The sequence below is a fragment of the Methylobacterium planeticum genome, assembly GCF_008806345.1.
Taxonomy (GTDB): domain Bacteria; phylum Pseudomonadota; class Alphaproteobacteria; order Rhizobiales; family Beijerinckiaceae; genus Methylobacterium; species Methylobacterium planeticum.
In genome coordinates this window covers 1-55539 of record NZ_VZZJ01000016.1, presented here as the reverse complement: position 1 = coordinate 55539, position 55539 = coordinate 1, and the positions used below count along the sequence as shown (strand labels likewise).

54 protein-coding genes (1 of these 54 only partly in view) are annotated in these 55539 nt (G+C 71.1%); 26 read left to right on the top strand and 28 right to left on the bottom strand.

Annotated elements, in window-relative coordinates:
- The 7 genes from pqqC to folK all read left to right on the top strand — a co-directional run.
- On the top strand, positions 1-545 hold the 3' portion of the coding sequence (gene pqqC, locus F6X51_RS17735) for a pyrroloquinoline-quinone synthase PqqC (protein ID WP_150965001.1). Its footprint begins 541 nt before the window's first position; 545 of the gene's 1086 nt are visible here — the last part of the coding sequence; its start codon lies off the left edge, out of view; it ends in the stop codon at positions 543-545.
- On the top strand, positions 542-1687 hold the full coding sequence (gene pqqE / locus F6X51_RS17730; protein WP_150965000.1) for a pyrroloquinoline quinone biosynthesis protein PqqE: 1146 nt from the start codon (positions 542-544) through the stop codon (positions 1685-1687). The genes pqqC and pqqE overlap by 4 nt, the downstream gene beginning before the upstream one ends.
- Positions 1684-2397 (top strand): hypothetical protein, encoded by a 714-nt coding sequence (locus F6X51_RS17725; RefSeq protein WP_150964999.1) that lies wholly within the window; start codon positions 1684-1686, stop codon positions 2395-2397. Before pqqE ends, F6X51_RS17725 begins: the two co-directional genes overlap by 4 nt.
- Positions 2378-2770: a hypothetical protein gene (locus tag F6X51_RS17720; protein ID WP_150964998.1), complete on the top strand. Its 393-nt coding sequence runs from the start codon at positions 2378-2380 to the stop codon at positions 2768-2770. Before F6X51_RS17725 ends, F6X51_RS17720 begins: the two co-directional genes overlap by 20 nt.
- A gap of 232 nt (positions 2771-3002) precedes the next feature.
- Positions 3003-3782, top strand: coding sequence for a dihydropteroate synthase (gene folP / locus F6X51_RS17715; RefSeq protein ID WP_246696874.1), 780 nt, complete (start codon positions 3003-3005; stop codon positions 3780-3782).
- Positions 3779-4168, top strand: a complete 390-nt coding sequence (gene folB, locus F6X51_RS17710) for a dihydroneopterin aldolase (protein ID WP_150964996.1) — start codon at positions 3779-3781, stop codon at positions 4166-4168. Before folP ends, folB begins: the two co-directional genes overlap by 4 nt.
- Entirely contained in the window at positions 4165-4638 is a 474-nt protein-coding gene (folK, locus tag F6X51_RS17705) for a 2-amino-4-hydroxy-6-hydroxymethyldihydropteridine diphosphokinase (RefSeq protein WP_150964995.1), read from the top strand. The genes folB and folK overlap by 4 nt, the downstream gene beginning before the upstream one ends.
- Before the next feature lie 82 nt (positions 4639-4720).
- Here the strand turns inward: folK and xoxJ are convergent, their stop codons facing one another.
- The 8 genes from xoxJ to F6X51_RS17665 all read right to left on the bottom strand — a co-directional run bounded on the left by xoxJ (position 4721) and on the right by F6X51_RS17665 (position 14013).
- Positions 4721-5575: a rare earth element methanol dehydrogenase accessory protein XoxJ gene (xoxJ, locus tag F6X51_RS17700; RefSeq protein WP_191970159.1), complete on the bottom strand. Its 855-nt coding sequence runs from the start codon at positions 5573-5575 to the stop codon at positions 4721-4723.
- Positions 5575-6186 carry a c-type cytochrome, methanol metabolism-related gene (locus tag F6X51_RS17695; protein ID WP_150964993.1) on the bottom strand — a complete coding sequence of 204 codons (612 nt, stop codon included), beginning with the start codon at positions 6184-6186 and terminating at the stop codon, positions 5575-5577. Before F6X51_RS17695 ends, xoxJ begins: the two co-directional genes overlap by 1 nt.
- Positions 6187-6325: 139 nt before the next feature.
- Positions 6326-8128, bottom strand: coding sequence for a lanthanide-dependent methanol dehydrogenase XoxF1 (gene xoxF1 / locus F6X51_RS17690; protein WP_150964992.1), 1803 nt, complete (start codon positions 8126-8128; stop codon positions 6326-6328).
- A 666-nt stretch (positions 8129-8794) separates the two neighbouring features.
- The gene (locus tag F6X51_RS17685) at positions 8795-11002 is read right to left on the bottom strand and encodes a xanthine dehydrogenase family protein molybdopterin-binding subunit (RefSeq protein ID WP_150965064.1); all 2208 of its coding nucleotides are present in this window, start codon (positions 11000-11002) and stop codon (positions 8795-8797) included.
- A 14-nt stretch (positions 11003-11016) separates the two neighbouring features.
- Positions 11017-11487 (bottom strand): (2Fe-2S)-binding protein, encoded by a 471-nt coding sequence (locus tag F6X51_RS17680; protein WP_150964991.1) that lies wholly within the window; start codon positions 11485-11487, stop codon positions 11017-11019.
- A 157-nt stretch (positions 11488-11644) separates the two neighbouring features.
- The gene (locus F6X51_RS17675) at positions 11645-11932 is read right to left on the bottom strand and encodes a hypothetical protein (RefSeq protein WP_150964990.1); all 288 of its coding nucleotides are present in this window, start codon (positions 11930-11932) and stop codon (positions 11645-11647) included.
- A gap of 236 nt (positions 11933-12168) precedes the next feature.
- Positions 12169-13365, bottom strand: a complete 1197-nt coding sequence (rnd, locus tag F6X51_RS17670) for a ribonuclease D (protein WP_150964989.1) — start codon at positions 13363-13365, stop codon at positions 12169-12171.
- Between the two features lie 132 nt (positions 13366-13497).
- Entirely contained in the window at positions 13498-14013 is a 516-nt protein-coding gene (locus F6X51_RS17665) for a hypothetical protein (RefSeq protein WP_407658603.1), read from the bottom strand.
- A gap of 143 nt (positions 14014-14156) precedes the next feature.
- Between F6X51_RS17665 and aspS the strand changes: the two genes are divergently transcribed.
- The 4 genes from aspS to F6X51_RS17645 all read left to right on the top strand — a co-directional run bounded on the left by aspS (position 14157) and on the right by F6X51_RS17645 (position 18378).
- Entirely contained in the window at positions 14157-15971 is a 1815-nt protein-coding gene (gene aspS, locus F6X51_RS17660; RefSeq protein WP_150964988.1) for an aspartate--tRNA ligase, read from the top strand.
- Positions 15972-16046: 75 nt separating this feature from the next.
- Positions 16047-16919 (top strand): glycosyltransferase family 2 protein, encoded by an 873-nt coding sequence (locus F6X51_RS17655; RefSeq protein WP_150964987.1) that lies wholly within the window; start codon positions 16047-16049, stop codon positions 16917-16919.
- Positions 16916-17992, top strand: coding sequence for an acyltransferase family protein (locus F6X51_RS17650; protein WP_150964986.1), 1077 nt, complete (start codon positions 16916-16918; stop codon positions 17990-17992). Before F6X51_RS17655 ends, F6X51_RS17650 begins: the two co-directional genes overlap by 4 nt.
- Complete coding sequence (locus F6X51_RS17645) at positions 17989-18378, top strand: hypothetical protein (RefSeq protein ID WP_246696868.1); 390 nt, start codon at positions 17989-17991, stop codon at positions 18376-18378. The genes F6X51_RS17650 and F6X51_RS17645 overlap by 4 nt, the downstream gene beginning before the upstream one ends.
- Here F6X51_RS17645 and F6X51_RS17640 read toward each other — a convergent pair.
- Together F6X51_RS17640 and F6X51_RS17635 are read right to left on the bottom strand one after the other, a co-directional pair.
- Positions 18330-18599: a DUF3297 family protein gene (locus F6X51_RS17640; RefSeq protein WP_150964985.1), complete on the bottom strand. Its 270-nt coding sequence runs from the start codon at positions 18597-18599 to the stop codon at positions 18330-18332. The two genes, F6X51_RS17645 and F6X51_RS17640, sit on opposite strands and share 49 nt — an antisense overlap.
- A 44-nt stretch (positions 18600-18643) precedes the next feature.
- Entirely contained in the window at positions 18644-19252 is a 609-nt protein-coding gene (locus F6X51_RS17635; RefSeq protein ID WP_150965062.1) for a CatB-related O-acetyltransferase, read from the bottom strand.
- A gap of 84 nt (positions 19253-19336) precedes the next feature.
- On the opposite strand from F6X51_RS17635, the gene F6X51_RS17630 reads away from it, so the two are divergent.
- Entirely contained in the window at positions 19337-21670 is a 2334-nt protein-coding gene (locus F6X51_RS17630) for an NADP-dependent malic enzyme (protein WP_150964984.1), read from the top strand.
- A gap of 92 nt (positions 21671-21762) precedes the next feature.
- Here the strand turns inward: F6X51_RS17630 and ppx are convergent, their stop codons facing one another.
- The 5 genes from ppx to F6X51_RS17605 all read right to left on the bottom strand — a co-directional run bounded on the left by ppx (position 21763) and on the right by F6X51_RS17605 (position 28520).
- Positions 21763-23304: an exopolyphosphatase gene (gene ppx / locus F6X51_RS17625; RefSeq protein WP_150964983.1), complete on the bottom strand. Its 1542-nt coding sequence runs from the start codon at positions 23302-23304 to the stop codon at positions 21763-21765.
- Positions 23305-23434: 130 nt separating this feature from the next.
- Positions 23435-25939, bottom strand: a complete 2505-nt coding sequence (locus tag F6X51_RS17620) for an RNA degradosome polyphosphate kinase (protein ID WP_246696866.1) — start codon at positions 25937-25939, stop codon at positions 23435-23437.
- 80 nt (positions 25940-26019) lie between these two features.
- Positions 26020-26751, bottom strand: coding sequence for a P-loop NTPase family protein (locus tag F6X51_RS17615; RefSeq protein ID WP_150964982.1), 732 nt, complete (start codon positions 26749-26751; stop codon positions 26020-26022).
- Between the two features lie 75 nt (positions 26752-26826).
- Positions 26827-27918 carry an AI-2E family transporter gene (locus F6X51_RS17610; protein WP_150965060.1) on the bottom strand — a complete coding sequence of 364 codons (1092 nt, stop codon included), beginning with the start codon at positions 27916-27918 and terminating at the stop codon, positions 26827-26829.
- Positions 27919-27974: 56 nt separating this feature from the next.
- Positions 27975-28520, bottom strand: coding sequence for a CDP-alcohol phosphatidyltransferase family protein (locus tag F6X51_RS17605; protein ID WP_150964981.1), 546 nt, complete (start codon positions 28518-28520; stop codon positions 27975-27977).
- A 198-nt stretch (positions 28521-28718) separates the two neighbouring features.
- Between F6X51_RS17605 and purM the strand changes: the two genes are divergently transcribed.
- Positions 28719-29786, top strand: a complete 1068-nt coding sequence (gene purM, locus F6X51_RS17600; RefSeq protein WP_150964980.1) for a phosphoribosylformylglycinamidine cyclo-ligase — start codon at positions 28719-28721, stop codon at positions 29784-29786.
- Positions 29786-30442 carry a phosphoribosylglycinamide formyltransferase gene (gene purN / locus F6X51_RS17595; RefSeq protein WP_191970158.1) on the top strand — a complete coding sequence of 219 codons (657 nt, stop codon included), beginning with the start codon at positions 29786-29788 and terminating at the stop codon, positions 30440-30442. Before purM ends, purN begins: the two co-directional genes overlap by 1 nt.
- Before the next feature lie 39 nt (positions 30443-30481).
- Here the strand turns inward: purN and F6X51_RS17590 are convergent, their stop codons facing one another.
- A complete protein-coding gene (locus F6X51_RS17590) occupies positions 30482-30847 on the bottom strand; it encodes a hypothetical protein (protein WP_150964979.1) in 366 nt (121 codons plus the stop codon).
- Positions 30848-31036: 189 nt separating this feature from the next.
- Complete coding sequence (gene ndk / locus F6X51_RS17585) at positions 31037-31459, bottom strand: nucleoside-diphosphate kinase (RefSeq protein WP_150964978.1); 423 nt, start codon at positions 31457-31459, stop codon at positions 31037-31039.
- 309 nt (positions 31460-31768) lie between these two features.
- Here ndk and F6X51_RS17580 point away from each other — a divergent pair, with 309 nt between their 5' ends.
- The gene (locus F6X51_RS17580; protein WP_150964977.1) at positions 31769-32293 is read left to right on the top strand and encodes a DUF2147 domain-containing protein; all 525 of its coding nucleotides are present in this window, start codon (positions 31769-31771) and stop codon (positions 32291-32293) included.
- 32 nt (positions 32294-32325) lie between these two features.
- On the opposite strand, the gene F6X51_RS17575 is transcribed toward F6X51_RS17580, so the two are convergent.
- The gene (locus F6X51_RS17575) at positions 32326-32961 is read right to left on the bottom strand and encodes a glutathione binding-like protein (RefSeq protein ID WP_150964976.1); all 636 of its coding nucleotides are present in this window, start codon (positions 32959-32961) and stop codon (positions 32326-32328) included.
- A 275-nt stretch (positions 32962-33236) separates the two neighbouring features.
- Between F6X51_RS17575 and F6X51_RS17570 the strand changes: the two genes are divergently transcribed.
- The 5 genes from F6X51_RS17570 (at position 33237) to F6X51_RS17550 (ending at position 37351) form a co-directional block, all read left to right on the top strand.
- Positions 33237-33497 (top strand): hypothetical protein, encoded by a 261-nt coding sequence (locus F6X51_RS17570; protein WP_150964975.1) that lies wholly within the window; start codon positions 33237-33239, stop codon positions 33495-33497.
- 73 nt (positions 33498-33570) lie between these two features.
- Positions 33571-33999, top strand: a complete 429-nt coding sequence (locus F6X51_RS17565) for a DUF4345 domain-containing protein (protein WP_150964974.1) — start codon at positions 33571-33573, stop codon at positions 33997-33999.
- Between the two features lie 7 nt (positions 34000-34006).
- Complete coding sequence (locus F6X51_RS17560; RefSeq protein WP_150964973.1) at positions 34007-36046, top strand: FUSC family protein; 2040 nt, start codon at positions 34007-34009, stop codon at positions 36044-36046.
- A gap of 4 nt (positions 36047-36050) precedes the next feature.
- Positions 36051-36245 (top strand): DUF1656 domain-containing protein, encoded by a 195-nt coding sequence (locus F6X51_RS17555; protein WP_150964972.1) that lies wholly within the window; start codon positions 36051-36053, stop codon positions 36243-36245.
- Entirely contained in the window at positions 36245-37351 is a 1107-nt protein-coding gene (locus F6X51_RS17550; RefSeq protein WP_407658599.1) for an efflux RND transporter periplasmic adaptor subunit, read from the top strand. Before F6X51_RS17555 ends, F6X51_RS17550 begins: the two co-directional genes overlap by 1 nt.
- A gap of 576 nt (positions 37352-37927) precedes the next feature.
- On the opposite strand, the gene gatB is transcribed toward F6X51_RS17550, so the two are convergent.
- The 5 genes from gatB to F6X51_RS17525 form a co-directional block, all read right to left on the bottom strand.
- Positions 37928-39400, bottom strand: a complete 1473-nt coding sequence (gene gatB / locus F6X51_RS17545) for an Asp-tRNA(Asn)/Glu-tRNA(Gln) amidotransferase subunit GatB (RefSeq protein WP_150964971.1) — start codon at positions 39398-39400, stop codon at positions 37928-37930.
- 172 nt (positions 39401-39572) lie between these two features.
- Complete coding sequence (locus F6X51_RS17540; protein WP_150964970.1) at positions 39573-39872, bottom strand: hypothetical protein; 300 nt, start codon at positions 39870-39872, stop codon at positions 39573-39575.
- The gene (gene gatA / locus F6X51_RS17535) at positions 39869-41362 is read right to left on the bottom strand and encodes an Asp-tRNA(Asn)/Glu-tRNA(Gln) amidotransferase subunit GatA (RefSeq protein WP_150964969.1); all 1494 of its coding nucleotides are present in this window, start codon (positions 41360-41362) and stop codon (positions 39869-39871) included. Before gatA ends, F6X51_RS17540 begins: the two co-directional genes overlap by 4 nt.
- 132 nt (positions 41363-41494) lie before the next feature.
- On the bottom strand, positions 41495-41782 hold the full coding sequence (gene gatC / locus F6X51_RS17530) for an Asp-tRNA(Asn)/Glu-tRNA(Gln) amidotransferase subunit GatC (RefSeq protein ID WP_150964968.1): 288 nt from the start codon (positions 41780-41782) through the stop codon (positions 41495-41497).
- 111 nt (positions 41783-41893) lie between these two features.
- Positions 41894-42178, bottom strand: a complete 285-nt coding sequence (locus tag F6X51_RS17525) for a hypothetical protein (RefSeq protein WP_150964967.1) — start codon at positions 42176-42178, stop codon at positions 41894-41896.
- Positions 42179-42349: 171 nt separating this feature from the next.
- Between F6X51_RS17525 and F6X51_RS17520 the strand changes: the two genes are divergently transcribed.
- Both F6X51_RS17520 and ruvX read left to right on the top strand, forming a co-directional pair.
- Positions 42350-42925 (top strand): SMI1/KNR4 family protein, encoded by a 576-nt coding sequence (locus F6X51_RS17520; protein WP_150964966.1) that lies wholly within the window; start codon positions 42350-42352, stop codon positions 42923-42925.
- 69 nt (positions 42926-42994) lie between these two features.
- Positions 42995-43489 carry a Holliday junction resolvase RuvX gene (ruvX, locus tag F6X51_RS17515; protein WP_150964965.1) on the top strand — a complete coding sequence of 165 codons (495 nt, stop codon included), beginning with the start codon at positions 42995-42997 and terminating at the stop codon, positions 43487-43489.
- Between the two features lie 33 nt (positions 43490-43522).
- Here the strand turns inward: ruvX and dprA are convergent, their stop codons facing one another.
- From dprA to F6X51_RS17495, 4 genes are all read right to left on the bottom strand, one after another.
- Positions 43523-44731, bottom strand: coding sequence for a DNA-processing protein DprA (gene dprA, locus F6X51_RS17510; protein WP_150964964.1), 1209 nt, complete (start codon positions 44729-44731; stop codon positions 43523-43525).
- A gap of 129 nt (positions 44732-44860) precedes the next feature.
- Complete coding sequence (gene plsY / locus F6X51_RS17505; RefSeq protein ID WP_150964963.1) at positions 44861-45466, bottom strand: glycerol-3-phosphate 1-O-acyltransferase PlsY; 606 nt, start codon at positions 45464-45466, stop codon at positions 44861-44863.
- Positions 45466-46776, bottom strand: coding sequence for a dihydroorotase (locus tag F6X51_RS17500; protein WP_407658597.1), 1311 nt, complete (start codon positions 46774-46776; stop codon positions 45466-45468). The genes plsY and F6X51_RS17500 overlap by 1 nt, the downstream gene beginning before the upstream one ends.
- Before the next feature lie 5 nt (positions 46777-46781).
- Positions 46782-47729 (bottom strand): aspartate carbamoyltransferase catalytic subunit, encoded by a 948-nt coding sequence (locus F6X51_RS17495; protein ID WP_150964962.1) that lies wholly within the window; start codon positions 47727-47729, stop codon positions 46782-46784.
- Positions 47730-47990: 261 nt separating this feature from the next.
- Here F6X51_RS17495 and F6X51_RS17490 point away from each other — a divergent pair, with 261 nt between their 5' ends.
- The 3 genes from F6X51_RS17490 (at position 47991) to topA (ending at position 52558) form a co-directional block, all read left to right on the top strand.
- Positions 47991-48806, top strand: coding sequence for a cytochrome b/b6 domain-containing protein (locus F6X51_RS17490; RefSeq protein WP_150965056.1), 816 nt, complete (start codon positions 47991-47993; stop codon positions 48804-48806).
- A gap of 5 nt (positions 48807-48811) precedes the next feature.
- Positions 48812-49630, top strand: coding sequence for a molybdopterin-binding protein (locus tag F6X51_RS17485; protein WP_150965055.1), 819 nt, complete (start codon positions 48812-48814; stop codon positions 49628-49630).
- A gap of 192 nt (positions 49631-49822) precedes the next feature.
- Positions 49823-52558 carry a type I DNA topoisomerase gene (topA, locus tag F6X51_RS17480; RefSeq protein ID WP_150964961.1) on the top strand — a complete coding sequence of 912 codons (2736 nt, stop codon included), beginning with the start codon at positions 49823-49825 and terminating at the stop codon, positions 52556-52558.
- Between the two features lie 131 nt (positions 52559-52689).
- Here the strand turns inward: topA and F6X51_RS17475 are convergent, their stop codons facing one another.
- Positions 52690-52878 (bottom strand): hypothetical protein, encoded by a 189-nt coding sequence (locus tag F6X51_RS17475; protein ID WP_150964960.1) that lies wholly within the window; start codon positions 52876-52878, stop codon positions 52690-52692.
- A 333-nt stretch (positions 52879-53211) separates the two neighbouring features.
- On the opposite strand from F6X51_RS17475, the gene parE reads away from it, so the two are divergent.
- Positions 53212-55290: a DNA topoisomerase IV subunit B gene (gene parE, locus F6X51_RS17470; RefSeq protein ID WP_150964959.1), complete on the top strand. Its 2079-nt coding sequence runs from the start codon at positions 53212-53214 to the stop codon at positions 55288-55290.
- Positions 55291-55539: the final 249 nt, after the last annotated feature.

Sequence of the window (55539 nt, the reverse complement as noted above, 5' to 3'; positions counted from 1 at the left end):
GGGACACGCTGGCCTATTTCGACAAGCGCCTGACCCAGGCCCCGCGGGACGCCGACTTCGCCCTCGACTACGTCAAGCAGCACGCCACCACCCCGGCGCTGCAGCGGCAGGCGATGGCGGCCCTGACCTTCAAGTGCAACGTCCTCTGGACGCAGCTCGACGCCCTCTACTTCGCCTACGTCGCCCCCGGGATGATCCCGCCGGATGCCTGGACGCCGGGCACCGGCCTCGTGCCCGAGGCGCCCGCCGTGGCGCAGGCCGCAGGCACCGGGCGGATCGAGGCGGGCCACACGCCGCGCCTGCCCCGGGGCGTGCGCCTGCGCTTCGACGAGACGCGCCAGAAGCACGTCCTGCTCGCCCCCGAGCGCACCTTCGACCTCGACGACAACGCGGTCGCGGTGCTCTCCCTCGTCGACGGGCAGCGCACGGTCGCGGAGATCGCGGTCGCCCTCGGGCAGACCTACGCGGCCGATCCCAAGGTCATCGAGGGCGACATCCTGGTGATGCTCAACGACCTCGCAACCAAGAGGGTGCTCGAGCGATGAACGCGATCACGCCCAATCCCCAGGCCGTTCCGGCCCCGGTCGGGCTCCTGGCGGAGCTCACCCACCGGTGCCCGCTCCGCTGCCCCTACTGCTCCAACCCGCTGGAACTCGACCGCCGCTCGCGCGAGCTCGACACCGCGACCTGGCAGCGGGTGCTGACGGAGGCGGCGGGGCTCGGCGTGCTCCACGTCCACCTCTCGGGCGGCGAGCCGACAGCCCGCAACGACATCGTGGAGATCACCGAGACCTGCGCCAAGCTCGGCCTCTACTCGAACCTGATCACCTCGGGCGTGGGCGGGGCCCTCGACAAGCTCCAGGCCCTCTACGATGTCGGCCTCGACCACGTGCAGCTCTCGGTGCAGGGGGTCGACGCCCAGAACGCCGAGAAGATCGGCGGCCTGAGGAACGCGCAGCCGCAGAAGCTCGCCTTCGCCCAGAAGGTCACCGGCCTCGGCCTGCCCCTGACCCTCAATTCCGTGATCCATCGCGGCAACATCCACGAGGTCGAGGGCTTCATCGACCTCGCGGTCAAGCTCGGCGCCAAGCGCCTCGAGGTCGCCCACACCCAGTATTACGGCTGGGCCTACGTCAACCGCGCGGCCCTGATGCCGAACAAGGCCGATGTCGACGCCTCGATCCGCATCGTCGAGGCGGCCCGCGAGCGCCTCAAGGGCCAGCTCGTCATCGACCTCGTGGTGCCGGACTACTACGCCAAGTACCCCAAGGCCTGCGCGGGCGGCTGGGGCCGCAAGCTCATCAACGTCACCCCCCAGGGCAAGGTCCTGCCCTGCCACGCGGCCGAGACGATTTCGCAGCTTGAGTTCTGGTACGTCACGGAGCATGCGCTGGGGGACATCTGGGCGAATTCCCCGGCCTTCACGGCCTATCGGGGAACCGACTGGATGCAGGAGCCCTGCCGCTCCTGCGATCGCCGGGAGAAGGATTGGGGCGGCTGCCGCTGCCAGGCGCTCGCCCTCGCGGGCGATGCGGCGGCGACCGACCCGGCCTGCTCGCTCTCGCCGCTGCACGCCAAGGTGCGGGCCCTGGCGAGCGAGGAGGCGGCCGACACCCCGCCCGACTACGTCTACCGGACGATCGGCAGCAACGTCCGGTCGCCGCTCAAGGAGGAAGCCCCCCTGTGAAGGATCTCGTGACCGCGGCCATCCTGGCGCTCACCGCCGCGCCGGCGCTCGCCCAGGGGACGCCCCCGGCGGCGGCGCCGGCCGTGCAACAGGCCAAGGCCGATGCCGCCCCCGCCGCCGCCGACCTGCTGTTCGAGCGCCCGCAGATGCGCAACACCGCGCCCGGCGCGACCCTCACCTACGATTACCTGCGCCGCTCCGGCATCCTCAAGGGACCCTTCGGGCCGCCCCTCAACGATGCGATCAAGCTCAGGCTCGAGCCGGGCAGGACGGCGGACGAGCGCAACATCAGCGTCGAGATGTTCTCCGGCCAGAACCGCTTCCCGGCCGGCCCCTTCGAGGACATGCCCGGCAACCCGGTGATGTCGCTCTTCCTCGAGCATCACCTCAAGAACCTCGCGCGCGTCCTCGAGGCGAACCCGCGCTACCTCAAGAACGCGATCCGCAAGGGCCTGCGCGACGGCGCCACCGTCACCCCCACCAAGGTCCGGTTCAACGGCCGCGAGGTCGATGCCTGGCGGATCGAGGCCAAGCCCTTCGAGGGCGACAAGCTCGCCGAGCGCATGCGCGGCCTGTCGAACCTGACCTACACCTTCGTCACCTCGCCGGAGGTGCCCGGCGAGGTCGTCTCGATCGAGGCCCAGTCCAAGAACGCCGAGGGCGGCGAACTCCTCGAGGAGCGGTTGAGCTATGATCAGAACGCTGGTTGAGCGCGGGGCGCTCGCGGCCTTCGCGCTTGCGGCCTTCGTCCTGGCGGCCCTGGCGGCCCTCGCGACTCCGGGCCTCGCGGCCTCCGACCTCGAGAACGACTACCCGACCGAGGCCCGGGTGGATTACGTCTTCGGCTGCATGGCGGCCAACGGCCAGACCCGCGAGGCGCTGCAGCGCTGCTCCTGCTCCCTCGACGCCCTCGCGTCGATCCTGCCCTACGACAAGTACGTCCAGGCGAGCACGATCCTGTCGATGCGCCAGGGCGTCGGCCAGCGCGCCAACGAGTTCAAGTCGACCAAGATCTTCGACGACAAGGTCTCGGATCTGCGCCGCGCCCAGGCCGAGGCCGAGATCCGCTGCTTCCGCGGCTGATCGCGAGGCCTGCGCCGATCCGGGCCGTCCCGCCATCCCGGCGGGGCGGCCCTTTTCATGCACGGCGGGCCGGATGCCCCCGCCGTTGCGCGGGCGCGGGGATTCGTCCACATCGGCGGTTCCCGACGCATATCCCGGCCCGGAGCCTTGGAGAAGGGACCGCCCCACCGTGAGCCAGCCGCCCGCCGCCCTCGCCCGCCTGCTGCCGGATCTCGGCCGGCGCACCCTCGTGATGGGCATCCTCAACGTCACCCCGGATTCCTTCTCGGATGGCGGCCTCTTCGCGGGCGAGGCGGCCGCGACCCAGCAGGCCGAGACCCTCGCCGCCGAGGGCGCGGCCCTCGTCGATGTCGGGGGCGAGTCGACCCGGCCCGGCCACGTTGCGGTGACGGCCGAGGCGGAGCAGGCCCGGGTGCTGCCCGTGATCCGCAGCCTCGCGCCGCACCTGCGCGTCCCGCTCTCGATCGACACCTACAAGGCTTCGACCGCCGAGGCCGCCCTGGCGGCGGGCGCCCGCATCGTCAACGACGTCTGGGGGCTGCAGCGGGAGCCCGACATCGCCCGCGTCGCCGCCGCCCACGGCGCCCCCGTGATGGTGATGCACAACCGCGAGACCATCGATCCCGGCCTCGACATCGTCGCCGACATGCTGCGCTTCTTCGAGCGCTCCCTCGATATCGCGCGCCGGGCCGGCATCCCGGACGGCGACATCGTGCTCGATCCCGGCATCGGCTTCGGCAAGAGCTGGGAGCAGCATCTCGAGGCCCTGCGCCGCCTGCCCGAGATCCGGGCGCTGGGCTTCCCGCTCCTCGTCGGGGTCTCGCGCAAGTCCCTGCTCGGGCGCCTGCACGACCGGGAGACGAAGCCCGCCGACCGGCTCTACGGCTCGATCGCCAGTCACGTGCTGGCGGGCACGCTCGGGGCCGACATCGTGCGCGTCCACGACGTCGCGGCCCATGTCGACGCCCTGCGGGTGGTAGACGCGGTGATGCGCCCGGAGACCCGCGCATGAGCGACCGCATTCTCGTCCAGCGCATCGCGGTCTTCGCCTATCACGGGCTCCTGGCCGAGGAGGCCCGGATCGGGCAGCGCTTCTACATCTCCCTCTATGGCAGCCTCGACCTCGCGGCGGCGGGCACCTCGGACGACGTCGCCCGGACGGTGAGCTACGCCGACCTGACCGAGATCGCCGTCGAGATCGCGACGCAGCGCCGCTTCGCCCTGATCGAGGCCCTGGCCGAGGCCATCGCCGAATCCTGCCTCGCGCGGTTTCCCCGGCTCCAGGCCATCACGGTCCGGATCGACAAGCCGAGCGCCCCGGTGCCCGCGGTGATCGACGGGGTCAGCATCGAGATCACCCGCCTTCAGCGGGCCGCGACAGGACAGGCCCGCGCATGACGGAGGCGTATCTCGGGCTCGGCAGCAATATCGGCGACAAGGCCGCGATGCTCGCCGCCGCCGTGGAAGGACTTGCGGCGACCCCCGGCATCGCCGTGACGGCGCGCTCCCACGATTACCGGACGCCGCCCTGGGGCGACACCGACCAGGACTGGTTCCTCAACGCGGCGGTCGGGATCGAGACCCGCCTGAGCCCGCACGCGCTCCTCGAAACCTGCCTCGCCATCGAGGCGGCGCTGGGCCGGGTGCGGGAGCGGCGTTGGGGGCCGCGGGTGATCGATATCGACGTGCTGCACTACGCGGGCGCCGAGGTCTCCGACGCGCGCCTCGTGCTGCCGCACCGCTTCGTGCGCGAGCGGGCCTTCGTGCTGGTGCCCCTCGCGGAGATCGCCCCGGACCTCGTCATCGGCGGCGAGACCGTCACCGGAGCGCTGGCCAAGCTCGACCGGACGGGGATCGAGCCGGTCTGACCGCCGCGTCCGGCCGGTGTCCGGACCGCGCCCCGGCGACGGGCCGCACGAGGAGGGGGGCCGGCAATACCGGCCCCCCGCGCTACGGCTTGGCGGAACCGAGGAGCTTGTTCTCCTCGTCCTCGAGAAGCGGCACCTCGAAGTCGCGCAGCACCTGCTCGATATCGGCGCGGCGCTTGCGCAGGATCGTGTTCAGGCTGCGCTTCCAGTCGTTCTCGTTGATCCGCACCCCCATGGCGATGCGGAAGGTGAGCGGCGGCCGGTCGGGCTCCTGCAGGAGGGGCACCACGTCCATCCCGGCGCCGCTGTTCCTGGCGAGCCAGCCGGCGGCCGGACCCCAGAGCACGGCGGCGTCGATGCGCTTCTCGGCCAGATCCGCGATGATCTCCGCCGAGACGGTCTGGTGCTTGCGGCCCGGGTCGAGCTGGTAGGGGGCGTAGGTCTTCATCGACCCGACGAGGCCGAGCTCGCCCATCCGGTTCACCGGCGGCGTGCCCGCGATGACCCCGATCGACTTGCCCTTCAGCCGGGGGTCGTCGAGCTTCGTCACCCCGGTAAGGTCGCCGTGGCGCGACACCAGGGTATAGCCCGAGCGGTAATACGGGTTGGTGTGCTGGACCTGCTCGCTGCCCGCCGCCGACCCGACGATCAGGTCGCAGAGGCCTGTGCCCAGGGTGTTGCGGACGAAGCCCGGACCCTGCGTCAGCCAGTAGTAGCGCAGCTTGACCTTGAGCTCGTCGGCGATGATCGCCGCGATTTTGTTCTCGAACCCGTCCTCCTTGCGCTCGGAGAACGGCATGTTCCCCGGGTCGCCGCAGACGCGGAGGACGTCCGTCGTGACGAGGTCGGGGAGCTGCTGGGCGGAAACGGGCCGCGCCCCTGCGGTGATCAGCAGGAGCGCGAGCGCGGTGGCGATCCGAGGGGTGCTGTGCGACATCAGCCGCCCATGCACTCCTTCTCGGCCTTCTTGGCGGCCTCGGGCTTCTCCTCCTTGTCGCCCGGGCGGATGCGGCCCATGGCGCCGGAGGCGCGTGCCTTGAGGTACACGTAGAGGTCGTCGGCGTAGCACATGACGTTCTTGTTATCGCCGAAGGCCGGCATGACCTTCTGGTCCGACGAGCTGACGTCCTGCTTGCCGCCGGCGAGGATGCCGATGAACTCTTCGTAGGAGAGGTGCTTCAGCGAATCCTTGAGGGCGGGCGCGTAGGTCGAGCCCATGCCGTCGGGGCCGTGGCAGACGTGGCACTCGGCGTGATAGCGGCGGTAGCCCGAATAGGCGTACCAGTCGAACTTCTTGCCGTTGTCGCTGACGTGGAAGGTCGGGTGACCCTCGGCGTCGAAGTACTTGCCATCCTCGACCTTCACGGCCGCATCCTTGGCGAGAAGCTTCTCGTCCCGTTCGGCGGTCTTGTCTTCGAGGTTGAAGGAGTTGGCGAGGGACTTGTCGGCAGGCTTTGCGTCCTCAGCATTTACGGCGACCACGGACAGGGTCGCTAGGGCGAGGGCAGCCACGATTGGCCGCAAGGCGACTTGGCTGAGGTGAAGCAACGGACGTTTCTCCCTGAGACACTGGGCTTGCATCATTTTCAACGACCGGATGCAGCCTTCTTAGACCGCATCTAATCATAAGGATGCCGGCGCGGAAACCCGCGCCGGCACCCGAAGTCGGACCGTTTCCTGCGACCGATTAGTTCGGCAGCGCGAAGACGGTCAGCTGACCACCGAGGTTGGTGTAGCTCGTCAGGGCCGCGTAGCCGCCGACCGCGCCGAGACCGGCGTTGGGATCGGTGAGACCGGCCGCGAGGCCGATGCCGGCCCAGCCGCCGACACCCGACAGGATGCCGACATACTGCTTGCCCTTGTGGCTGTAGGTCATCACGTTGCCGATGATGCCCGACGGGGTCTTGAACTTGTAGAGTTCCTTACCCGTCTTGGAATCGACCGCCTTCAGGTAACCCTCGAGGGTGCCGTAGAAGACGACGTCGCCGGCGGTGGCAAGAGCGCCCGACCACACCGAGAACTGCTCGGCGTTCGACCACTTGATCTTACCGTTGACGCCGTCCCAGGCGATGAAGTTACCCATGCCGCCGTGGCTGTTTGGCGCGGGGTACATCGACAGGGTCGCACCGACATAGGGCTGGCCCGGGGTGTAGGTCACCCGGAACGGCTCGTAGTCCATGCAGACGTGGTTGGTGGGCACGTAGAACAGGTTGGTCTTCGGCGAGAAGGCTGCAGGCTGCTGGTCCTTGGTGCCGAGAGCCGCCGGGCAGATACCCTTGGAGTTGGTATCCTCGCCGTTCTGCTCGGTCGAGTACTTCGACACGACCAGCGGACGACCGTAGTTCTTCGAGCCCTTCTCCATGTCGACCTTGGTGGCCCAGTTCACCACCGGATCGAACTTCTCGGCGACGAGGAGCTCGCCGGTCGCGCGATCGAGGGTGTAGCCGAAGCCGTTGCGGTCGAAGTGGGTGAGGAGCGGACGATCCTTGCCGTCAACCTTCTGATCCGTGAGGATCATCTCGTTGATGCCGTCGTAGTCCCACTCGTCGTGGGGGGTCATCTGGTAGACCCACTTGGCCGCGCCGGTGTCGGGGTTGCGCGCCCAGATCGTCATGGACCACTTGTTGTCGCCCGGACGCTGCTTCGGGTTCCAGGTCGAGGGGTTGCCCGAGCCGTAGTACATCAGGTCGAGCTTGGGATCGTAGGAGAACCAGCCCCAGGTGCAGCCGCCGCCGGTCTTCCACTGATCGCCTTCCCAGGTCTTCAGCGAGGAATCCTTGCCGACCGGCTTGCCGAGCGCGGTGGTCTTCTCCGGGTCGACGATCATCTGATCGTCCGGGCCCATCGAGTAGCCGCGCCACACCTTCTTGCCCGACTTCAGGTCGTAGGCGGTGACGTGGCACTGCACGCCGAACTCGCCACCCGAGATGCCGACGATGACCTTGTCCTTGACCGGCAGAACCGTCGCGGTGTTGGTCTCGCCCTTCTTCGGGTCGCCGTTCACGACCGACCAGTTGACCTTGCCGGTCTTGGCGTCGAGCGACACGAGGGTGGTGTCGGCCTGATGCAGCAGGATGGCGCCCTCGGCGTAGGCCAGGCCACGGTTGACCGTGTCACAGCACATCACCGGGATCACGGACGGATCCTGCTTGGGCTCGTACTTCCACACGATCTTGGCGTCGTGATCGAGGTCGAGCGCGTAGACGATGTTGGGGAAGGGGGTGTGGACGTACATCATGTTGCCGATGACGAGGGGCGAGCCCTCGTGACCCCGCAGCACGCCGGTCGAGAAGGTCCAGGCGACCTGGAGGTTCTTCACGTTCTGGGCGTTGATCTGGTCGAGCTTGGAATAGCGGGTGTTGGCGTAGTCAACCGTCTGAAGCGCCTGCTCGGCAGGGTTGTTGAGGTGCTTCGTCAGTTCTTCGTTGGCCAGCGCCGGCGTGGCGACCGCCAGGCCTGCACCGAGTGCGAGAAGATGGACCGCTCTCATGGATTCCTCCGACAGGTCTTTGAGCCGCCTCGCGCAATCAGATGATTACGTAAGAAGACCTGACCTGCTGTTTGCGACAGGGATCGGTACGCTTCGGTAGCGGGCGGGGTTTTCGTGTGCCGATGGGGCACCGAGCCAGGAGCCGCCATCCCTTTAGCGGCCCCCTCGAAACCGAAGCTTGAATGAACTCTAAGAAAAATTTGGCCGCCGTCAACTCGCTTCCCGAGGGACAAAAGTCCCTCCGATCAAGTCCTGCCGACCCGCTTGGAAGCGTTAACCAGGCCGCCGTCCTGCAAAAGCGCATGTTGCAGTGCAAAACGAAAGGTGAGCGCTTCGAAACTACTTTTCGATCCGGGGCGGCGGTTTCATGCTGCCCCTGCATGCGGCGCGGCGGTTGCCGCCCGCGACATGTGCCCCAAGCAGATTAGCCCGGCCCCAGGGCCCGGAACCGGCCGTTGCGTGGGCAACTCGTCTGTGCGCAGTGCGAAATGGTCACGCTTGCGCTACGGCGCCGCGCCGTGCCTTGGCGCGCCCGCCGGGGCGCGGCGCGCGCAATCCGATTGCGTGTGCGCTTTCTCGCCGCAGAGGGGTTCTACGCATTCTGGTTGTGGAAGCTACGCAGTACACGCCCACCCCGATCCGGGATTCCGAGAATCGCTCGGCGCCTCAGGTCCTCTGGAGGCCGGCCTTGACCTTCTCGGGGGTGAACGGGACGGAGCGCAGGCGCACCCCCGTCGCGTCGAAGACGGCGTTGGAGATCACCGAGGGCACGATGGCGGCCGAGGGCTCGCCGGCCCCCCAGGGCTTGTCGCGGGGCCGGTCGATCAGGTCGATCACCACCTCGGGGATCTCCGGGAAGGTCAGGATCGGGTAGCTCGCCCAGTCGAGGCTGGTGACGCGGGCGCGGTCGAAGGTGACCTCCTCCCGGAGCGTCCGGCTCACGGTCTGGAGCATGTTGCCCTCGATCTGGTTGCGCACCCCGTCCGGATTGATGACCTGCCCGCAATCCTGGACCACGGTGATGCGCCGCACCCGGATCGCGCCGGTGGCGCGCTCCACCTCGACCTCCGCCACCGCCGCCACGTAGGTGCGGTAGAGCTCGTACTTCACGTAGGACAAGCCGCGGCCCCGGAGGACGTCGCCCCCTTGCGGGCGCGGCGAGGGCCGCGGCTCCCAGCCGGCGAGCTCCGCCGCCCGCGTCAGCACCGCGATGCCGCGCGCGTCGCCGAGCGCGCGCAGGCGGTACGCGAGGGGGTCGGCGCCGGCCGCCGCCGCGAGCTCGTCGAGGAAGGCCTCGTTCGCGAAGGTGTTCTGCAGCCGCCCCGGCGTGCGGATCCAGGAGGGGCGCAGCGGCGTCTCCGCGAGGCGGTGGCAGACCGTGCGCACGTTCGGGAAGGCGTAGGGGATGCCCGAGTTCTGGATGATGTTGCCCGGCGCGTAGGTGGTCTCGCGCGGCAGCCCCGCGAGGTCGGCCGCGACCAGCGGCACGTTGCCGGCGGCCCCCTCGGGGATGAAGAACGCGGAGGTCCAGGCGGCGACGTTCCCTTCCGCGTCGAGCGCCCCCGTCAGGTCGATCAGGGTCGGCGGCCCCTTGGGGTCCCAGCCGTGCTCGTCGGCCCGCGACCATTGCACCCGCACCGGGTGGCCGACCGCGCGGGCGAGCATCGCGGCATCGGCCGCCGCGTCCTCGTGCCCGTTGCGCCCGTAGCAGCCCGAGCCCTCGATGTAGATGCAGCGCACGTCGTCCTGCGGCAGGCCCAGCATCGCCGCGAGCTGCTTGCGCAGGGCGTGCGTCATCTGCGACGCGGTCCAGACGCTGAGCCGGCCCTCGCTCAGCATCGCCACCGCGCAGGACGGCCCGATCGAGCCGTGGGTGTGGATGGCGAAATCGTAGGTGGCGCTCAGGGTGCGGGCGGCGGAGGCCAGGGCGGCCCCGGCATCGCCGACATTCATGGTGACGTCGTCCTTGGTGATCCGGGTCGCCCGCACGTGCTCCCAGAGCCGCGCCTGCTCGGGCAGCGTCTCCGGCTGCGACCATTGCGCGGCGAGCTGGCGGGCGGCCCGGATCGCCCCCCACTCGGTGCGGGCCACGACGCCGAGGAAATTGCCCTCGCGCACGACCTTGATCAGGCCCGGGACGTCCCGCACCGAGGCCTCGTCGATTCCGAGGAGCTGCGCCCCGATGGCGGCCGGGCGCACCACCCGCCCGTGCAGCATCCCGGGCAGCCGGAAATCCTGCATGTAGGTGAAGCGGCCCGAGACCTTGTCGGGGATGTCGAGGCGCTGGACCGCATGGCCCACGAGGGCGAAGCGGTCCGGATCCTTCGTCGCCACGTCCTTGTCGAGCTTGAGCGCGAAGCGCCCGTCGCGCAGCAGGTCCGCGTAGGGGATCGGGGTGCCGCCGGCCTGCGGGCGCACGCTGCCGCCCTCGGCCACCAGGCTCTCGGCCTTCTGCCCGAGCCGGTCGGCCGCGAGCGCCAGGATCTGGCGGCGGGCGGTCGCGGCGGCGAGGCGGAGCTGCATGCCGCCGTTCTGGATCGAGAGGCTGCCGTAGGTCGGCCCCTGGTCGGGGGTGAGCGCCGTGTCGCCCTGGACCAGGGTGACGTGATCGAGGGGCAGGTCGAGCTCCTCGGCGGCGATCTGGGTGAGTGCGGTTCGCAGGCCGGTGCCGAGGTCGACCTTGCCGGAATAGATCGTGGCGCGCCCGTCCCGCGAGAGGGCCAGGTAGGCGTCGACGTCGTCGGCGGCCACGGATTTCGTGGGCGCCGTCGAGGATCCGGCGATTCCGGCCTCCGGCCGCAGGCCGGCCAGGGTGAAGCCGACCACGAGGGCGCTGCCCCGGAGGAGCGCCCGGCGGGAGACGCCCGTCTGCATCATCGTCCCCTCCCTCACAGGCTCGCGGCGGCGCGCTGCACCGCCCGCACGATCCGCAGGTGGGTGCCGCAGCGGCAGAGATTGCCCGCGAGCGCCTGCTTGATCTCGTCCTCGCTCGGCTTCGGCGTCCGCGCGAGGAACGCGGCCGATTGCATGATCATGCCGTTGATGCAGTAGCCGCACTGGGCCGCCTGCTCGCCGACGAACGCCGCCTGGACCGGGTGCAGCTCGCCGTTCTGGGCGAGGCCCTCCAGCGTGGTGATCCGCTGCCCCGGCTGGAGCGCGGAGAGCGGCGTCACGCAGGCGCGCACGGCCTCCCCGTCGAGGTGCACCGTGCAGGCGCCGCACTGGCCGAGGCCGCAGCCGAAGCGCGGCCCGCGCAGCTCCAGCTCGTTGCGCAGGACGTAGAGGAGCGGAACGTCGGGATCGTCCGGAGAGACGTTGAGGCTGCGGCCGTTCACGGTCAGGGAAACGGGCTTGCCCATGGCAGCTCCTGGGACGCGGACTGACGGGGGAACACGGACTGGATCCGGGTCCCGCCGGAACCTAGAGCCCCGAACCGGGAGCGGGTCAACCACCTCTGCGCCCGGACGTTTCGACGTCCGCCGGTTCCTCGCTCCTCGGCGCGTTCGCGCCGCCGCCTCAGAAGCCCGAGACGATCCCGGTGCTCTCGAACTCGGCCGCGTCGCCGACGAGGTCGGTGAGGGAGATCTCGATGCGCCGCCCGTTCTTGAGGCGCAGCGTCGAATCCGGCTCGAGCCAGATCGGGCGCAGGCTGGCATGGCTGCCGATCAGCGTCCCGTGCGCGGTGACGAGCCCCTGGCGCCGCTCGATCACGACGCGGTAGCGCACGCGCACCGCCTCACAGCCCGCGGCGGAGACGTGGCCGCGCCCGGTCAGCGTCTGCAGGACTTCGTTGGGTTCGTACATCGACGGACGATACGCGGCCGGGACCCGGGAGGTTCCGGCAATCATCTTGCCGGTTAATCCCGAGACGTAACCGCCTCACGCCGATCTGTCACCCGGGCCGGGTCCGAGCAGGGGTCGCCGCGTCTCGCCGGCACGCCAGCGCGCATGACGGCCGCGGGGGGCCCTCCGCGTCCCTGCCATCGGCGATCCGACCGGATGATGGGGCGTCCGCGCCCCGGAACACGTCCCGAGCCGCCTCAGGCCTGCCCCGCGGACGCGGGGCCCGCGGCCTCGCCCGGCTCGGGCAGGTCGCGCACCACGACACGCCCGCGCTCCGCCGAGAGGGCGAGGCGGCCGCTCTTCAGGGCGAGGGCCTTCTCGCCGAACAGGCTGCGGCGCCAGCCGTGCAGGACGGGCACGTCCGCGTCGTCGTCCTCCGCCACGGCTTCGAGGTCGTCGACGGTCGCGATGATCTTCGGGGCGACGCCCTCCGCCTCGCAGACGGCCTTGAGCAGGACCTTGAGGAGCTCGACGAGGGCCCCGTTGCCGCCGCCGCGGCCGCGGCCGCGCTCGGGGATCGCGATCTCGGCGGTGTCGCGGGCAAAGCCCCGCTCGACCGCCGCCAGGATGTCGGCCCCCGTGCGCGAGCGCTCGAAGCCCGCCGGGATCGTGCGCAGGCGCCCGAGCGCCTCGACGCTGCGGGGCACCGCCGTGGCGACGTCGATCACCGCCTCGTCCTTGAGGATGCGCCCGCGCGGCACGTTGCGGGTCTGCGCCTCGCGCTCGCGCCAGGCCGCCACCTCCATCAGCACCGCGATCTCGCGGGGCTTGCGCATGCGGCCCGCGAGGCGCCGCCAGGCCTGGGCGGGGTCGGCCCTGTAGGTCTCGGGGGAGGTCAGGACGCCCATCTCCTCGTCGAGCCAGGCTCCCCGGTCGGTCCGGAGGAGATGGCCGGCCAAGACCTCGTAGACCTTGACCAGATGCGTCACGTCCGAGAGGGCGTAGGCGAGCTGCGCGTCCGAGAGGGGGCGGCGCGACCAGTCGGTGAAGCGGGAGGACTTGTCGATCTTGGCCTTCGCCACGTCGTTGACGAGCTGCTCGTAGGAGACCGAATCGCCGTAGCCGCAGACCATCGCGGCGACCTGCGTGTCGAAGAACGGGTGCGGCAGCAGCTCGCCGAGGAGCCAGATGATCTCGAGGTCCTGCCGGGCCGAATGGAAGACCTTCACCACGCCCTCGTCTGCCATCAGGTCGACGAAGGGCTTCAGGTCGATCTCCGGCGAGAGGGGGTCGACCAGGACGGCGGTGCCGTCCGGCCCCGCCATCTGGATCAGGCAGAGCTTGGGATAATAGGTGGTCTCGCGCATGAACTCCGTGTCGACGGTCACGAAAGCTTGTGCGGCGAGGCGGGCGCAGGCATCGGCCAGCGTCGGTGTTGTGGCAATCAGGTCCATGGAGCCGGCTATACCGAAGGTTTTGCCGGAAAGGGAGCCGATCGCCGCAGAAGTCCCCGAAGATCGGCCCGCTATCCGCGATGTACCCAGCGGACCGGAGAATCCGACCGAGGGATCTGCGTGGGGCCGGGGCTACGCGGCGTGCCGCGGGGCGGCCCGCCGCCGGCTCCGCGCCGCCCGGCGAGCCTGCGCGGCGCGCTCCCGCCGCTGCGCCTCGGCGCGGGCGAGGAGAAGGTCGAGGATGCCGGCCTCCAGCCGCTGGCCGGTGGCGCCGTCCGTGAGGCGGCGGATGCGGTCGACCCGAAAGCCCCGGTAGCCGCCGCGCCCGCGGTCGATCCCGCCGAGCAGGGTTCGGCCGGGCCCGAGCTTCAGCTCGCGCGCCTGCAGCCGCCGGGCGCTCCAGGCCCCCTGGCCGTCCTCGTAGACGATCTCGAAGGTGCCCTCGAGGGGCAGCACCCGCCACGCGCCCTCCCGGCGCTCGATCTCCTGGCGCTCGACCTCCCGGTGCTCGACCGGAATCCGGTCCTCGGCCGTCTCGCGGCGCTCGGCTGCCGCCGGGCGCGGGGACGCGTCCCGGGACGCGACGGACGGCTCGGGGGCCGCCTCTCCCGGAGCCGTGTCCGGGCTGAAAAAAGCGTGATAGTTCATGGGATTCATATGGGGAACCGGGCCTCGTTCCGGAAGGCCCGCGCGCGCTCTCGACCGGCTCCGGGCGCCCGGAGCCGGGCCCCGCGCTTGACTTCACGCCCCTCGCGTGAATGGTGCCGGCCTCCGTTTCCAAGAAGTCCGCCATGCACCGTTATCGTACCCATACCTGCGGGGCATTGCGCCCGTCCGACGTCGGCGAGACCGTTCGCCTCTCCGGCTGGTGCCACCGCATCCGCGATCACGGCGGCGTTCTGTTCATCGATCTGCGCGACCATTACGGGCTGACGCAGTGCGTGGTGGATTCCGATTCCAAGGCCTTCCCGGCGGCGAACCTCGCGCGCTCCGAATGGGTGATCCGCATCGACGGCCGGGTGCGCACCCGGCCCGCCGGCACCGAGAACCCGGAACTGCCGACCGGCGCCGTCGAGGTCTATATCGACGAGATCGAGGTGCTCGGGGCGGCGGCCGAGCTGCCCCTCCCGGTCTTCGGCGACCAGGAATACCCGGAGGAGACCCGCCTCAAGTACCGCTTCCTCGACCTGCGCCGGGAGAAGCTCCACGCCAACATCATGAAGCGCGGCGCGATCATCGACGCCCTCCGGCGCCGGATGCGCGACGGCGGCTTCTTCGAGTTCCAGACCCCGATCCTGACGGCCTCCTCCCCCGAGGGCGCGCGCGACTACCTCGTGCCCTCCCGCGTGCATCCGGGCAAGTTCTACGCGCTGCCGCAGGCGCCGCAGCAGTTCAAGCAGCTCACGATGATCGCGGGCTTCGACCGCTACTTCCAGATCGCCCCCTGCTTCCGCGACGAGGACGCCCGGGCGGACCGCTCGCCGGGCGAGTTCTACCAGCTCGATATCGAGATGAGCTTCGTCACCCAGGAGGACGTGTTCCAGGCGGTGGAGCCGGTGCTGCGCGGCGTGTTCGAGGAATTCGCCGAGGGCAAGCGCGTCACCGGGACCTTCCCGCGCATCACCTACGCCGACGCCATGATGAGGTACGGCGTCGACAAGCCGGACCTGCGCAACCCGCTGATCATCGCCGACGTCACCGGGGAGTTCGGCGAGGAGGCGGTGGAGTTCAAGGCGTTCAAGGGCGTCATCAAGTCCGGCGGCGTGGTGCGGGCGATCCCCGCCACAGGGGCGGCCGGCCAGCCGCGCTCGTTCTTCGACAAGCTCAACGACTGGGCCCGTTCGGAGGGTGCCCCGGGCCTCGGCTACATCGTGTTCGAGGACGAGGGCGGCACGCTTACCGGCAAGGGCCCGATCGCCAAGTTCATCCCGGCCGCGATCCAGGCGCGCATCGCCGAGAAGGCGGGCGTCGGGGCGGGCGACGCCGTGTTCTTCGCCGCCGGCACCGAGGCGAAGGCCGCGGGCCTCGCCGGCAAGGCCCGCATCCGCATCGGCGACGAGCTGAACCTCTCCGACAAGGACCAGTTCGCCTTCTGCTGGATCACCGACTTCCCGATGTACGAGTGGAACGAGGACGAGAAGCGCGTCGACTTCTCCCACAACCCGTTCTCGATGCCGAACTTCGACCACGACGCCTTCCTGAGCCTCGGGGCCGAGGACGAGGCCACGATCCTGGGTATCAAGGCCTTCCAGTACGACATCGTCTGCAACGGCACCGAGCTGTCGTCGGGGGCGATCCGGAACCACAAGCCCGAGATCATGGAGAAGGCCTTCGGGCTCGCGGGCTACGGCAAGGACGTGCTGGAGGCGAAGTTCGGCGGCATGCTCAACGCGCTGCGCCTCGGGGCCCCGCCCCACGGCGGCATCGCGCCCGGCGTCGACCGGATCGTGATGCTCCTCTGCAACGAGCCGAACATCCGCGAGGTCGTGCTCTACCCGATGAACCAGCGGGCCGAGGACCTGATGATGGGCGCGCCCTCCGAGGCGACCCCGAAGCAGCTGCGCGAGCTGCATATCCGCCTGAACCTGCCCGAGAAGAAGGCCTGAGGCCGCGGCCGGGCGGGTCGGCGGCGGAACGCTCCGCGACCGCGCCCGCCGCAGCCTCCAGACAGGTATCCCCCGATGCCGAGCCTCGTCGCCGTCGTCGTCGCGCATGACAGCGCCGAGGCGCTCCCGGCCTGCCTCGCGGCGCTCGCCGCGGAGCACGTTCCGGCCCTCGTGGTCGACAATGCGAGCCGGGACGGCTCGGCGGCGCTGGCCGAGGCCGCCGGCGCCGCGGTGGTCCGCAACGCCCGCAACGAGGGCTACGGACGCGCCAGCAACCTCGGCGTCCGGGCGGCCGAGCGGGCCGTCCACGTGCTGATCCTCAACCCCGACGTGGTGCTGCGGCCCGGCGCCGTCGACGCCCTGCTGGCGGCGGCCGAGGCCTATCCGGATGCGGGGCTCTACGCGCCGCGCATCGTCGAGCCGGACGGGCGCTTCTTCTACCAGGCCCGGTCCTACCTCGCCCCCTACCTGCAGAACCCGACGGGACGCCTCGCCCTGCCCTCCGGGGATGCCTGCGCGCCCTTCCTGTCGGGGGCCTGCCTGATGGCGCGGCGCGACCTGTTCCTCGCGCGCGGCGGCTTCGACGAGGAGATCTTCCTGTTCTACGAGGACGACGACCTCTGCCGCCGCTTCGCCGAGGCGGGGCGCGCCCTCGTGCACGTGCACGACGCGGTGGTCCTGCACGGGCGCGGGCGCTCCTCCGCCCCGGAACGGGGCCGCGTCTTCCGCACCCGCTGGCACCAGGCCTGGTCGCGCGCCTACGTCGCCCGGAAATACGGCCTGCCCGACCCGAGCCTCGGGATGCTCGCGGTGAACGCTCCCAAGGCCGCCCTCGCGGCCCTGGCGCTCCGGCGCGCCGGCTGGGAGCGCTACGCGGGCTCGGCGGCGGGGGCCCTCGCGGCCCTCCGCGGGCGCCGCGCCCTCGCCCGCGAAGGGCTCGCGCCGTGAGCGCTCCGACGATCGCCGCGGCGCTCGGCCGCCCCCATAACGGCTTCTCGATCGTGCGGCTCGCCCTCGCGGTCGCGGTGGTGGTCTCGCACGCCTACAGCGTGACGACGGGCGATGCCGCGGCCGAGCCCCTGGCGCGGCTGACCGGCTTCACCCTCGGCGAGCACGCGGTGAACGGCTTCTTCGCGATCTCGGGCTTCCTCGTGACGATGAGCCTGGAGCGGCGCGGCGCCCGCGACTACGCCCTCGCCCGCACCCTGCGCATCCTGCCGGGCCTCGTCGCCGCGACCCTCGTCGTGGCCCTGATCCTGGGGCCGGCGCTCAGCGCCCTGCCCGTCTCCGCGTACCTGCGCGAGGCCGAGCTGTGGCGCTTCATCCAGGGCACGCTGACGACCTTCAAGAGCAACGCCGCCCTGCCCGGCCTCTTCGGCGGCAACCCGTACCGCGCGCCGCTCGGCACGGTCTGGACCCTGAAATACGAGGTGCTCTGCTATCTCGGCGTGCTGGCGGCGGGACTCGCCGGATTGCTGCGGTGGCGCTGGTCGGCGCTCCTGCTCACGGGAGGCCTCGCGCTGGCGCTCGTCGCCGTCGAGGCCGCGCATCCGGCCCTGCCGAAGGGGCTCGAGACGGGCCTGCGCCTGCCGATGATCTTCGCGGGCGGGGCGGCGCTCTATCTCTGGCGCGAGCGGGTGCGCCTGTGGGCGTGGCCGCTCCTCGGCCTCGCCCTCGCCTGCGCCCTGGCGCAGGGCACGATCCTGTACCGGACCCTGCTGTTCCTCGGGGAGACCTACGGGGCCCTCTGGCTCTGCCTCGCTCCGGTCCTGGCGCGACCGGTCCTCGATCCGCCGGCGGACCTGTCCTACGGCACCTACCTGTATGGCTGGCCGATCCAGCAGAGCCTGCACGCCCTCTGGCCCGGGGCCTCGGCGACCCTGCTCCTCGGCCCGGCGCTGCTGCTGACGGCGCTCGCCGCGACGATCTCCTGGTACGCGATCGAGGCGCCGGCGCTGCGCCTCAAGGCGCGGGCGCTCGGGCGGCGCACCCTCAACACCATCGAGCCGGCGGGCCCGTGACCGCCCTGCCCGCCATCCTGCCCCCGGCGGCGGCGCTGGCCCACGCCGTCGCGCTCCTGATCGGCCGGGGCTTCGCGGTGAGCGCCCGCAACACCCGCGGCGACAGCGTCTACCTGCGCCCCGAGGGCTGCGCCTATTCCCTGCGCGTCTCGAACCACGCCCGCACGCCGAAGCAGCGCCGCAACCACCCGGGCGCGCTCGTCAGCCTGGTGATCCGGCAGCCGCGGCGGGCCGCGCAGGTGGCCGATCTCGTCGCGGCCGCGACCCGCGACTTCGCGGCGGCGCGCGCCCGGCGGGAGCTTCAGGCCTCGGGCGAGGCTCGGGCCTCGGGCGAGGCTCAAGCCTCGGGCGAGGCCGGGCCCTCCGGCGCCTCATCGCGAAAATAGGGCTCGACCGGGCCCTTCAGCTTCACCGTCATGGGGTTGCCGGCGCGGTCGAGGGTCTTGCCGGCGCTGAGGCGGACCCAGCCCTCGCTGACGCAGTATTCCTCGACGTTGGTCTTCTCGGCGCCCTTGAAGCGCACGCCGACGCCGCGCTCCAGCGCCTTCTCGTCGTAGTACGGGCTGTTCGGGTTGACCGCGAGGCGGTCGGGCGGGGTCTCGGACATCGTCGGGGCCTTGGTCGGATCTGGGTCGGCTGCGGGTACGGGATTCAGCCGGTCTTCGCAACGTCGCCCAGGGCGGCGAGGAGCTCGGCGGTGCGCCCGCTCTGGAGGAGCGGCACGAGGCGCGTCACCTCCGCGTGCGGCCGGTCCCACCAGGCGCTCGCCACCAGGGCCGCCACCGTCTCCGGGTCGAAGCGGCGGCGCACGGGCCGGGCCGGATTGCCCGCCACCACCGCGTAGGGCGGGACGTCCCGGGTCACGACGGCGCGCGCGGCGACGACCGCCCCGTCCCCGATCGTGACGCCCGACAGGATCATGCAGCCGGAGCCGAGCCAGACGTCGTTGCCGATCCGCACGTCGCCCCGCGAGGCGTGGTAGGCGGCCGGCGCGTCGGCATCCGGCCAGAGGCCGCGCATCGCCGCGAACGGGTAGGTCGAGACCCAGTCGAGCCGGTGGTCGCCGCCGAGCAGGATCTCGACCTTGTCCGCGATGGAACAATATCTGCCGATCGTCAGCGTACGGCCCGATTCCGGGAACCGCACCTTGGGGCGCCCGTAAGAATAGGCACCGATGAGGAAACCATGCCTGCGCGCGAGCTGCGCGAGGTGAATCCGGGTCTCGTTGTGCGGGTTGCGCCCGTTCCGCAAGCGGTGCAACAGAGCCTTCAAGCGGACCGTCTCCACAGGGGGCGGGACCGAGCCGCCGCTTCGAGAAAGCGTTCGTTGGAGGGAGAGAGGGCCATGGCCGACAACATGTCCGAGGATCTCAAGTCCGGGGCGCTCGTCTACCACCGCCTCCCTCGACCCGGAAAGCTGGAGATCCAGGCCACGAAGCCGCTGGGCAACCAGCGCGATCTGGCCCTCGCCTACTCGCCGGGCGTCGCCGCCGCCTGCATGGCGATCCACGAGGATCCGCAGGAGGCCGCGACGCTGACGATCCGCCAGAACCTCGTGGCGGTGCTCTCGAACGGGACGGCCGTGCTCGGCCTCGGCAATATCGGGCCCCTCGCCTCCAAGCCCGTGATGGAGGGCAAGGCGGTCCTGTTCAAGAAGTTCGCCGGCATCGACGTGTTCGACATCGAGGTCGACGAGAACGACGTCGACAAGCTCGTGGACGTGGTCTGCTCGCTGGAGCCGACCTTCGGCGGCATCAACCTCGAGGACATCAAGGCGCCCGAGTGCTTCGAGGTCGAGGAGCGCTGCCGGGCCCGGATGAACATCCCGGTCTTCCACGACGACCAGCACGGCACCGCCATCATCGTGGCCGCCGCCGTCCTCAACGGCCTGGAACTCGCCGGCAAGACGCTCTCCGACGTCCGCATCGTCACCTCGGGGGCCGGCGCCGCGGCGCTCGCCTGCCTCAACCTCCTGGTGTCCCTCGGCGCAGACCGGGACAAGATCGTCGTCACGGACATCAAGGGCGTGGTCTACAAGGGCCGCACCGAGCTGATGGACCGCTGGAAGGACGTCTACGCCCAGTCGACCGAGGCCCGCACCCTCGCGGAGGTGATCCCGGGCGCCGACGTCTTCATCGGCCTCTCGGCCGGCGGCGTGCTCAAGCCCGAATATCTCGAGACGATGGCGGACAAGCCGCTCATCATGGCGCTCGCCAACCCCTATCCCGAGATCATGCCGGACCTCGCGCAGGAGAAGCGCCCCGACGCGATGATCTGCACTGGGCGCTCGGACTTCCCGAACCAGGTCAACAACGTCCTGTGCTTCCCCTACATCTTCCGGGGCGCCCTCGATGTCGGGGCGACCAGCATCAACGAGGAGATGAAGAAGGCGGCCGTGAAGGCGATCGCGGCGCTCGCCCGCGAGACGCCCTCGGACGTCGTCGCCCGCGCCTATGGCGGCGAGGCCCGCCCCTTCGGGCCGCGCTCCCTGATCCCGAGCCCGTTCGACCCGCGGCTGATCCTGCGCATCGCGCCGGCCGTGGCGAAGGCCGCGATGGATTCGGGGGTCGCCGGACGGCCCCTCGAGAACATCCAGGCCTACGCCGAATCCCTCGACCGCTTCGTTCACCGCTCCGGCTTCATCATGAAGCCGCTCTTCTCCAAGGCGAAGGAGGACCCGAAGCGGGTCATCTACGCCGAGGGCGAGGACGAGCGCGTGCTGCGCGCCGTCCAGGCGATCGTCGAGGACGGGGTGGCCAAGCCGATCCTGGTCGGCCGCCCGCGGGTGATCGAGACCCGGATCAAGCGCTTCGGCCTCTCCATCCGCCAGGGCGAGGATTTCGAGCTGATCGATCCCGAAGACGATCCGCGCTACCGCAAATACGTCCAGACCTATCTCGACATCGCCGGGCGCCGCGGCATCACGCCGGACGCCGCCCGCACGGTGGTGCGCACCAACACCACGGTGATCGGCGCCATCGCGGTCCATCGCGGCGAGGCGGACGCGCTGATCTGCGGCCTCGAAGGCCGGTTCGAGACGCGGCTGCGGGCGATCCGGGACATCATCGGCCTCAATCCCGGCATCACCGAATGCGCCGCCATGAGCCTGATCGTGACGAAGAAGGGCGCCTTCTTCCTCGCCGACACCCATGTGCGCCACGACCCGACCGCGGAGGAGATCGCCGAGGTGGCGGTCGCCTGCGCCGGCCACGTCACCCGCTTCGGCCTGACGCCGAAGATCGCGCTCCTCAGCCACTCGGATTTCGGGCAATCCGACTCCGCCTCGGCCCGCAAGATGCGCAGCGCCCTCGGCCTGATCGAGAAGCGGGCGCCGAACCTGCAGGTCGACGGCGAGATGCAGGCGGATTCCGCTCTCTCCGAACTCGTCCGCGACCGGGTGCTGCCGGGCTCGCGCCTGAAGGGGTCGGCGAATGTCCTGATCTTCCCGAACCTCGACGCGGCCAACATCGCCTTCCAGTTCGCCAAGGTACTGGCGGACGCCCTCCCGGTCGGGCCCCTGCTGATCGGCCCGGCCAAGCCCGCCCACATCCTGACGCCCTCCGTGACCGCCCGCGGCATCGTCAACATCACGACGGCCGCCGTGGTCGAGGTCCAGTCGAGCGGCGTCCAAGCGAAGACGGACGGGGCCGAGACGGGCGTCGGCATGATCTCCGAATAGGGGATTGATCGGGCGCGGCCCGCGACGAACGAGGCCCCCGGATCCTGCGGTCCGGGGGCCTTCGTGTTTCGTGCCGCCCTTGCGGGACCGCTTCAGCCGATCTCGACCCGCCCGTCGAGGCCGATGATCCGGCCGAGGCCGCGGACGCGGTTGAGCAGGCGGTCGCCCGCGAGGGGCGCCCATTCGGGGGCGAGGCGCAGCACCACCTTGCCGTCCTCGACGGTGAGGGGCATCCGCTCGAGGGCGCCGCTCATTCCGGCGGTGGTCGGGAAGGCGACGCGCAGGAGGCCGCCGATCAGCCGCGCCCGCTCGAATAGGCGCGGGCCGGAAAGCCCCCGGAGCGTGGGGCTCGCCTTCTCGGGGGCCACCCCCTCGTGCCGGAAATACACCGCGAGGGCGAGGTACGCCCGGCCCGGATGGTCGACGCCGACGAAGGCGGCGTTGGTGATGATGTTGATGCTCTGCTCGCCCCGGTAATCGGGATGCGCCCGCCAGCCGATATCCGACAGGAGGCAGGCGGCATGGCGCAGGCGCCGCTCGTCCGCGGTCTCCGGCCCGCCGAGGGAGGCGATGAAGCGGTCGGTCCAGGTGAGGAGCTCCTCGGCGTGGCCGGGCGCCCGGGCCCGCAGGCGGTTCAGCTCGGCCGCCGCGGCGAGGAGCGGATCGAGGGCGCGGGTGTCGCGGTCGAGCTGCTCGTAGAGCAGGCCCTCGCGCACGCCGCTCGCCGAGATCGCGACCTCGCGGGGCCGGCCGACCCGGATGATCTCCTCCAGCACCACCGCCCCGTAGGCGAGCAGCGGCCGGCGCGCCTCGGAGATCGTCTCGACGTCCTGCAGCAGGGCGGCGTCGACCTGCTCGACGACTTCGAGGAAGTTCAGCTCGTCCGAGGGCTCGACGCTGTAGCCGTGCATCACGTGGACCGGGTAACCGCGGGCCGCCTGGTGCAGGCGCGCCAGGGCCCGCCAGGTGCCGCCGACGGCGTAGAAGCTGCGGCCCCGCAGGGTCTCGAGCTGGGGCGCGGCCTTCTTCAGGTGCTCGCGCACGAGCTTCGTCGCCTTCTTCAGGGAGCCGCCCGAGAGGTCCTGCAGGGCGAGCCCGCCCAGCGGCATCGTCACCCCCTGCCCCACAACGGCCCCGCGCACGTCGACGAGTTCGAGGGAGCCGCCGCCGAGGTCGCCCACCACCCCGTCCGGGGCGTGGAAGCCCGAGACCACCCCGAGGGCCGAGAGCTCGGCCTCGCGCCGGCCCGAGAGCAGCTCGATCGGCTGGCCGCAGGCCGCCTCCGCGGCCGCCAGGAAGGCGGGGCCGTTCTCGGCATCGCGGGCGGCCGCGGTGGCGAGGACGAAGAGGCGCGCGACGCGCATGGTCTGGCAGAGCACGCGGAAGCGCCCGAGGGCCGCGAGGGCGCGCCGCACCGCCTCCTCGTTGAGGCGGCCCGTCGTCAGCACGTTGCGGCCGAGGCCGCACAGGACCTTCTCGTTGTAGAGGGGCGTCGGCGCGCGGGTCAGCCCGTCATAGGCGACGAGGCGCACCGAGTTCGAGCCGATGTCGATGATGGCGACGGGCATCGGCGCCTCGCGGGGGTCGGGTTCGGTGGAATAGGCGAGCGTCAGGTTGGCGCGTTGGGGCCCCAAGGCACGGTTTCCCTCGTTACGGAGCCCGGCCGTCCCGCGGGACGAGTCGGGCTCGGCTTCGCTCGGGTGCGCCCCGCTGGGCCCATCCGTTCCGTCGCCCGACCGGTCGATCCGGCCGCGACCGGCGGGATCAGGCGCGCTGCGCCCGACGGCTGAGCGCGCGGGGACTCGATTTCTTCGACGACTTGCCGCGCCCGGACAGGCTCGGATTCGTCATGAAGTACTTGTGCGCGTTGAACGGCTCCTCGCCCTCCGCCGGCTGGATGCGCTCGCTGGCGCCCGATGCCAGTACACGCCAGCTTTGGCGGTTGTCGAGGAGGTTCGCCAGCATGATCTGGTCGAGGACCTGCTGATGCACAGTCGGGTTCGTGATCGGCAGGAGCGCCTCCACCCGCCGGTCGAGGTTGCGCTGCATCAGGTCGGCCGACGAGATGTAGACCGTGGCCTTGGGGTGCGGCAGCCCGACGCCGTTGCCGAAGGCGTAGATGCGCCCGTGCTCGAGGAAGCGGCCGACGATCGACTTGACCCGGATCGTCTCCGACAGGCCCGGGATGCCGGGGCGCAGGCAGCAGATGCCCCGCACCACGCAGTCGATCTGCACCCCCGCGCAGGAGGCGTCGTAGAGCGCGTCGATGATCTGCGGGTCGACCAGGGAGTTGCACTTGATCCAGATCGCGGCTGGCCGCCCCGCCTTGGCGTGCGCGACCTCCGCCTCGATGTTCTCGAGGAGGCGCAGCTTCAGGGTCAAGGGCGAGACCGCCATGCGCTCGAGCTGGGCCGGCTCGGCATAGCCCGTGATGAAGTTGAAGATGCGCGAGACGTCCCGGGCGATGACGGGATCGGCCGTGAAGAAGGACAGGTCGGTGTAGATGCGCGCCGTGATCGGGTGGTAGTTTCCGGTGCCGACGTGGCAGTAGGTGACGAGCCGGTCGCCCTCGCGGCGCACCACCATCGACAGCTTGGCGTGCGTCTTCAGCTCGACGAAGCCGAACACCACCTGCGCCCCCGCCTTCTCGAGGTTGCGCGCCCAGCGGATATTGGCCTCCTCGTCGAAGCGGGCCTTGAGCTCGACGAGCGCCGTCACCGACTTGCCGGCCTCGGCCGCCTCCGCGAGCGCGGCCACGATCGGCGAGTTCGAGGAGGTGCGGTAGAGCGTCTGCTTGATCGCCACCACGTTCGGATCGCGGGCGGCCTGGCTGAGGAACTGCACCACCGAATCGAAGGATTCGTAGGGGTGGTGGACGGTGAAGTCCTTCTGGCGGATCGCCGCGAAGACGTCGCCGCCGCTCTCGCGGATGCGCTCGGGGAAGCGCGGGTTGTAGGGCTTGAACTTGAGGTCCGGCCGGTCGATCCCGACGATCTGGGACAATTCGTTGAGGGCCAGCACGCCCTCGACGAGGAAGACCGCCTCGGGCGAGATCTCGAGCTCGTCGGCCACGAAGGCGCGCAGGTCCTCCGGCATCCCGGCCTCGACCTCGAGGCGGATCACGATGCCGCGGCGGCGCTGCTTCAGGGCCGTCTCGAAGTGCAGGACGAGGTCCTCGGCCTCCTCCTCGATCTCGAGGTCGGAATCGCGGATGACCCGGAAGGCGCCCTGGCCGCGCACGAGGTAGCCGGGGAAGAGGCGCCCGGTGAACATCACGATCACCTGCTCGATCGAGATGAAGCGCGCGACCGGATCGTTTTGGAGGTCGGGCAGCCGCACGAAGCGGTCGAGGACCGCGGGCAGGCGGATGAGCGCCCGCAGGACGCGCCCGTCGCGCGGGCGCACCAGCATCAGGGCGATGGTCGAGCCGAGGTTCGGGATGAACGGGAACGGGTGCGCCGGATCGATGGCGAGGGGCGTCAGCACCGGGAAGACGTGGCTGAGGAAGTAATCCTCCAGCCAGGTCCCGTGCTCGGGCAGGAGCTCGCCCGGATCCACGAAGTCGATGTCGACCCCGTGCAGGTCGGTCTTCAGCTCGCGCCAGCGCGCCTGCTGGTCCTGGGCGAGGCGCGAGACCTCGTGGCCGATGCGGGCGAGCTGCTCGGAGGGCGTCAGGCCGTCCTGCGAGGGCAGCGTCAGGCCGGCGCGGACCTGATCGTGCAGGCCGGCGACGCGCACCATGAAGAACTCGTCGAGGTTGTTGGCCGAGATCGAGAGGAAGCGCAGCTGCTCCAGGAGCGGGTGCCCGGTGTTGGACGCCTCCTCCAGCACCCGGCGGTTGAACTGAAGCCAGGACAGCTCCCGGTTCACGAAGCGCTCGGGCGAGTGGCGCAGGGTGCGGCCGGCTTCCAGGACCGTCTCGCGGACGCTGCCGTCCTCCGAGGCCGCGGCCTCCGTCTCGGCGCGGGCATCCGTGAACTCGGCGCTCGCGGGCCATTCGTCGCCGCCGGCCGCGTCGGGCTCCGGAGCGGGCGCCTCGCCGGCCGGTGCCGGGGCGGGCTTCGTCGCGGTCCGCGCGCCGCGCACGCCCGCGGGCAGGCGCCGAACCGCGGCCGTCCGGCTCGCGGAGGCCTGGGCGGGCGGACGCTTGGCCGCCGGGCGGGCGGAGGATCCCTGCCCGTCATCCGCCTCGCCGCCGGGGGCCGCCTCGGCCTCGCGCGCGTCCGGCTCCCCGTCGAACCCGTTCGGCTCCATCTCCGGCAACGCCATTCCTCCTCCCGGTCCTCAGAGCGGGCTCCCCTAGCACGGGGCGCCCCGGTGAATTTGACAGTTCGGTGACGGTCCGGCCCTCAGGCGCCGGCCTCGTCCTCCGGGTCCCCCTCCTCGTCGGGCTCCGTCATCCCCAGCCGCTCCAGCACCGCGAGGGCGAGGGGCCGGGTGATCCGCCGGCCGCGGCCGAGGGCGTCGCGATCGAGCTCGGCCACCACCTCGCGGGCCCGGGCGAGGGACCGGTCGATGCGCAGGGCCAGGGCCTCGACCACGCTGAGATCCACCACGAGCTGGCGATCGACGAAGAGCTTGACGATCACGGCCCGCAACAGGGCGTCGTCCGGAGGCAGGATCGCGGCGCCGGGGGCGAGGCGCAGGCGCGAGCGGAGGTCGGGGGTGGCGAGGCCGAGCGCGTCGACCCCCTGCGCGCTGGTCAGCAGCACGGGGCACCGGCGCTCGCGGGCGAGGTTGAGCAGGTGGAACAGCGCCGCCTCGTCCCGGTTCCCGGCCCGGTCCACATCCTCGATCACGAGGGCGCCGTTCGAGATCAGGTGCGTGACCGCGCTCCCGGCGATCTCGGCCGCCGACACCGTCCAGGCATGGGCTCGTGTCGCCCAGATCGAGGCGAGGTGGCTCTTGCCGCTGCCGGGGGGGCCGGTCAGCACCAGCACGGTGTCGGGCCAGTCCGGCCAGGATTCGATCAGGCCGTAGGCCGCCTCGTTCGCCGGGCCGACCAGGAAATCCTCCCGGCCGAAGCGCGGATCGAGCGGCAGGTCGAAGGCGAGCTGTTTGGGGGGAGCGTTCTCGCGCATGCGGCTCGCAGTCTGGCCCTCGGGGCGGACCGGTTCAAGGGCGGGGTGCGGGCGGGGTGCGGGCGGGCCCGGCGCTCAGGGCTCGCGCCGCGGCAGCAGCACCGGCTCGTCGGCGTGGTAGAGCTGGCTCTGCAGGTAGCGGCGCAGGGCGAAGCGCACGATCACGCCGATCGAGGCCGCCACCGGCACCGCCAGCAGCAGGCCGAGGAAGCCGAACAGCGAGCCGAAGGCGAGGAGCGCGAACATCAGCCAGACCGGGTGCAGGCCGACGGATTCGCCGACGAGCTTGGGCGAGATGATGTTGCCCTCGAGGAACTGCCCGACGAGGAAGACCCCGATGGTGAGGCCGAGATGCAGCCAGTCGGAGCCCGCCCAGAACTGCACCAGGGCCACCCCCACCGAGAGCAGGAACCCCGTCAGCGTGCCGACATAGGGGATGAAGGTGAGGAAGCCCGCGATCAGCCCGATCAGCACCCCGAAATTCAGCCCGACGAGCCAGAGGCCGACGGCGTAGAAGGTGCCGAGGATGACGCAGACCAGGGTTTGCCCGCGCACGAAGCCCGTGATGGCGCCGTCGATCTCGCGGCCGAGGCTCCGGACCGTGGCCCTGTGCCGGGGCGGGACCCAGCCGTCGATCTTGCCCATCATCCGGTCCCAGTCGAGGAGGATGTAGAAGGCGACGACCGGGGTGACGACGAGGAGGGAGACGATCGAGATCAGCGCCTGGCTGCCCGACCAGATCGATTTGAGGAAGGCGAGGAGCCAGGCGCCCCCCTGCGCCGCGAGCGTCCCGACCGAGGCTTGCAGCTCGTTCAGCACGTCGGCGCCGCCGACCTTCTGCAGGAGCGGCCCCGCCCGCTCGGCCAGGATGCCCTGGAGCCGCGAGACCATCGCGGGCAGGCTCGTGACGAGGGCCGCGATCTGACTGGCCGCGAGCGGCACCACGATCAGCAGCGTCACCACGAGGGCGACGACGAAGAGCGCGAGGATCATCAGGCTCGCGGCGAGCCGCCCGAGGCCGAGGCGCTCGAGCCGGTCGGCGAGCGGATCGAGGAGGTAGGCGAGCGCGATGCCGGCCACGAAGGGCAGCAGAACGTCGCGCAGCATGTAGAGGAGGACGATCAGCACCGCGAGCGCCGTCAGCCCGATCACCGCCCTGGCGCGCATCGACTCGTCCTTCTGCCCCTGCCGGCACGAGAGGGTGGGCGCGGTCATGCCCCCGATCAAGGCCGCGCCGGCCCGGACCCCATGTGCTGCAGCCAGAGCCTGAGGTAAAGCGCCGCCGTGAGCGCGGTCAGCGCCGCGACGCCCGCCGACGCGGCGGTCTCGAGCCCGCCGAGGCTCAGCTCCGCGGCCCGGGACCCGAGGGCGAGCGCCGCGAAGGCGATCTGCACGCCGGTGTTGAGCTTGCCGAGGGCGAGCGGCCGGATCGCGAGGGGGCGGCTCATCAGCCAGGCGACGAGGATCGCGGCGATCACCATCAGATCGCGCGCCACCACCGCGATGGCGAGCCAGCCCGGGATCGCGCCCTGCACGGCGAGGGCCACATAGACCGAGACGAGGAGCGCCTTGTCGGCGAGGGGATCGAGGACGGCGCCGAGTTCGCTGCGCATGGCGAAGCGCTTGGCGATGAAGCCGTCGAGGGCGTCCGAGAGGCCCGCGACCACGAACCCCGCGAAGGCGAGGGCCCACGCCCCCTGCCCGATCAGCGCGACGATGACGGGGACGAGGACGATGCGGCCGATCGTGATCAGGTTCGGGATGGTCATGGCTGTCGCCGGTCGCAGCGCGTCCTCCGCGCGCGGGTCCGGGCGATGCCCGTCCCGCGCCGGGCGCATGATGGCATCGAAGGCGCCGGGCGGCATCGCCCCCGCGCCGAATTCCCCGCGGCGGGCGACTCGCCCTCGCGGACGCAAGGCTATAGAGGAACCGCGAGGTCGCGGCAGCGAGCGACGGGGACAGCGGGTATGAGCGCCGAGCGCAAAGAGGGCATGACCTACGCGGGGGCGGGCGTCGACATCGATGCCGGCAACGCCATGGTGGAGACGATCAGGCCAATGGTGCGGGCGACGCGCCGCCCCGGGGCGGATGCGGAGATCGGCGGGTTCGGCGGCCTGTTCGACCTGAAGGCGGCGGGATTCCGGGACCCGATCCTGGTGGCGGCCAATGACGGCGTCGGCACCAAGGTGAAGATCGCCATCGAGACCGGGCGCCACGACACGATCGGCATCGACCTCGTGGCGATGTGCGTGAACGACATCATCGTCCAGGGCGCCGAGCCCCTGTTCTTCCTCGACTACTTCGCGACCGCCAAGCTCGTGCCCGGCGTCGGCGCCGACATCGTCCGGGGCATCGCCGAGGGCTGCCGCCGGGCCGGCTGCGCCCTGATCGGGGGCGAGACCGCCGAGATGCCGGGCCTCTACGACGGAGCGGATTACGACCTCGCGGGCTTCTCGGTCGGCGCCGCCGAGCGCGGCACGCTGCTGCCGCGCGACGGCATCGCGCCGGGCGACGTCGTGCTCGGCCTGCCCTCCTCGGGGGTGCATTCGAACGGCTTCTCGCTGGTGCGCCGGATCGTGCGGAAGACCGGTCTCGGCTGGGATGCGCCCGCCCCGTTCGCCTCCGGGCGGAGCCTCGGCGAGGCGCTCCTGGAGCCGACACGGATCTACGTGAAGCCGCTCCTGGCGGCGCTCAGGGCCACGGACGGGATCAAGGCCCTCGCCCACATCACGGGCGGCGGCTTCCCCGACAATCTCCCCCGGGTCCTGCCGCAGGGCGTCGGCATCGCGATCGACCTCGACGCGGTGCGGCCCCCGCCGGTCTTCGGCTGGCTGTCGCGCGAGGGCGGCGTCGCCGAGGCCGAGATGCTGCGCACCTTCAACTGCGGCGTCGGCATGGTCGTGGTGGCCGCGCCCGACAAGGCCGAGGCGGTGAGCGCCGCCCTGGTTCAGGCCGGCGAGGCGCCGGTGCGGCTCGGGTCGATCACCGAGCGGGGCGCGGAGCCCGTCACCTTCACGGGCCGCCTCGCCCTCTGATGGCGCGGGCGCTCAAGACCCGCGTCGCGATCCTGATCTCGGGTCGCGGCTCCAACATGGTGTCGTTGGTCGAGGCCGCGAAGGCGCCCGATTACCCGGCCGAGATCGTGCTCGTGCTCTCGAACCGGCCGGATGCCGGCGGCCTCGCGCATGCGCGCGCCGAGGGCATCCCGGCCCGCGCCGTCGACCACAAGGCCTTCGCCGACAGGGCCGGATTCGACGCGGCGCTGCACGCGGAGCTCGAGGCCGCGGGCATCGAGCTCGTGTGCCTGGCGGGCTTCATGCGGATCTTCACGCCGGGCTTCGTCGAGGCCTGGGCCGGGCGGATGCTCAACATCCATCCCTCGCTCCTGCCCCTGTTCCGGGGGACCCACACCCACCGCCAGGCCCTCGATGCGGGCGTGAGGCTCCACGGCTGCACGGTGCATTACGTGGTGCCGGAACTCGATGCCGGACCGATCGTCGCGCAGGCGGCGGTGCCCGTGCGGCCGGGCGACGACCCGGACAGCCTCGCGGCCCGGGTCATCGTGCAGGAGCACAAGCTCTACCCGGCGGCGCTGGCGCTGGTGGCCGGCGGGCAGGCCCGCCTCGACGGCGACCGGGTGCTGTTCGCGGGGGATGCCGCGCCCGCCGACGGCGCGCTGCTCAGCCTGTAGGCGCGGCCGGCGGGCCTGAGCCCCCGCGGCGTGCCAGGATCAGACCGGGCGCTGCAGCTTGCAGCTGTCGAGGGCCGACAGGGCCTTGGCGCGGGCCGAATCGTTGAAGTAGCCTGTGGCGCGGTAGGCCTCGATCTCGGATTCGTCGAGGCTGCGCAGGGTCTGCTTGGCGTAGCAGCCGCAGGGGCGCTCGAGGGAAGCTTCGGGCGCGTTGGTGATGCGGGCCTGGATGACCGCGCAGGCATGGCGCACGCGGCCCTCGAGATTGGCCTTCGGGGCCGTGCGGAGCGCGGGATCGGGCTGGTACTGCTCGAATGGCGCCGAGGAGCCGCCCGCGAGGGCGGCGGTGGCGCCGAGGGCGAGAAGGCCGGCGGCGATCAGCGTGGGGAAGCGGCGGGTCGTCATGACGTGATGGGTCCGTTGGCAGGCGCGTGAAACCTTCGCCGTTGGACTCCCGGGGTGCCGGTCCCGTCAAGGGCGGCCCCGCCACACCGGACCCCAATCGTGGCCGCGCCGCCGCGGCGGCGCGGTGATCGGCCCGGGGTGTGGTCCGGCGGTCACCGGGAGGGGCGACCGCCGCGCTCGATGACGGCCTCAGCCGACGATGTCGCCGTCCTCGAAGAACTGCGCGATCTCGATCTTGGCGTTCTCGGCGCTGTCCGAGCCGTGGACGGTGTTCTCGCCGACCGACTCGGAGAAGGTCTTGCGGATCGTGCCCTCGGCGGCCTGGGCCGGGTTCGTGGCGCCCATCACCTCACGGTAGCGCGCCACGGCGTTCTCGCCCTCGAGAACCTGCACGACGACGGGGCCGGAGGTCATGAAGGTGACGAGCTCGCCGAAGAACGGGCGCTCCTTGTGGATCTCGTAGAACGTCTCGGCCTGGGCCCGGCTCATCTGGATGCGGCGCTGGCCGACGATGCGCAGGGCCGCCTTCTCGATCACGGCGTTCACCGCGCCGGTGATGTTCCGCTTCGTCGCGTCGGGCTTCAGGATGGAGAAGGTGCGCTCGGTGGCCATGATACGTCCGGGTTGTCTCGGGAAAATGCGTCGATGCGCGAAAAACCGCTTCGGCGCCGGGCTTATAGCGGGCGCGGTCCCGCCCCTCAACCCGAGGATGGGCGGCCCGGATCGTGGCGCCGGCGCAACACCGCCGAAAAATCGCCTGAAAGCGGCCGTTAGTTGCAGGGAGAACGACCCCTGCCCCCGGCGGCGCTCCGGATCGGCGCCCGCCGGGACAGGTCCGACACGGGTTCGCCCGCGCCCCGCAACGCCTGCCAAGCAGGCGACAACGCCTGCCTGGCAGGCGACAGCCCTGGAGACCAGGATATGCGCATCGCCCTGACGTCCGCCCTCCTCCTCGCCGGTCTCTCCGCCGCCGCGGCCGACACCGCGAAGGACCCGTCCGGCACCTGGCTCACCGAGGATGGCCGCGCCAAGATCCGGATCGACCGCTGCGGCCCCGGTCAGGCCCAGGTCTGCGGCAAGGTGGTCTGGCTCAAGGTTCCGACGACCGAGAGCGGCGCCCCGCGCACCGACATCAAGAACCCCGATCCGAAGAAGCGCACCCGGCCCGTGCTCGGCCTGCCGCTGATCGAGAGCCTCAAGCCCGACGCGGGCAAGTTCTCCGGCGACATCTACAACATCGAGGAAGGCAAGATTTACCAGGTCAGCATCGAGCGCGAGAGCGGCGCCGAGCTCAGCGTCTCGGGATGCATCCTCAAGGTGCTGTGCGGCTCACAGACCTGGACCAAGGTGCCGGACGTGAACCAGCAGGCCGCGATCAGCGCACCCGAGGCACCGGCCCCCAAGGCCGCCCCGAAGCCGGCCGCCAAGCCTGCGCCCGCTCCGTAGGCGCGGCCGGTCCCCGGCGCCGTCGCGCGATCTCAGACGGCGCCGAGCCCGCGCTGCACGCCGGGGCGCGCCAGCATCGCGTCGAGCCAGCGCTTGACGTTCGGCAGGGCGCCGACGTCGATGCCCTGCTTCTGGTGGAACTTGGCCCAGGTCACCGTCGCGATGTCGGCGATGGAGAAGTCGCCCGCGATGTAGTCGCGGTCGGCGAGGCGCTTGTCGAGGACGCCGTAGAGGCGGTGCGACTCGGTCGAGAAGCGCTCGATCGCGTAGGGGATCTTCTCCTGCGCGTAGATGCGGAAGTGATGGGCCTGACCGAGCATCGGCCCGAAGCCGGCCACCTGCCAGAACAGCCACTGGTCGACCTCGACCCGGGCCCGCTCGTCGGCCGGGTAGAAGCAGCCCGTTTTGCGCCCGAGATATTGCAGGATCGCGCCGGATTCGAAGATCGAGATCGGCTCCCCGCCGGGCCCGTCGTGATCGACGATCGCCGGGATCTTGTTGTTCGGCGAGATCGTCAGGAAGTCCGGCGCCATCTGGTCGCCGCGGCCGATATTCACCGGCACCACCCGGTAGGGCAGGCCGCATTCCTCCATCATGATCGGGATTTTCCAGCCGTTCGGGGTGCTCCAGGTGTGAACGTCGATCGGTTTGCCCGTGGCGGCGGCCATCTCGCGCTCCTGCCGGCTATGTCCCAGTGACCCGTCTCCGAGAGACCGGTCTCGACTGTCTCGCACGCCGAGGGCGGCGCGCAAGCGTGTCCGTCCCAGCTAGCCCGGATTCCCGCTGCGGCTCAAGCGGCCCCGGCGCGCGTCACGATCGCGAGATCGACGCCGCGGGACCGGTGGAGAGCGCTCCGAGGCGCTTGCTCTCCCGTCGGCTTGCCGCTGTGATGCGGGCGCGACACCGCCATGCTTGCGGATTCGCGCTGATCTCCGGGGTCCCTATGCGCCGCATCCTCCTCGCCGCCCTCGCGGCGCCCCTCCTCCTTGCCGGACCCGCCCTCGCGAAGGAGCCCGCGGCCAAGCCCTCCGCGACGGCGCCCGCCCGGGAGCCGACCGTCGGGCAGACCGCCGCCCGCGAGCGCCAGAAGAAGTGCGGCGCCGAGTGGCGCGGCCTCTCGGCCACCGAGAAGACGTCGCAGGGGCCCAAATGGCCGCAATATTTCAGCAAATGCGTCAAGCGCCTGAAGGAGCAGAAGGCCTGATCGCCCCCGCCGCGCGAACCGATCGGCCCCCCGGCGTGTTCTTCCGCCCGGGGGACCGGGGAAGCTGTGGCGGATGATGGACGAGCGGCGGGCGCTTCAGCGCGCGGTGGCTTTGGCGGCCTGCATCCCCGTGGCGGCGGGCCTCTACGGCGTGCTGTTCGGCGTCAACGGCGTGGCCGGGGGTGTCGAGAACGTCTCGGCCGACAGCCACTTCCGCTACCTCTCGGGGTTGCTCACCGGCATCGGCATCCTGTTCTGGTTCTGCGTGCCGGGCATCGAGGGCAAGACCCGGCTGTTCCGCTTTCTCACCCTGGTGGTGGCGCTCGGCGGCCTGGCGCGCCTGCTCGGGCTCTACCTCACGGGGCTGCCCTCCCTCACCATGCTGGGGGCGCTCGGGGTCGAGCTCGGCCTGACGCCGCTGCTCTGCCTGTGGCAGGCGCGCGTCGCGTCCCTCGCCCGCCCGGGGAACGCGGCGCCTGCGCTCCCCTCGCGGGACGCCTGACCGGCCGATGAGCCCGGCCGCCTCGCCCCCCGTCGCCGCCGCCCGCATCGACCGCTGGCTCGACCGGATCGAGGCCGTCGTCCCGAAGCCGGCCGCCTGGGCCTTCGCGATCCGGATCTGGCTCGCCATGATGCTGGCGCTCTACGCCGCGTTCTGGCTCCAGCTCGAGAGCGCCTCCTCGGCGGCCGTCTGCGTCGCGATCCTGGCCCAGCCGAAGCGGGGCCAGGCCCTCTCGAAGGCATTCTACCGCTTCGTCGGCACGCTCCTCGGCGGCGCCGTGGCGATCGTGATGATCGCCGCCTTCGGGCAGGACAGGGTGCTGCTCCTCGTCACCTTCACGACCTGGCTCAGCCTCTGCGTGTTCGTGGCGAACTTCCTGCAGGACACGCGCGCCTACGGGGCCATGCTGTCCGGCTACACGGTGGCGATCATCGCCATCGCCAATATCGACACGCCCCAGGCCGTCTTCGATTCGGCGGTGTCGCGGGTCGCCGCCATCGCCCTCGGCATCGTGGCGATCACCTTCATCAACGACGCGCTCGCCTCGCCGAGCACTTGGCGCGCCCTGCGCGTGACCCTGGCGGACGGGCTCGCCTCGACGAAGGCCTTCGCCCGCGACTGCATCCTCGCGGGGGATCCGGGGCCGGAGGGGGCGCTCGCGCAGATCCGCAGGATCGTGCCCATGCGGGCCGATGCGAGCGCCATCGCGGGGGAACTCGACGACGGGCCGCAGCGGGCGGCGGGCGCCCGCAGCGGGGTCGCGGCGCTCTACGCGCTCGTTGCAGCGGGGCGCACCTTCGCGCTCGCGGTGGAGCGCATGGATCGGCCGAGCCCGGCCGTCACGGAAGCCCGCGCGATCTGCGAGCGCCTCACCGCTGACGGTGCCGACAGCCCCGCCGCGCAGGCGCTCGCCGCGGCACGGGACCGCCTGCGCGCCCTGCTGCTCGCCGCCGTGCGGCGCGGCGAGCCCGATCCCGCCGAGGTGGTGGCCCTTCAGCGCGCCCTCGACCTCGCCACCGCGCTCGGCTTCGCGCAGGACGGGATCACGGCGCTCTCGGGGGGCCACCGGCCGCTGCGCGACGTCGCGCTGCCGACCCACCGCGACTTCCCGGTCGCCCTGCGGGCCGCCCTGCGGATCGCCCTCGCCTTCGGGCTCACCTGCGGGTTCTTCATCGCGACGGGCTGGCCGGCGACTTCCTTCGCCCTCGTGCAGGTGGCCGCCACCGGGGCGCTCTCCTCCCTCGCCCCGGACCCGCGCAAATTCGCGAACGGAGTCCTGATCGGCATGAGCCTGGCGACGCTGAGCGCCGGCTTCGTGCTGTTCGTCGTCCTGTCGGGGGGCCAGGGCTTCCCGCTCCTCGCCATCGCCATGGCGCCGGTCATCTTCCTCGCCTGCTTCCTCAGCCTGAACCCGCCGACCTTCGGCCCCGGCTTCATCCTGCTGGTCTTCTTCCCCGTCCTGGTCTCGCCCTCGAACCCGCAGATCTACAACCTGCAGACCTTCCTGCAGAACGGGATCCTGGTTCTCGTCGCGGCCGTGATCCTGTGGCTCACCGTGCGCCTCGTCCTGCCGGTCTCGCCCGCGCAGGCCCGGGCCTTCGCCTTCCAATCCGCGCACCGCGACGTGCGGGACGCCCTCGTGGGCGAGGGCGGCGACGCCACCACCCGCACCAGCCTCAACAGCGACCGGGTGGCCCAGTACGCGCAGTGGAACACCGGGACCGAACCCGTGCGCCGGCGGCGCCTCGAACTCGCCTTCGCCCTCGCGCATCTCGAGGCCGCCGCGGCCAGGGCCCACGCCCAGCTGCGGGCGCTCTGGTCGAGTCCGGAATTGCGCGCGCCCACCCTGCGCGCCCGCAGGGCGCTCGCCGAGGGGCCCCCGGCGTCCATCCCCGAGGCGACCCGGGCGCTCCTGGCGGCGGCGCGTGGTACGGACGCCGACACGGCCTTGTGCATCGCCCGCGCCGCGAGCGATCTGATCGCGGCATGGCGGGTTATGGACAGGCACGGGCGGTTCCTGCAGCGTCTGCGCATCCCGAGCCTGTGATCCGATGCGCTACGAACTCGATATCGGTGGAATCCTGGTCTCGCCCTTCGTGGCCTACGCGGGGTCGGCCTTCCTGATCATGATCGTGCTGCGCATCGGCTTCGCCCGGATCCGCTTCGGCCGCTACGTCGCGAACCCGCCGCTCGCCGAGGCGGGCCTCTATATCTGCGTCCTCGCCCTCCTGGTGGCCTTCCTCTGATGTCCGACGCCGATCGCGAGAGCCGCCCAGGGGGCCAGGATTCCGGACGGGCGGACGCGCCGGCGGAGGCCGCCGCACCGCCCTCGGACCGGGCCGCGCCCACGAAGCCCGAATCGGTGCCGAGCCCGGACCCGGCGGACGCGCCGATGCTGCGGGCGCGGCGGCGCGTGCGGGCGGAGCGCATCCTCCGGCTCCTCGCCACCGCCGTGATCCTGGCCTGCGCGGTCGTCGCCGCGACCTTCGTCTGGAGCTACTACGTGACGGCGCCCTGGACCCGCGATGGGCGGGTGCGCGTGCAGGTGGCGGGCGTCGCCCCCCAGGTCTCGGGCCAGATCGTGGCGCTGCGCGTCAGCGACAACCAGGCGGTGCGAAAGGGCGATATCCTCTACAAGATCGACCCGTTCGACTTCGAGGTCGCGATCGCCTCCGCCGAGGCCGAGCTGAAGAATCGCGAGGCCGACCTCGACGTGAAGCGGACCCAGGCCGCCCGGCGCGAGGCGCTGACCACGCTGTCGACCTCCGTCGAGGAGAAGCAGCAATTCGTCGGCACCGCCAAGATCGCGGAGGCGGCGCTGGAGAGCGCCAAGGCGCAGCTCGCCCAGGCCAAGATCAACCTTGAGCGCACCGAGATCCGCTCCCCGGTCAACGGCCGCGTCACCAACCTCCTTCTGCGCAACGGCGACTACGCGACCAGGGGCACCGTCAACGTCGCGGTGATCGACACGGATTCGTTCTGGATCGACGGCTATTTCGAGGAGACCAAGATGTCCCACATCCGCGTGGGCGACACGGCCGAGGTGGCGCTGATCGGGTTCGATCCGCTGATCCGCGGCACGGTCGAGAGCATCACCCTCGGCATCAGCACCGCGAACGCCACACCGAGCACGCAGGGGCTGCCCTCCGTCGATCCGGTCTATACCTGGGTGCGGCTGGCCCAGCGCGTGCCCGTGCGCATCCGCATCGACGAGGTGCCGGAGGGCCTCACCCTGGTGGCCGGCATGACCTGTACGGTCTCGGTGGGCGAGCGCGGCGCGCACCGGCAGAACTGGCTGGTGGCGATGCGCCGACGCTTCACCGGCGCTTCCGCGCCGCCCGCGACCGAGTGAGCCGACGGCACCGATCCGGCTCGACCCGGTGCAGATGCGCCAGCACGACGAGCATCGAGGCGGAAAACTTTGGCGTCGCAGCAAATTCCGTACAAGTCGTTGATGCGGCGTGGGTGCGCCGCGAAAAGCAACGGCCAGCAGCAATCAATCTCAGCTTCGCTGCATTTTCAGTCTTGACGTCGTACGAATACGCTCGCAGGCTACACGTGTGCTTCGGAGAAACTGGTTTTCACGAAGTGCCTGGGTTCGGAGACGGTGCGTCCGCGCGTTGCCGGGCCTGTGCAAGCTGCAGGAGACAGGCATGACTCCACCTCAGCAGAATGCCGCGATCAGGGCCTAGGGACCGGTTCGGCCTGAGACCCAGCGGGAAACACGCGAACAACCGGACGGAGGCGGCTCCAGGGGCGCAGAAGCGGCCAGCACGGCACGACTTCGAACACGCGATAGGCCCCACCTTAAGCCGCTTCCGCCGCGGATCGCGGCGGAGCGGAGGGCATCCGCCGGGAATGCACGACAGGATGGGATGCGGCTGCCCCCTCGCGTGAGCGAGCCGGGGCTCTTGGTTTGCGCGGGACCCTACTCGATCCCGAGCTTCGCCTTGAGCAGCGCGTTCACGGCGGCCGGGTTGGCCTTGCCGCCGGTGGCCTTCATGGTCTGGCCGACGAACCAGCCGAGCAGGGTCGGCTTCTCGCGCGCCTGCACGACCTTGTCGGGGTTCCTGGCGATGATCTCGTCCACCGCCGCCTCGATCGCCCCGGCATCGGTGACCTGCTTCATCCCGCGCGCCGCGACGACCTCGCGCGGGCTGCCGCCCTCGGTCCAGACGATCTCGAACAAATCCTTGGCGATCTTGCCCGAGATGACGCCCTCGCCGATCAGGTCGACGATCTGCCCGAGCTGGTCGGCGGAGACGGGCGTCTCCTCGATGCCCTTGCCCTCCTTGTTGAGGCGGCCGAAGAGCTCGTTGATCACCCAGTTCGCCGCGGCCTTGCCGTCGCGCCCGCGGGCCACCGCCTCGTAGTAATCGGCGGATGCCCGCTCGGCCACCAGCACGCCGGCGTCGTAGGCCGAGAGGCCGAACTCGGAGACGAAGCGCGCCTTCTTGGCGTCGGGCAATTCCGGCAGGCCCTCGGCGAGGCCGTCGACATAGGCCTGGTCGAACTCGAGGGGCAGCAGGTCCGGGTCCGGGAAGTAGCGGTAGTCGTGTGCCTCCTCCTTCGAGCGCATCGAGCGGGTCTCGCCCTTGCCCGGGTCGAACAGGCGCGTCTCCTGGTCGATGGTGCCGCCATCCTCGATGATCGCGATCTGGCGGCGCGCCTCGGTCTCGATCGCCTGGCCGATGAAGCGGATCGAGTTGACGTTCTTGATCTCGCAGCGGGTGCCGAGCGGGTTGCCGGGCTTGCGCACCGAGACGTTGACGTCGGCGCGCAGCGACCCCTTCTCCATGTCGCCGTCGCAGGTGCCGAGGTAGCGCAGGATCGTGCGCAGCTTGGTCACGTAGGCGCGCGCCTCCTCCGACGAGCGCAGGTCCGGCCGCGACACGATCTCCATCAGGGCGACGCCCGAGCGGTTCAGGTCGACGAAGCTCTGGGTCGGGTTCTGGTCGTGGAGCGACTTGCCAGCATCCTGCTCCAGGTGGAGGCGCTCGATGCCGACCGTGATCGATTCGCCGTCGGACAGGTCGACCAGAACCTCGCCCTCGCCGACGATCGGGTCCTTGTACTGGCTGATCTGGTAGCCCTGGGGCAGATCCGGATAGAAGTAGTTCTTCCGGTCGAACACCGAGCGCAGGTTGATCTTGGCCTTGAGGCCGAGACCCGTCCGGACCGCCTGCGCGACGCATTCCTCGTTGATCACGGGCAGCATGCCGGGCATCGCCGCGTCGACCAGGGAGACGTTGTCGTTCGGCTCGGCCCCGAAGGCCGTCGAGGCACCCGAGAACAGCTTGGAGCGGCTCGTGACCTGGGCGTGGATCTCCATGCCGATCACGACCTCCCAGTCGTGCAGGCCGCCCTTGATCAGCTTCTTCGGGTTCACGGGTGCGTTCATGGTCGTCCGGGCTTGAATCTGGAATGGCGTCTCGGATCGATCCCGCCGCTTCGCGTCACCCCCGGGCGCCGCCGGCGATCGTCGATCGCCGCAGCCTCTCGGCAGCGGTCGCGGGTGGGAGCGCTCGAGCCTCGCCCTCGAGCCGCCAGTTACGGGGCACCGGCTCCGCCGGTCAAGCGTGCGGCCTCACCAGCCGCCGGGCCGTGAAGCCGAGGACGGCCCAGAGCAGGGCGCCCACCGCACGCACGGGGAAGAAGGTCGGCAGGTCGTGCCCGATCGGGGCCGGCCAGGGCAGTCCGAGGCTGCTCAGGGCCCAGGAGGCCAGGACCGCGACCGCGAACCCGATGATCGCCGCGATCACCACCTTGCCGAACTGGCTCGCGGTCCAGCCGAGATAGACCGAGACCAGGATCAGGATCGGGTCGAAGGCGGCCCAGATCCAGACAGTCCAGGGATAATAGGGGACGCTCACGCCCACCAGGCCCGGGGCAGCGCCGTGCGCCCGGCCGCCTCCTCGATCACCTGCGCGGTGGCGAACAGGGTCTCCTCGTCGAAGGGCCGGCCGATGAGCTGGAGACCGAGCGGCAGACCCTGCGCGTCGAGCCCGGCCGGCACCGCGATGCCGGGAAGGCCCGCCATGTTCACCGTCACGGTGAAGACGTCGTTGAGGTACATCTCGACCGGGTCGGCGCTCGCCTTCTCGCCGATGCCGAAGGCCGCCGACGGGGTCGCGGGCGTCAGGATCGCGTCGACGCCCGCCGCGTAGGCCTGCTCGAAGTCGCGCTTGATCAGGGTGCGGATCTTCTGGGCGCGGACGTAATAGGCGTCGTAATAGCCCGCCGACAGCACGTAGGTGCCGATCATGATGCGGCGCTTTACCTCGCGGCCGAAGCCCGCGGCGCGCGTGTTCTCGTACATGCCCGCGATGTCGCGCCCGGGTACCCGCAGGCCGTAGCGCACGCCGTCGTAGCGGGCGAGGTTCGAGGAGGCCTCGGCCGGTGCCACGATGTAGTAGGCCGGCAGCGCGTATCGCGTGTGCGGCAGCGAGATCTCGACGATGCGGGCCCCGGCGGCCGCGAGCCACTTCGCGCCCTCGTCCCAGAGCTTCTGGATCTCTGCCAGCATGCCCTCGACCCGATACTCCTTCGGGATGCCGATGGTCAGGCCCTTCACCCCGCGCGAAACCGCCGCCTCGAAATCCGGGACCGGCAGGTCGGCGCAGGTGGTGTCGCGCGCATCCGGCCCCGCCATCGAGCCAAGCAGGATCGCGCAGTCGCGCACGGTGCGGGCGATCGGGCCGGCCTGGTCGAGGGAGGAGGCGAAGGCCACCGTGCCCCAGCGCGAGCAGCGCCCGTAGGTCGGCTTGATGCCGACCGTGCCGGTGAAGGCCGCGGGCTGGCGGATCGAGCCGCCGGTATCGGTGGCGGTCGCCCCGAGGCAGAGATGCGCCGCCACCGCGGCGGCCGAGCCGCCGGAGGAGCCGCCGGGCACGATCGGCGTCTCCGAGAGCGTCCCGTTCTCCTGGCGGCGCCAGGGCGAGATCACGTCGCCGTAGGCGCTGGTCTCGTTCGAGGAGCCCATGGCGAACTCGTCGAGGTTGAGCTTGCCGAGCATCACGGCGCCGTCGCGCCAGAGATTGTGGGTGACGGCCGATTCGTAGTGCGGCTCGAAGCCCTCGAGGATCCTGGAGCCCGCCGTGGTGACGACGCCGTGGGTGCAGAACAGGTCCTTGATCCCGAGCGGCAGGCCTTCCAGCGGGCGTGCCTCGCCGCGCGCGATCTTGGCGTCCGAGACCTCGGCCATCGTCAGGGCGCGGTCCGGCGTCTCGAGAAGGTAGGCGTTCAGGGCCCGGGCCTTCTCGACGGCCGCGATATGCGCCTGCGTCAGCTCGCGGGCCGAGAAGGTCCTGGCCTTCAGGCCGTCGCGCGCCTCGGCGAGGGTGAGTTCGTTGAGTTCGGTCACGCGGTTCGTCCTCAGCCGCCCTGCCGCTGCGCGGCGGGCCTGCCCGTCCCCGGGGGAACGGGCGCGTCGCAAGAGTCTGGCCCGCGGGCGCGGCCCGAAGGAAGGCTGCCCGGGGATGCTACTCGACCAATGCTACTCGACCACCTTGGGCACGAGGAAGAAATGGTCCTCGGTCTCGGGCGCGTTGGCCACCACCTCCTCGGCGCGGCCGCCATCGGTGACCACGTCGCGGCGCTTCTTCATCGCCATCGGGGTGACGGAGGTCATCGGCTCGACATTCGCCACGTCGACCGTGCCGAGTTGCTCGACGAAGGCCAGGATCGCGTTGAGCTCGCCCTGGAGGGGCGCCACGTCCGCCTCGCTCACCGCGATGCGGGCGAGGTGCGCGATGCGCCGGACTGTCTGTGCGTCGACCGACATGCTGTCTCGTTCGTCCCGCGCGTCGCCATAAGGGGTCGCCCGCCCGCGGACCCGAAGGGCCGGCGGCGGCTCGGCGCGCTATAGCATCGGCCTTCCCGCCGCCGCAACGCGTCAGGTGACGACGTGGTTCGGGGTGATCGACATCTCGATCGTGATCCCGGGCCGGCTGTAGCGCTGCTCGGCCTGGGCGAAGCCGAAGACCAGGATCTCGACGGCGAGGAGCAGCATCAGCTTGTGCCGGCGCGGCATCGGCGGGCGCTCCGATGCGGCCTTCGCCGGGGCGGCGACGCCCACGAAGGCCGTGGCCGGCACGGACCGGCGCACCGCGCCGTCCGGGGCCGTGCGTCCGACGACGAGGCGCAGATGCGGGATGGTCCGCGAGGTCGAGCTGGGCATGGGCTGAGCGGCCGGGACAGGGTTAATGAAGCGTTAAATGCGACTATGGCTGAAACGCTCCGGCCTCGGCCATCTTAACCTTCCGTTAGGGTTAACGGCCGGTCGCTGCGCCCGGTCCGAAGCGTCGTGTCAGAGGTCGAGGCCCGAGTCGCGGGCCGGGGAGTTGCGGGAATGTGGGATGGGGTGTTCGCCGAGTTCCGCCCGGGCTTCGCGTCGAGCGAGGCCGAGATCGCGCGCGCGGAGGCCGAGCTCGGCTTCCGGCTGCCGGATTCCTACCGGAGCTTCTGCGGGGCCTGCGGGGCAGGGCGCACCAACGATCACTTCCGCATCGCCACGCCCCTGCCCTACGAGGCCGCCGACCTCGTGACCCGCGCCAACCTCATCGCGCTGAGCGTCAGCGCGGCGATCCGGGCGCTCGCCGCGAACCCCGACCTCGCCGATCAGCCCGTCCGCTTCGACATCGAGGGCGGCGACGAGGCCATCCTGGAGCGGGCCTGCTTCTTCGGCGAGGGCGATGACGGCGCCTTCCTGTTCTGGGACGTGCAGGGGACCGGCGAGTACGACATCTGGGTGATGGGGGCCGATCTCGAGAGCATCCGCTTCGGCGGCGAGACCCTGCTGGAATTCGTGCAGGCGACGCAGGGGCCGCGGATCCACACCGTCCTGGGCCCGACCGCCCTCCCCCTGCCCTCCCGCTTCGAGGGGATCGACGCCGCGACCCTGGCGCGGGCGGGGTTGCCGGACTAGACACCGGGCTCGGCGGCGCGAGGAGCAACAGATGGTTTCGAGGACAGCGCGCGCCGGGCGGCCCCGCCCGTGAACGCCGAGGAGATCGGCGCCTTCGTGGAGGCCTCGCGGGGCGGCCCGCGCCTGATCGGGGTCGATCTCGGCACCCGGACGATCGGTCTCGCCCTCTCGGATGTCGGCCGCCAGATCGCCTCGCCGCTGGAGACGATCCGCCGGGTGAAGTTCACCCCGGACGTCGCGCGCCTGCGCAGCCTGTGCGAGCAGCACCGGGTCGGCGGCCTCGTCATCGGCCTGCCCCTCAACATGGACGGCAGCGCCGGGCCGCGGGTGCAGTCGACCCACTCCTTCGTGCGCAACATGAAGCCCCTGCTCGACCTGCCGGTGCTCTACTGGGACGAGCGCCTCTCCACCGCGGTGGTGACGCGGGCGCTGATCGAGGCGGACGCCTCGCGGGCCCGGCGGGGCGAACTCGTGGACAAGCTCGCGGCCGCCTACATCCTGCAGGGCTGCCTCGACGCGATGCGCGGACTGACCGAGCCGGAGACGGACGACGCGGCGTACTGACGCCCGCCCCGGACCCTGCCTCGCGCCTGGAACTCACGCGATCAGCGAGACCGCGCCGCTGCCATGGCGTTCGATCCGCCCGTCGAGCTCGAGTTCGAGGAGCGTCGTCTGCACCACCCGCACGCTGAGGCCGGTGCTGCGCGAGAGCTCGTCGGTGCCGATCGGGGTCGGGCTCAGGGCGGCGATCAGGCGGGCCCGCCCGTCCTCCGGTTCCGCGAACCCGGAGGCTTCCGCCTCCGCGGCTTCGGATTCGGGGTCGTCGAGGCTCGGGATCGGCACCGGCAGCGCGCTGCCGTCGAAATCGGTCTCGTCCCAGAAGATCGGCGCGTCGGCGAGATCGGGCCGGTCGAGGGCGAGGTCGGGGCCCGCGATATCCGCGCCCGCGACCAGGGGGGCCAGCACGGCGAGCACGTGGTCGATGTCGGCCACCAGGGTCGCGCCCTGCCGGATCAGATCGTTGGTGCCCTCCGCGCGCGGATCGAGGGGCGAGCCCGGCACGGCGAAGACCTCGCGCCCCTGCTCCAGGGCGAAGCGCGCGGTGATGAGCGAGCCGGAGCGGCGCGCCGCCTCGACCACGATGCTGCCGAGCGACAGGCCGGAGATGATCCGGTTGCGGCGCGGGAAGTCCCGCCCCCGCGGATCCCATCCCATCGGCATCTCGGCGACGACCGCGCCGCCCTGGTCGAGGATGGCGGCGACGAGCTCGCCGTGATTGACCGGATAGATCCGGTCCTGGCCCCCCGCCAGGACCGCCAGGGTGCCGGTCGCCAGCGCCGCCTTGTGGGCCCGGGCATCGATGCCCCGGGCGAGCCCCGACACGATCACGAGGCCCGCCTCGCCGAGGCCCCGGGCGAGACGCTCCGTGAAGGCGAGGCCGGCGGCCGAGGCGTTGCGGGAGCCCACGATCGCGACGGCGGGCCGGCGCAGGAGCGCGGCCTCGCCGCGGATGACGATGAGGGGCGGGGCGGTGTCGGTGGCCTGCAGGGCCCGCGGATAATCCGCCTCGCCGAGGGCGACGAACCGGGCCATCAGCCTGGCGGCGGCGGCGATCTCGGCCTCGGCCTCGGCGCGGCTCGGGGGCACGATGCGCTTGCCGCGGGCCCGGGTGAGGTCGGGCAGGGCCGCGAGCGCCGCGCCCGCCCCGCCGAAGCGGTTGACGAGGCCCCGGAAGGTGCGCGGGCCGACGCCCTCGCAGCGGATCAGCCTCAGCCAGTCGATCCGCTGATCATCGCTGAGCTGCATGGCCCCTCCCCCGAAAGGCCATCGAGCCGTTCCTGCCGACGAGCCGATCTTGCCGAGCGGAATCGATTCTTAGCACCGAGGCGAGCCCCGGCCTCTTCACGTTCGCCGGAGCGGGGGCGCGATCCGGGCTCAGCCCTTCTGGCCGATCCGCCCCTCCGTGCCCTCCATCAGGCGGCGGATATTGGGGGCGTGCTTCCACCAGAGCAGGGCGGCGAGGACGAGGAACAGGAGCGCCGTGCGCGGCTGGCCGAGCCCCCAGAGGATCGCGGGCGTCGCCGCCGAAGCCACCAGCGCGGCGAGGGAGGAGTAGCGCAGCGCCGCCGCGAGCCCGAGCCAGAGGGCCGCGAAGCCGAGGACCGCGAGCGGGCTCAGCGCCAGGAGCACGCCGATGAAGGTCGCCACGCCCTTGCCGCCCTTGAAGCCGAGCCAGGCCGGGAACAGGTGCCCCAGGAAGGCCCCGAGCCCCGCGAGCAGCGCCGCCGCCTCGCCGAAGCGGCTGGCGAGCAGGACCGCGACCGTGCCCTTCAGGGCGTCCCCGAGGAGCGTCGCGGCGGCGAGCCCCTTGCGGCCGGTGCGCAGGACATTGGTCGCCCCGATATTGCCCGAGCCGATCGCCCGCACGTCGCCGAGGCCAGCGAAGCGCGTGAAGATCAGCCCGAACGGGATCGAGCCCAGGAGGTAGCCGCCGACGAGGCAGGTGGCGAGGATCGGCCACGCGAGGGCGGTGGATTCCATCACGCCGCCTTCACGAAATCGTAGGCCCGGTGGACGATGCGGCCGGCGACGATCGTCAGCACCGCCGCGCCCTGCAGGCGAGCCTCGTCGAAGGGCGAGTTCTTGGAGCGCGACTTCAACGCGCGCTTGTCGAGGCGGTAGGGCACGTCCGGGTCGATCAGGATGAGATCGGCCGGCGCTCCCGCGACGAGGCGCCCGGCCGCGCGGCCCAGGATCTCGGCGGGCCGCGCCGAGAGCGCCCGCAGGAGCTTGGGCAGGGGGATGTCGCCGGTATGGACCAGGCGCAGGGCCGCCCCGAGCAGCGTCTCGATCCCGAGGGCCCCGTCGGCGGCCTCCGCGAAGGGCAGCCGCTTCGTCTCGACGTCCTGCGGGTTGTGGTCGGAGACCACCACGTCGATCAGCCCCTCGTTGAGCGCCGCGACCACGGCGCTCCGGTCGCTCTCGTGCCGCAGGGGCGGCGAGAGTCGGCAGAAGGTGCGGTAATGCCCGATATCGCCCTCGTTGAGGACGAGGTTGTTGACCGAGACCCCGCAGGTGACCGGCAATCCGTCCTGCTTGGCGCGCCGGACGATCTCGACCGAATCGGCGCAGGAGATCATCGCCGCGTGGTAGCGGGCCCCCGTCAGCCGCACGAGGCGCAGGTCGCGCTCGAGCATCACGGTCTCGGCCTCCCGCGGGATGCCGAGGAGCCCGAGGCGCGAGGCCATCTCGCCCTCGTTCATCACCCCGTCGCCGACGAGGTCCGGCTCCTCCACGTGCTGCATCAGGAGGGCGCCGAAATCCCGGGCATAGGTCAGGGCCCGGCGCATCACCTGGGCGTTCGCGACGGCCTTGAGCCCGTCCGTGAAGGCGACCGCCCCGGCCTCGGCCAGGAGGCCGAACTCGGTCATCTCCCGGCCGGCGAGCCCCTTGGTGATGGCGGCGGAGGGCAGCACGTGCACGCTCGCCGTGTCGCGGGCGCGGCGGAGCACGAAGTCGACGATCGCCGGCCCGTCGATCACCGGGTTGGTGTCGGGCATGCAGACCAGGGTCGTGACCCCGCCCGCGGCGGCGGCGGCGCTCGCGCTCGCCAGGGTCTCGCGGTGCTCGGCGCCGGGCTCGCCCACGAAGGCCCGCATGTCGATGAGGCCGGCGGTGAGGACGTGGCCGGCGCACTCCACCGTCTCGGCCCCCTCCGGGGCGGCGGGGGGGGCGCCCCAGGCGATGTCGGCGATGCGGCCCTCGCGCACGAGGACGTGGCCCGCCCCCTCGCGACCGGTGGCCGGATCGATCAGGCGGGCATGGGTGAGAAGGAGCGGGCGCAGGGACATGGCTCTCACGCGTTGGGCAGGTGCGTCGCCAGGGCCTCCAGCACCGCCATGCGCACGGCGACGCCCATCTCGACCTGCTCGCGGATCAGCGACTGCGTCCCGTCGGCGATGTCGGAGGCGATCTCGACGCCCCGGTTCATCGGGCCCGGATGCATCACCAGGGCGTCGGGTTTGGCGAGCGCGAGCTTGTCCCGGTCGAGGCCGAAATAGCGGAAATACTCCTTCACGGACGGCACGAAGGAGCCGTTCATGCGCTCGCGCTGCAGGCGCAGCATCATGACGATGTCGCAGCCCGCGAGGCCCGCCCGCATGTCGGTGAAGACCTCGACGCCGAAGCGCTCGATCCCGGTCGGCAGCAGCGTCGAGGGGCCGATCACCCGGACGCGGGCGCCGAGCGCCTGCAGCAGGATGATGTTCGAGCGGGCGACGCGCGAGTGCAGGACGTCGCCGCAGATCGCGACCTGGAGGCCCTCGATCCGGCCCTTGTTGCGGCGGATCGTCAGCGCGTCGAGGAGCGCCTGGGTCGGATGCTCGTGGGCGCCGTCGCCCGCGTTGACCACGGCGCAATCGACCTTGCGGGCGAGGAGATGCACCGCGCCCGCCGCGTGGTGGCGCACCACGATGATGTCGGGCCGCATGGCGTTGAGCGTCGCGGCGGTGTCGATCAGGGTCTCGCCCTTCTTCACCGAGGACGAGGCCACCGACATGTTCATCACGTCGGCGCCGAGGCGCTTGCCCGCGAGCTCGAAGGAGGATTGCGTCCGCGTCGAGGGCTCGAAGAACAGGTTGATCTGGGTGCGCCCGCGCAGGGTGGTGCGCTTCTTCTCGACCTGCCGGGAAATGTCGACGGCGGCGTCCGAACGGTCGAGCAACGCCTCGATGTCGGGGCGCGACAGGCCCTCGATGCCGAGCAGATGGCGATGCGGGAAGCTCGGAGGGTTCGGCGCGCTCATGCTGAGGCCGGGCTATAGGTCGCGGGCGGGGCCGCCGCAAGGCTGCGCGACGCCCGCATCCCACAAACTCGTGAGACGGCGGCGGCTGGCCGGCCGAGGCGCGCGCGACAGGTTAGGGCGTAACCGCGGCCCGTTTCCGGCGAATCGGGTTGGACCTGACGGCAGATTCCAGACCTCACGAAACGGGCGACATCCTTGGCTCACGCATCGGCTCCCGACCTGGCGGACGGCGACCTGGTAGACCGGACCGGGCGGCGCTGGATGTTCCGGCACCCCCTGGTGATCCGCCTCGCGCACTGGATCAACGTGGTCTGCCTCGCCATCCTGCTGATGAGCGGATTGCAGATCTTCAACGCGCATCCGGCGCTCTACTGGGGCGCCGCCTCGACCTTCGATTCGCCGGCCCTCGCCATCACCAGCGACCAGGACGCCAAGGGCGAGCCCCGCGGCATCGTGACGATCGGCGAGCGCACCTTCGACACGACGGGCTGGCTCGGCCTCTCGCCGAGCGAGGGGACGCTGGCCGAGCGCGCCTTCCCGGCTTGGTCCACCCTCCCGGCCGGGCAGGATCTCGCCACCGGGCGCCGCTGGCACTTCCTGTTCGCCTGGGCCTTCGTGATCAACGGCCTGGTCTACCTCCTCTACGGCCTCGGCAGTGGGCAGCTGCGCCGCCGCGTGATCCCGGATCGCGACCAGATCCGCGACATCGGCGGCTCGATCCGCGAGCACCTGACCCTGCACTTTCCGGAAGGCGAGGAGGCCAAGCGCTACAACGTGCTGCAGAAGCTGACCTACCTCGTCGTCGTGATGGTGCTCCTCCCGGTGATGGTCCTCGCGGGCCTCGCGATGTCGCCCGGGATGGATGCGGCCCTGCCCGTCCTCACCGACCTGTTCGGGGGACGCCAATCGGCCCGCAGCGTGCACTTCATCGTCGCGAACCTCCTCGTCCTGTTCGTGATCGTGCACGTCGTGCTGGTCCTGGTCTCGGGGGTCTGGAACAACATGCGCGGCATGATCACGGGCTGGTTCGCCATCGCGCCGCCCGGTGCCGGAGCGCGGACGGGAGAGACCCGGTGAAGCCGATCGTCCCCCATCGCCGCCGCTTCCTCACGGCCGCGGCCGGCCTCGTCGCCGCCGCCGCCCTCGGCGGCTGCGACCGCCTCGCCGGCACCGCCTTCGGGCGGCGCGCGCTCAAGCTCGGCGAGGATGCCAACCTCTTCGTCCAGCGCCTGCTGCTGACCCCGGCCTCGCTGGCCCGCGAGTTCCCGGAATCCGCGATCTCGGCCTACTTCAAGCCGAACGGCACCATCGACCCGACGGACAGGGACTACAAGGCGCTCGTGGCCGAGGGTTTCGGGAGCTTCCGCCTCGAGCTCGGCGGCCTCGTCGAGCGCCCGCTGAGCTTCAGCCTTGAGCAGCTTCGGGCGCTGCCGGCCCGGACCCAGATCACGCGTCACGATTGCGTCGAGGGCTGGAGCTCGATCGGCAAGTGGACGGGCGTGCCCCTCGCCGAATTGCTGCAGCGCGCCGGCCTCAAGCCCGAGGCCCGCTACATCGTGTTCCACTGCGCCGACACGATGGAGCTGGCCGGCGGCGGCCTCGAGGGCGGCACGTCCGAAGCCGGCGACGACGAGGCCGGCGGGACGCCCATCCGCTACTACGAGAGCATCGACCTCACGGACGCCTACCACCCGCAGACGATCCTCGCCTACGCGATGAACGGCAAGACCCTGCCGGTGGAGCACGGCGCGCCCCTGCGGCTGCGGCTGGAGCGCCAGCTCGGCTACAAGCAGGCGAAGTACGTGATGCGCATCGCGGTGGTGGATTCGCTGGCGGGGATCGGCGACGGACAGGGCGGCTACTGGGAGGATCGCGGCTACGAGTGGTACGCCGGAATCTGACCCTTCCGGCGCCCCGATCCATTCCGGCGACGCAGCCCTCGGGAGCGTCCCCGGCGCCGACGATTTGACATCCCGCCAGCCTTCCACCACTTCTCCCGGCGCAAGGCCCCTCCTCCCGGGGGGCGGCCCGCATCCGCGAAAATTGCATATGACCGTGGTTACGGTGGACTCCGGCGAGAGGCTATACCGTTCATGAAAGTCGTCGTCGTCGAGTCGCCGGCCAAAGCCAAGACGATCAACAAGTATCTCGGCAGCGATTACGAGGTCATCGCCTCCTTCGGGCATATCCGCGACCTCCCGGCCAAGGACGGCTCCGTCGATCCGGACGCCGACTTCCACATGATCTGGGAGCTGGAGGATCGTGGCTCGAAGCGCGTCTCCGAGATCGCCAGGGCGGTCAAGGGCGCCGAGAAGCTCATCCTCGCGACCGACCCGGATCGCGAGGGCGAGGCCATCTCCTGGCACGTCGTCGAGGCGCTCGCCGCCCGGAAGGCCCTCAAGGGCATCCCGATCGAGCGCGTGACCTTCAACGCCATCACCAAGGCGTCGGTCGAGACCGCCATGCGCCAGCCCCGGCAGATCGACCAGGCCCTGGTCGACGCCTACCTGGCCCGGCGGGCGCTCGACTACCTCGTCGGCTTCAACCTCTCGCCGGTCCTGTGGCGCAAGCTCCCGGGCGCCCGCTCGGCCGGCCGGGTGCAGTCGGTGGCGCTCCGCCTCGTCTGCGAGCGCGAGTACGAGATCGAGACGTTCAGGCCGCGCGAGTACTGGTCCCTCGTCGCGACCCTGGCGACCGAGGATGGCGGCGTGTTCGAGGCCCGGCTCGTCGGCGCCGACGGCAAGCGCATCCAGCGCCTCGACGTCGGCAATGGCGAGGAGGCGGCCGCCTTCAAGCGCGACCTCGAACTCGCGACCTTCCAGGTGGCGTCGGTCGAGGCGAAGCCCGCCAAGCGCCATCCCCAGCCGCCCTTCACCACCTCGACCCTGCAGCAGGAAGCCTCCCGCAAGCTCGGGATGGCGCCGGCCCAGACCATGCGGGTGGCGCAGAAGCTCTACGAGGGCGTCGATATCGGCGGCGAGACCGTCGGCATCATCACCTATATGCGGACCGACGGCGTCGACATGGCGCCCGAGGCGATCGCCGACGCGCGCCAGGTGGTCGGCAAGGAGTTCGGCGACCGCTACGTGCCGGAGGTGCCGCGCAAGTACAGCGTCAAGGCCAAGAACGCCCAGGAGGCCCACGAGGCCGTCCGCCCGACCGAGATGAGCCGGCTGCCCAAGCAGATCGCCCGCTACCTCGATCCCGAGCAGGCCAAGCTCTACGAGCTGATCTGGACCCGCACCGTCGCGAGTCAGATGGAATCGGCCGAGCTTGAGCGCACCACGGTCGACGTCTCGGCCCAGGTGGGCCCGCGCCGGATCGACCTGCGGGCGACCGGCCAGGTCGTGAAGTTCGACGGCTTCCTCACCCTCTACCAGGAGGGCAAGGACGACGAGGAGGACGAGGAGGGCAGGCGCCTGCCGCCCATGAGGGCGGGCGACGCCCTGCGCCGCGAGCGCATCGCCGCGACCCAGCACTTCACCGAGCCGCCGCCGCGCTACTCCGAGGCGAGCCTGGTGAAGCGCATGGAGGAGCTCGGCATCGGCCGCCCCTCGACCTACGCGGCGATCCTCCAGACCCTGCGCGACCGCGAATACGTGCGCATCGACAAGAAGCGCCTCGTGCCCGAGGACAAGGGCCGCCTCGTCACGGGCTTCCTCGAGAGCTTCTTCAAGCGCTACGTCGAGTACGATTTCACCGCCGGCCTCGAGGGCCAGCTCGACCGGGTCTCGAATGCCGAGATCGATTGGCGCGAGGTCCTGCGCGATTTCTGGCGCGATTTCTCGGCCGCGGTCGGGGGCACCAAGGAATTGCGCGTCGCCGAGGTGCTCGACGCCCTCAACGACCTTCTCGGCGCGCACATCTTCCCCGAGAAGGCGGACGGCTCGAACCCGCGCGCCTGCCCGAATTGCAGCTCGGGCTCGCTCTCGCTGAAGCTCGGCAAGTTCGGCGCCTTCGTGGGCTGCTCGAACTACCCGGAATGCAAGTACACCCGCCAGCTCGCCGCCACGGGCATCGACGGCGACGGCGAGGGGGGCTCTGCGGAGGGCGGACAGCCCGGCACGCGGGTTCTGGGCAACGATCCGGTGACGGGCATGCCCGTGACCCTGCGCGACGGGCGCTTCGGGCCCTTCGTGCAGCTCGGCGAGGCCTCGACCGAGAAGGGTGGGGAGAAGCCGAAGCGCTCCTCGCTGCCCAAGGGACTCGGTCCCGCGGCGGTGGACCTCGAGAAGGCCTTGCGGCTCCTCGCCCTGCCCCGCGAGGTCGCGCGCCATCCGGAGACCGGCGAGGCGATCCTGGCCAATCTCGGCCGCTTCGGTCCCTACGTGCAGCACGGCAAGACCTACGCGAATCTCGGCAAGGACGACGACGTCCTCGAGATCGGCGGCAACCGGGCGATCGACCTCATCGTCGCCAAGGAGCAGGGCGGCGGGCGCGGGCGCCCGGCCGCCGATCCGGGACGCGCCCTCGGCAAGGACGAGGCCTCGGGCCGCGAACTCGTGGTGAAGGCCGGCAAGTACGGTCCCTACGTCACGGATGGCGACGTCAACGCGACCCTGCCGAAGACGATGAGCGCGGAGGCCCTGACCCTCGTGGAGGCGATCGGCCTCGTGAACGCCAAGCGCGCGGCGGGCGGGGGCAAGGCGTCGGGGAAGGCCTCGGCCCGCGGCCGAAAGGCACCCGCCCGGGGAGCGAAGGCCCCGGCGCCGGCCGGCGAGGCGGGCGACGCGGCGGCACCGAAGAAGCGCGCGGCGGCCAAGCCGGGCACGACGGTCGCCGCCAAGGCTGCGCCGAAGCGCGCGGCGGCGAAGAAGGCGGCGGGCTGAGAAATTCCCGATCGCTCGGCCGGCGCGCCCGATCGGGGATGCCGGCCGCTGACCTGCACGATCGTTCCGGGGCTGACCCTCGAAGACGATGGGCCGGATCCCAGGGTTGGGCTTTGCGGTGCCGGGTCCGCTCAGACCAGGTAGGTGATCGTCGCCGCCACGGCGGTCGCGAAGGTTGCCAGCGCGATCGTCGTCGGGGTCATGAAGCTCGCCCGGTCCGCGACGCGCGGTGCGTCGTCCCGGCAGCCGAAGGCCTCGCCGGCGGCGCGCTCGAGGCGGGCGAGGGTGAGATGGCGCGCTTGGGCTGCGGCAGTGCTCATCGGCATTCGGCTCCCTCAGCCTCGTGCGAACGAGGCGCTTACGGCAAAGCTTCGGCGTCATAATGCATGACGGCGCGCCGAGTTCCAGGCGCATCCCCAACCGTGAGGCGATCTTAACCACCCTTGTCGCATCACTTTGATGACGATCGTCGAGGATTGCGCGCCGCCTGCGCCGCGAGCCCACGGCTTGGCTGGCCCGGTCGCTGCGCGCATGCGATGGTCCACCGCACGCGCGTGTCGGTGCAGCCCTTGAATGTTTCCGGTTTGTTCCGGTACAACGAGCGGATGAAGGCGAATGCTGCGAGACGAAATCCACCCGCACGGGGCGCGCGCGTGAGCGATCCGGCACGCGACCTCTTCGGCCCGGGCGCCAAGCCGGCGGCCGCCTCGCCCCTGCCCACGGCACGGGAGAGCGAGCGGCGGCGCAAGCTCAGCCCGACGCCCTCCGTGCCCCTGCCCGCCCCCGAGAGCGCGGAAGCCGGCTACGACGCCTCGGCCATCGAGGTGCTGGAGGGGCTGGAGCCGGTCCGGCGCCGGCCCGGCATGTATATCGGCGGCACCGACGAGCGGGCGCTGCACCACCTCTTCTCCGAGGTGATCGACAATTCCATGGATGAGGCGGTCGCGGGCCATGCGAGCTTCATCGAAGTGGAGCTGGAGGAGAGCGGCACCCTCGTGGTGACCGACAACGGCCGCGGCATCCCGGTCGACCCGCACCCGAAATTCCCCGGCAAGTCGGCGCTCGAAGTGATCATGACCACCCTGCACGCGGGCGGGAAGTTCGACTCGAAGGTCTACGAGACCTCGGGCGGCCTGCACGGCGTCGGCATCTCGGTGGTGAACGCCCTCTCGGACCTCCTCGAGGTCGAGGTCGCCCGCAACCAGACGCTCTACCGCCAGACCTTCTCCCGCGGCCACGCGCAGGGCGGCCTGGAGACGGTCGGCCGCGTGCAGAACCGGCGCGGCACCCGGGTGCGGTTCCACCCCGATGCCGAGATCTTCGGATCGCTGAAGTTCGATCCGCGCCGCCTGTTCAAGATGGCCCGCTCCAAGGCCTACCTGTTCGGCGGCGTCGAGATCCGCTGGCGCTGCGCCCCCGCCCTGCTCGAGAGCCTGCCGGACGTTCCGCCGGAGGCGGTTCACCGCTTCCCCGGGGGCCTGCGCGACTATCTCGCCCGCGACATCGAGGGCAAGGAGCTCGTCACCGACGCGATCTTCTCGGGCAAGATCACCAAGCCCGGCAGTCACGGCTCCCTCGAATGGGCCGTCGCCTGGATGGTCCAGGACGACGGCGTCTCCTCATCCTACTGCAACACGATCCCGACGCCCGAGGGCGGCACCCACGAATCGGGTTTGCGGGTCGCGCTGCTGAGGGCCTTGCGCGAGCATGCCGAGCGGGTGAACCAGGCCAAGCGCATGACCGCCGTCACCACGGACGACGTGATGGCGACCTGCGCCTCGATGCTGTCGGTCTTCATCCGCGAGCCCGAGTTCCAGGGCCAGACCAAGGACAAGCTCGCCACGGTCGAGGCCGCGCGCATCGTCGAGACGGCGATCCGCGACGCCTTCGACCACTGGCTCGCCGCCTCGCCGGCCCAGGCCAACAAGCTCCTCGACTGGGTGATCGACCGGGCCGAGGAGCGTCTGCGCCGCCGCCAGGAGAAGGAGGTCGCCCGCAAGACCGCGACCCGCAAGCTGCGGCTGCCGGGCAAGCTCGCCGATTGCTCGACCGCCGGCATGGCGGGCTCCGAGATCTTCATCGTGGAGGGCGACTCGGCCGGCGGCTCCGCCAAGCAGGCGCGCGACCGGGCGACCCAGGCGATCCTGCCGCTGCGCGGCAAGATCCTGAACGTGGCCTCGGCAAGCCGCGACAAGCTCGGCGCCAACCAGCTCATCGGCGACCTGACCCAGGCGCTCGGCTGCGGCACCGGCGGCCATTACCGGGGTGAGGACCTGCGCTACGACAAGGTCATCATCATGACCGACGCGGACGTCGACGGCGCCCACATCGCCTCGCTCCTGATCACCTTCTTCTACCGGCAGATGCCCAAGCTGATCGACAAGGGGCACCTCTACCTCGCGATCCCGCCGCTCTATCGCCTGCAGCAGGGCACCAAGACGGCCTATGCGCGCGACGACGTCCACAAGGATCAGTTGATCAAGACCGTCTTCAAGAACGGCAAGGTTGAGATCGGCCGCTTCAAGGGCCTCGGCGAGATGATGCCGGCGCAGCTCAAGGAGACCACGATGGACCCGAAGAAGCGCACGCTGCTGCGCGTCGCGGTCCTCGACGAGGCGCGGGAATCCACGGGCGACACGGTCGACCGCCTGATGGGCAACAAGCCCGAGGCCCGCTTCGCCTTCATCTCCGAGCGGGCGGCCTTCGCCGAGGGCAGCGACCTCGACATCTGAGCACGGCGCACGGAGCCGACGACCCGCAGCCCGGCCGCCAGGCCGGGCTGTCTTGCGTTTCAGCGCATCCTGCTCCGATCGCATCCCCGATGGGAGCGCAGGCATGAAAAAGCCCGGCCTTTCGGCCGGGCTTCTCCCTCACGCGCTCACGCGGGATCGGGCACGATCGCGCGGGGACCCTTGCGGTTCGGCCTAGTAGGAGCCGAACTTGTAGTTCAGGCCGGCGCGGACGACGGCGAACTCGGTGTC

Coding starts and splice junctions, on each gene's coding strand:
- pqqE (WP_150965000.1), top strand. CDS start 542: ATGAACGCGATCACGCCCAATCCCCAGGCCGTTCCGGCCCCGGTCGGG.
- F6X51_RS17720 (WP_150964998.1), top strand. CDS start 2,378: ATGATCAGAACGCTGGTTGAGCGCGGGGCGCTCGCGGCCTTCGCGCTT.
- folP (WP_246696874.1), top strand. CDS start 3,003: ATGGGCATCCTCAACGTCACCCCGGATTCCTTCTCGGATGGCGGCCTC.
- folB (WP_150964996.1), top strand. CDS start 3,779: ATGAGCGACCGCATTCTCGTCCAGCGCATCGCGGTCTTCGCCTATCAC.
- folK (WP_150964995.1), top strand. CDS start 4,165: ATGACGGAGGCGTATCTCGGGCTCGGCAGCAATATCGGCGACAAGGCC.
- xoxJ (WP_191970159.1), bottom strand. CDS start 5,575: ATGTCGCACAGCACCCCTCGGATCGCCACCGCGCTCGCGCTCCTGCTG.
- xoxF1 (WP_150964992.1), bottom strand. CDS start 8,128: ATGAGAGCGGTCCATCTTCTCGCACTCGGTGCAGGCCTGGCGGTCGCC.
- F6X51_RS17685 (WP_150965064.1), bottom strand. CDS start 11,002: ATGCAGACGGGCGTCTCCCGCCGGGCGCTCCTCCGGGGCAGCGCCCTC.
- F6X51_RS17680 (WP_150964991.1), bottom strand. CDS start 11,487: ATGGGCAAGCCCGTTTCCCTGACCGTGAACGGCCGCAGCCTCAACGTC.
- F6X51_RS17675 (WP_150964990.1), bottom strand. CDS start 11,932: ATGTACGAACCCAACGAAGTCCTGCAGACGCTGACCGGGCGCGGCCAC.
- rnd (WP_150964989.1), bottom strand. CDS start 13,365: ATGGACCTGATTGCCACAACACCGACGCTGGCCGATGCCTGCGCCCGC.
- F6X51_RS17665 (WP_407658603.1), bottom strand. CDS start 14,013: ATGAACTATCACGCTTTTTTCAGCCCGGACACGGCTCCGGGAGAGGCG.
- aspS (WP_150964988.1), top strand. CDS start 14,157: ATGCACCGTTATCGTACCCATACCTGCGGGGCATTGCGCCCGTCCGAC.
- F6X51_RS17655 (WP_150964987.1), top strand. CDS start 16,047: ATGCCGAGCCTCGTCGCCGTCGTCGTCGCGCATGACAGCGCCGAGGCG.
- F6X51_RS17640 (WP_150964985.1), bottom strand. CDS start 18,599: ATGTCCGAGACCCCGCCCGACCGCCTCGCGGTCAACCCGAACAGCCCG.
- F6X51_RS17630 (WP_150964984.1), top strand. CDS start 19,337: ATGGCCGACAACATGTCCGAGGATCTCAAGTCCGGGGCGCTCGTCTAC.
- F6X51_RS17620 (WP_246696866.1), bottom strand. CDS start 25,939: ATGGCGTTGCCGGAGATGGAGCCGAACGGGTTCGACGGGGAGCCGGAC.
- F6X51_RS17615 (WP_150964982.1), bottom strand. CDS start 26,751: ATGCGCGAGAACGCTCCCCCCAAACAGCTCGCCTTCGACCTGCCGCTC.
- F6X51_RS17610 (WP_150965060.1), bottom strand. CDS start 27,918: ATGCGCGCCAGGGCGGTGATCGGGCTGACGGCGCTCGCGGTGCTGATC.
- F6X51_RS17605 (WP_150964981.1), bottom strand. CDS start 28,520: ATGACCATCCCGAACCTGATCACGATCGGCCGCATCGTCCTCGTCCCC.
- purM (WP_150964980.1), top strand. CDS start 28,719: ATGAGCGCCGAGCGCAAAGAGGGCATGACCTACGCGGGGGCGGGCGTC.
- purN (WP_191970158.1), top strand. CDS start 29,786: ATGGCGCGGGCGCTCAAGACCCGCGTCGCGATCCTGATCTCGGGTCGC.
- F6X51_RS17590 (WP_150964979.1), bottom strand. CDS start 30,847: ATGACGACCCGCCGCTTCCCCACGCTGATCGCCGCCGGCCTTCTCGCC.
- ndk (WP_150964978.1), bottom strand. CDS start 31,459: ATGGCCACCGAGCGCACCTTCTCCATCCTGAAGCCCGACGCGACGAAG.
- F6X51_RS17580 (WP_150964977.1), top strand. CDS start 31,769: ATGCGCATCGCCCTGACGTCCGCCCTCCTCCTCGCCGGTCTCTCCGCC.
- F6X51_RS17575 (WP_150964976.1), bottom strand. CDS start 32,961: ATGGCCGCCGCCACGGGCAAACCGATCGACGTTCACACCTGGAGCACC.
- F6X51_RS17570 (WP_150964975.1), top strand. CDS start 33,237: ATGCGCCGCATCCTCCTCGCCGCCCTCGCGGCGCCCCTCCTCCTTGCC.
- F6X51_RS17565 (WP_150964974.1), top strand. CDS start 33,571: ATGATGGACGAGCGGCGGGCGCTTCAGCGCGCGGTGGCTTTGGCGGCC.
- F6X51_RS17560 (WP_150964973.1), top strand. CDS start 34,007: ATGAGCCCGGCCGCCTCGCCCCCCGTCGCCGCCGCCCGCATCGACCGC.
- F6X51_RS17555 (WP_150964972.1), top strand. CDS start 36,051: ATGCGCTACGAACTCGATATCGGTGGAATCCTGGTCTCGCCCTTCGTG.
- F6X51_RS17550 (WP_407658599.1), top strand. CDS start 36,245: ATGTCCGACGCCGATCGCGAGAGCCGCCCAGGGGGCCAGGATTCCGGA.
- gatB (WP_150964971.1), bottom strand. CDS start 39,400: ATGAACGCACCCGTGAACCCGAAGAAGCTGATCAAGGGCGGCCTGCAC.
- gatC (WP_150964968.1), bottom strand. CDS start 41,782: ATGTCGGTCGACGCACAGACAGTCCGGCGCATCGCGCACCTCGCCCGC.
- F6X51_RS17525 (WP_150964967.1), bottom strand. CDS start 42,178: ATGCCCAGCTCGACCTCGCGGACCATCCCGCATCTGCGCCTCGTCGTC.
- F6X51_RS17520 (WP_150964966.1), top strand. CDS start 42,350: ATGTGGGATGGGGTGTTCGCCGAGTTCCGCCCGGGCTTCGCGTCGAGC.
- dprA (WP_150964964.1), bottom strand. CDS start 44,731: ATGCAGCTCAGCGATGATCAGCGGATCGACTGGCTGAGGCTGATCCGC.
- plsY (WP_150964963.1), bottom strand. CDS start 45,466: ATGGAATCCACCGCCCTCGCGTGGCCGATCCTCGCCACCTGCCTCGTC.
- F6X51_RS17500 (WP_407658597.1), bottom strand. CDS start 46,776: ATGTCCCTGCGCCCGCTCCTTCTCACCCATGCCCGCCTGATCGATCCG.
- F6X51_RS17495 (WP_150964962.1), bottom strand. CDS start 47,729: ATGAGCGCGCCGAACCCTCCGAGCTTCCCGCATCGCCATCTGCTCGGC.
- F6X51_RS17490 (WP_150965056.1), top strand. CDS start 47,991: ATGTTCCGGCACCCCCTGGTGATCCGCCTCGCGCACTGGATCAACGTG.
- topA (WP_150964961.1), top strand. CDS start 49,823: ATGAAAGTCGTCGTCGTCGAGTCGCCGGCCAAAGCCAAGACGATCAAC.
- F6X51_RS17475 (WP_150964960.1), bottom strand. CDS start 52,878: ATGAGCACTGCCGCAGCCCAAGCGCGCCATCTCACCCTCGCCCGCCTC.